At 64.7% G+C, this 57,671-nt stretch carries 48 protein-coding genes (2 of these 48 running past the window's edge); 31 read left to right on the forward strand and 17 right to left on the reverse strand.

The window, feature by feature from the left end:
* The 4 genes from VSR68_RS23630 to VSR68_RS23645 all read right to left on the reverse strand — a co-directional run.
* Positions 1 to 146, reverse strand: the beginning of a protein-coding gene (locus VSR68_RS23630) for a polysaccharide biosynthesis/export family protein (RefSeq protein ID WP_342942152.1). Its footprint begins 994 nt before the window's first position; only the first 146 of its 1,140 coding nucleotides appear in the window; it begins with the start codon at positions 144 to 146; the stop codon falls past the left edge of the window.
* 51 nt (positions 147 to 197) lie between these two features.
* Positions 198 to 1,583 (reverse strand): undecaprenyl-phosphate glucose phosphotransferase, encoded by a 1,386-nt coding sequence (locus tag VSR68_RS23635; RefSeq protein WP_342942153.1) that lies wholly within the window; start codon positions 1,581 to 1,583, stop codon positions 198 to 200.
* Between the two features lie 65 nt (positions 1,584 to 1,648).
* The gene (locus VSR68_RS23640) at positions 1,649 to 3,253 is read right to left on the reverse strand and encodes a mannose-1-phosphate guanylyltransferase/mannose-6-phosphate isomerase (protein WP_342942154.1); all 1,605 of its coding nucleotides are present in this window, start codon (positions 3,251 to 3,253) and stop codon (positions 1,649 to 1,651) included.
* Positions 3,254 to 3,329: 76 nt separating this feature from the next.
* Complete coding sequence (locus tag VSR68_RS23645) at positions 3,330 to 4,331, reverse strand: GlxA family transcriptional regulator (protein WP_342942155.1); 1,002 nt, start codon at positions 4,329 to 4,331, stop codon at positions 3,330 to 3,332.
* 946 nt (positions 4,332 to 5,277) lie between these two features.
* Here VSR68_RS23645 and VSR68_RS23650 point away from each other — a divergent pair.
* The 3 genes from VSR68_RS23650 to VSR68_RS23660 all read left to right on the forward strand — a co-directional run bounded on the left by VSR68_RS23650 (position 5,278) and on the right by VSR68_RS23660 (position 8,402).
* Complete coding sequence (locus VSR68_RS23650; RefSeq protein WP_342942209.1) at positions 5,278 to 7,476, forward strand: hypothetical protein; 2,199 nt, start codon at positions 5,278 to 5,280, stop codon at positions 7,474 to 7,476.
* 227 nt (positions 7,477 to 7,703) lie between these two features.
* Complete coding sequence (locus VSR68_RS23655; RefSeq protein WP_342942156.1) at positions 7,704 to 7,844, forward strand: hypothetical protein; 141 nt, start codon at positions 7,704 to 7,706, stop codon at positions 7,842 to 7,844.
* 84 nt (positions 7,845 to 7,928) lie between these two features.
* Complete coding sequence (locus VSR68_RS23660) at positions 7,929 to 8,402, forward strand: GDP-mannose mannosyl hydrolase (RefSeq protein WP_342942157.1); 474 nt, start codon at positions 7,929 to 7,931, stop codon at positions 8,400 to 8,402.
* Positions 8,403 to 8,538: 136 nt separating this feature from the next.
* Here the strand turns inward: VSR68_RS23660 and galU are convergent, their stop codons facing one another.
* Positions 8,539 to 9,456: a UTP--glucose-1-phosphate uridylyltransferase GalU gene (gene galU, locus VSR68_RS23665; protein WP_342942158.1), complete on the reverse strand. Its 918-nt coding sequence runs from the start codon at positions 9,454 to 9,456 to the stop codon at positions 8,539 to 8,541.
* Positions 9,457 to 9,640: 184 nt separating this feature from the next.
* Here galU and VSR68_RS23670 point away from each other — a divergent pair, with 184 nt between their 5' ends.
* The 3 genes from VSR68_RS23670 to VSR68_RS23680 all read left to right on the forward strand — a co-directional run bounded on the left by VSR68_RS23670 (position 9,641) and on the right by VSR68_RS23680 (position 12,475).
* Positions 9,641 to 10,702, forward strand: a complete 1,062-nt coding sequence (locus tag VSR68_RS23670; RefSeq protein WP_342942159.1) for a GlxA family transcriptional regulator — start codon at positions 9,641 to 9,643, stop codon at positions 10,700 to 10,702.
* 289 nt (positions 10,703 to 10,991) lie between these two features.
* Positions 10,992 to 11,384 (forward strand): hypothetical protein, encoded by a 393-nt coding sequence (locus tag VSR68_RS23675; protein WP_342942160.1) that lies wholly within the window; start codon positions 10,992 to 10,994, stop codon positions 11,382 to 11,384.
* Positions 11,385 to 11,662: 278 nt separating this feature from the next.
* Positions 11,663 to 12,475, forward strand: a complete 813-nt coding sequence (locus tag VSR68_RS23680) for a mechanosensitive ion channel family protein (RefSeq protein ID WP_342942161.1) — start codon at positions 11,663 to 11,665, stop codon at positions 12,473 to 12,475.
* A 78-nt stretch (positions 12,476 to 12,553) separates the two neighbouring features.
* Here VSR68_RS23680 and VSR68_RS23685 read toward each other — a convergent pair whose 3' ends face one another.
* Positions 12,554 to 13,243 (reverse strand): DedA family protein, encoded by a 690-nt coding sequence (locus VSR68_RS23685; protein WP_342942162.1) that lies wholly within the window; start codon positions 13,241 to 13,243, stop codon positions 12,554 to 12,556.
* A 255-nt stretch (positions 13,244 to 13,498) separates the two neighbouring features.
* On the opposite strand from VSR68_RS23685, the gene mutL reads away from it, so the two are divergent.
* Positions 13,499 to 15,619: a DNA mismatch repair endonuclease MutL gene (gene mutL / locus VSR68_RS23690; protein ID WP_342942163.1), complete on the forward strand. Its 2,121-nt coding sequence runs from the start codon at positions 13,499 to 13,501 to the stop codon at positions 15,617 to 15,619.
* A 49-nt stretch (positions 15,620 to 15,668) separates the two neighbouring features.
* Positions 15,669 to 16,640: a tRNA (adenosine(37)-N6)-dimethylallyltransferase MiaA gene (gene miaA / locus VSR68_RS23695; protein WP_342942210.1), complete on the forward strand. Its 972-nt coding sequence runs from the start codon at positions 15,669 to 15,671 to the stop codon at positions 16,638 to 16,640.
* A 73-nt stretch (positions 16,641 to 16,713) separates the two neighbouring features.
* Here the strand turns inward: miaA and purM are convergent, their stop codons facing one another.
* Positions 16,714 to 17,781, reverse strand: coding sequence for a phosphoribosylformylglycinamidine cyclo-ligase (gene purM / locus VSR68_RS23700; RefSeq protein ID WP_342942164.1), 1,068 nt, complete (start codon positions 17,779 to 17,781; stop codon positions 16,714 to 16,716).
* Positions 17,782 to 17,887: 106 nt separating this feature from the next.
* Here purM and VSR68_RS23705 point away from each other — a divergent pair, with 106 nt between their 5' ends.
* The 8 genes from VSR68_RS23705 (at position 17,888) to VSR68_RS23740 (ending at position 24,658) form a co-directional block, all read left to right on the forward strand.
* Positions 17,888 to 18,964, forward strand: coding sequence for an AI-2E family transporter (locus VSR68_RS23705; protein ID WP_342942165.1), 1,077 nt, complete (start codon positions 17,888 to 17,890; stop codon positions 18,962 to 18,964).
* 42 nt (positions 18,965 to 19,006) lie between these two features.
* Positions 19,007 to 19,759 (forward strand): DnaA regulatory inactivator Hda, encoded by a 753-nt coding sequence (gene hda / locus VSR68_RS23710; protein ID WP_342942166.1) that lies wholly within the window; start codon positions 19,007 to 19,009, stop codon positions 19,757 to 19,759.
* A gap of 34 nt (positions 19,760 to 19,793) precedes the next feature.
* Entirely contained in the window at positions 19,794 to 20,480 is a 687-nt protein-coding gene (locus tag VSR68_RS23715) for an HAD family hydrolase (RefSeq protein ID WP_152755190.1), read from the forward strand.
* Complete coding sequence (pcnB, locus tag VSR68_RS23720; RefSeq protein ID WP_342942167.1) at positions 20,477 to 22,111, forward strand: polynucleotide adenylyltransferase PcnB; 1,635 nt, start codon at positions 20,477 to 20,479, stop codon at positions 22,109 to 22,111. Before VSR68_RS23715 ends, pcnB begins: the two co-directional genes overlap by 4 nt.
* A 48-nt stretch (positions 22,112 to 22,159) precedes the next feature.
* On the forward strand, positions 22,160 to 22,750 hold the full coding sequence (folK, locus tag VSR68_RS23725; RefSeq protein ID WP_342942168.1) for a 2-amino-4-hydroxy-6-hydroxymethyldihydropteridine diphosphokinase: 591 nt from the start codon (positions 22,160 to 22,162) through the stop codon (positions 22,748 to 22,750).
* Between the two features lie 11 nt (positions 22,751 to 22,761).
* Positions 22,762 to 23,442, forward strand: coding sequence for a deoxynucleoside kinase (locus VSR68_RS23730; RefSeq protein ID WP_342935927.1), 681 nt, complete (start codon positions 22,762 to 22,764; stop codon positions 23,440 to 23,442).
* A gap of 42 nt (positions 23,443 to 23,484) precedes the next feature.
* Complete coding sequence (panB, locus tag VSR68_RS23735; RefSeq protein WP_342942169.1) at positions 23,485 to 24,300, forward strand: 3-methyl-2-oxobutanoate hydroxymethyltransferase; 816 nt, start codon at positions 23,485 to 23,487, stop codon at positions 24,298 to 24,300.
* A 223-nt stretch (positions 24,301 to 24,523) separates the two neighbouring features.
* The gene (locus VSR68_RS23740; RefSeq protein ID WP_342942170.1) at positions 24,524 to 24,658 is read left to right on the forward strand and encodes a hypothetical protein; all 135 of its coding nucleotides are present in this window, start codon (positions 24,524 to 24,526) and stop codon (positions 24,656 to 24,658) included.
* A gap of 33 nt (positions 24,659 to 24,691) precedes the next feature.
* Here the strand turns inward: VSR68_RS23740 and pabB are convergent, their stop codons facing one another.
* The 5 genes from pabB to grpE form a co-directional block, all read right to left on the reverse strand.
* Positions 24,692 to 26,572 (reverse strand): aminodeoxychorismate synthase component I, encoded by a 1,881-nt coding sequence (gene pabB / locus VSR68_RS23745; protein ID WP_342942171.1) that lies wholly within the window; start codon positions 26,570 to 26,572, stop codon positions 24,692 to 24,694.
* 24 nt (positions 26,573 to 26,596) lie between these two features.
* A complete protein-coding gene (dnaJ, locus tag VSR68_RS23750) occupies positions 26,597 to 27,730 on the reverse strand; it encodes a molecular chaperone DnaJ (RefSeq protein ID WP_342942172.1) in 1,134 nt (377 codons plus the stop codon).
* Between the two features lie 262 nt (positions 27,731 to 27,992).
* Positions 27,993 to 29,945 carry a molecular chaperone DnaK gene (gene dnaK / locus VSR68_RS23755; protein WP_342942173.1) on the reverse strand — a complete coding sequence of 651 codons (1,953 nt, stop codon included), beginning with the start codon at positions 29,943 to 29,945 and terminating at the stop codon, positions 27,993 to 27,995.
* A 152-nt stretch (positions 29,946 to 30,097) separates the two neighbouring features.
* Entirely contained in the window at positions 30,098 to 30,616 is a 519-nt protein-coding gene (locus tag VSR68_RS23760) for a thioredoxin family protein (protein ID WP_342942174.1), read from the reverse strand.
* A gap of 18 nt (positions 30,617 to 30,634) precedes the next feature.
* Positions 30,635 to 31,234: a nucleotide exchange factor GrpE gene (gene grpE / locus VSR68_RS23765; protein ID WP_342942175.1), complete on the reverse strand. Its 600-nt coding sequence runs from the start codon at positions 31,232 to 31,234 to the stop codon at positions 30,635 to 30,637.
* Between the two features lie 346 nt (positions 31,235 to 31,580).
* Here grpE and VSR68_RS23770 point away from each other — a divergent pair, with 346 nt between their 5' ends.
* Positions 31,581 to 31,742 (forward strand): hypothetical protein, encoded by a 162-nt coding sequence (locus VSR68_RS23770; RefSeq protein WP_342942176.1) that lies wholly within the window; start codon positions 31,581 to 31,583, stop codon positions 31,740 to 31,742.
* Here VSR68_RS23770 and VSR68_RS23775 read toward each other — a convergent pair.
* The 3 genes from VSR68_RS23775 to hrcA form a co-directional block, all read right to left on the reverse strand.
* Positions 31,714 to 32,121 carry an RNA-binding S4 domain-containing protein gene (locus VSR68_RS23775; RefSeq protein ID WP_342942211.1) on the reverse strand — a complete coding sequence of 136 codons (408 nt, stop codon included), beginning with the start codon at positions 32,119 to 32,121 and terminating at the stop codon, positions 31,714 to 31,716. The genes VSR68_RS23770 and VSR68_RS23775 overlap by 29 nt on opposite strands.
* A 97-nt stretch (positions 32,122 to 32,218) precedes the next feature.
* Complete coding sequence (gene hemH, locus VSR68_RS23780) at positions 32,219 to 33,289, reverse strand: ferrochelatase (protein WP_342942177.1); 1,071 nt, start codon at positions 33,287 to 33,289, stop codon at positions 32,219 to 32,221.
* Positions 33,290 to 33,495: 206 nt separating this feature from the next.
* Entirely contained in the window at positions 33,496 to 34,515 is a 1,020-nt protein-coding gene (gene hrcA / locus VSR68_RS23785) for a heat-inducible transcriptional repressor HrcA (RefSeq protein ID WP_090870768.1), read from the reverse strand.
* Positions 34,516 to 34,821: 306 nt separating this feature from the next.
* On the opposite strand from hrcA, the gene VSR68_RS23790 reads away from it, so the two are divergent.
* Positions 34,822 to 35,724: an NAD kinase gene (locus tag VSR68_RS23790; protein ID WP_090870766.1), complete on the forward strand. Its 903-nt coding sequence runs from the start codon at positions 34,822 to 34,824 to the stop codon at positions 35,722 to 35,724.
* A gap of 80 nt (positions 35,725 to 35,804) precedes the next feature.
* Positions 35,805 to 37,472 (forward strand): DNA repair protein RecN, encoded by a 1,668-nt coding sequence (gene recN / locus VSR68_RS23795; RefSeq protein WP_342942178.1) that lies wholly within the window; start codon positions 35,805 to 35,807, stop codon positions 37,470 to 37,472.
* Between the two features lie 92 nt (positions 37,473 to 37,564).
* Here recN and glnE read toward each other — a convergent pair whose 3' ends face one another.
* On the reverse strand, positions 37,565 to 40,357 hold the full coding sequence (glnE, locus tag VSR68_RS23800; protein ID WP_342942179.1) for a bifunctional [glutamate--ammonia ligase]-adenylyl-L-tyrosine phosphorylase/[glutamate--ammonia-ligase] adenylyltransferase: 2,793 nt from the start codon (positions 40,355 to 40,357) through the stop codon (positions 37,565 to 37,567).
* 186 nt (positions 40,358 to 40,543) lie between these two features.
* On the opposite strand from glnE, the gene VSR68_RS23805 reads away from it, so the two are divergent.
* The 6 genes from VSR68_RS23805 (at position 40,544) to VSR68_RS23830 (ending at position 49,660) form a co-directional block, all read left to right on the forward strand.
* Positions 40,544 to 44,779, forward strand: coding sequence for a YhdP family protein (locus VSR68_RS23805; protein WP_342942180.1), 4,236 nt, complete (start codon positions 40,544 to 40,546; stop codon positions 44,777 to 44,779).
* 153 nt (positions 44,780 to 44,932) lie between these two features.
* Positions 44,933 to 45,781 carry a carbon-nitrogen hydrolase family protein gene (locus VSR68_RS23810; RefSeq protein WP_342942181.1) on the forward strand — a complete coding sequence of 283 codons (849 nt, stop codon included), beginning with the start codon at positions 44,933 to 44,935 and terminating at the stop codon, positions 45,779 to 45,781.
* 99 nt (positions 45,782 to 45,880) lie between these two features.
* The gene (tldD, locus tag VSR68_RS23815; RefSeq protein WP_342942182.1) at positions 45,881 to 47,347 is read left to right on the forward strand and encodes a metalloprotease TldD; all 1,467 of its coding nucleotides are present in this window, start codon (positions 45,881 to 45,883) and stop codon (positions 47,345 to 47,347) included.
* A gap of 385 nt (positions 47,348 to 47,732) precedes the next feature.
* Entirely contained in the window at positions 47,733 to 48,806 is a 1,074-nt protein-coding gene (gene aroG, locus VSR68_RS23820; RefSeq protein ID WP_342942183.1) for a 3-deoxy-7-phosphoheptulonate synthase AroG, read from the forward strand.
* Positions 48,807 to 48,989: 183 nt separating this feature from the next.
* A complete protein-coding gene (locus tag VSR68_RS23825) occupies positions 48,990 to 49,328 on the forward strand; it encodes a type II toxin-antitoxin system RelE/ParE family toxin (protein WP_342942184.1) in 339 nt (112 codons plus the stop codon).
* Entirely contained in the window at positions 49,325 to 49,660 is a 336-nt protein-coding gene (locus VSR68_RS23830) for a helix-turn-helix domain-containing protein (RefSeq protein WP_342935769.1), read from the forward strand. Before VSR68_RS23825 ends, VSR68_RS23830 begins: the two co-directional genes overlap by 4 nt.
* A gap of 147 nt (positions 49,661 to 49,807) precedes the next feature.
* On the opposite strand, the gene VSR68_RS23835 is transcribed toward VSR68_RS23830, so the two are convergent.
* Positions 49,808 to 50,374, reverse strand: coding sequence for a cob(I)yrinic acid a,c-diamide adenosyltransferase (locus VSR68_RS23835; RefSeq protein WP_342942185.1), 567 nt, complete (start codon positions 50,372 to 50,374; stop codon positions 49,808 to 49,810).
* Between the two features lie 218 nt (positions 50,375 to 50,592).
* On the opposite strand from VSR68_RS23835, the gene VSR68_RS23840 reads away from it, so the two are divergent.
* From VSR68_RS23840 to proC, 6 genes are all read left to right on the forward strand, one after another.
* Positions 50,593 to 52,008, forward strand: a complete 1,416-nt coding sequence (locus VSR68_RS23840) for an FAD-binding oxidoreductase (protein WP_342942212.1) — start codon at positions 50,593 to 50,595, stop codon at positions 52,006 to 52,008.
* A 63-nt stretch (positions 52,009 to 52,071) separates the two neighbouring features.
* A complete protein-coding gene (locus VSR68_RS23845) occupies positions 52,072 to 53,577 on the forward strand; it encodes an FAD-linked oxidase C-terminal domain-containing protein (RefSeq protein ID WP_342942186.1) in 1,506 nt (501 codons plus the stop codon).
* Between the two features lie 234 nt (positions 53,578 to 53,811).
* Positions 53,812 to 54,900 carry a glycolate oxidase subunit GlcE gene (gene glcE / locus VSR68_RS23850; protein WP_342942187.1) on the forward strand — a complete coding sequence of 363 codons (1,089 nt, stop codon included), beginning with the start codon at positions 53,812 to 53,814 and terminating at the stop codon, positions 54,898 to 54,900.
* A gap of 7 nt (positions 54,901 to 54,907) precedes the next feature.
* Entirely contained in the window at positions 54,908 to 56,134 is a 1,227-nt protein-coding gene (gene glcF, locus VSR68_RS23855; RefSeq protein ID WP_342942188.1) for a glycolate oxidase subunit GlcF, read from the forward strand.
* 144 nt (positions 56,135 to 56,278) lie between these two features.
* A complete protein-coding gene (locus VSR68_RS23860; RefSeq protein WP_342942189.1) occupies positions 56,279 to 56,977 on the forward strand; it encodes a YggS family pyridoxal phosphate-dependent enzyme in 699 nt (232 codons plus the stop codon).
* Between the two features lie 12 nt (positions 56,978 to 56,989).
* Positions 56,990 to 57,671, forward strand: the 5' portion of a protein-coding gene (gene proC, locus VSR68_RS23865) for a pyrroline-5-carboxylate reductase (RefSeq protein ID WP_342942190.1). 134 nt of this gene lie beyond the right edge of the window; the window shows 682 of its 816 coding nt (coding positions 1–682); it begins with the start codon at positions 56,990 to 56,992; its stop codon lies off the right edge, out of view.

Here is a 57,671-nt window from a genome sequence, read left to right on the forward strand (position 1 = left end):
GGTTCGCTGCTGTACTCGCCGCCCGTCTCGGGCAGCGTGGGAGGTGATTCAAAACGTTGTCCCGGGACGATGCTGCACGCAGAGAGCAGCATCACGGACATCGACAGCACCAGCGGCGCGCACACGCTTATTCGTTTCTGGTTCATGACATTTCCTCCTTGCAGGGAGCTTGATCCTTGTTCATTGACTTGCCCCCCTCAGTACGCGTTGGTATGAATGAAGCCCTTGACGATCGTGGCGCCGATGATTCGCATGTCGAGCCAGAAGGTCCAGTGCCCCAGGTAATACAGATCGTGCGCGACGCGCCGCTCCATCTTTTCGATGCGGTCTGTTTCGCCGCGAAAGCCGTTGATTTGAGCCCAACCTGTGATACCCGGCTTGATCCTGTAGCGATGGATATAGCCGGCCACGACCTTCTGATACAGATCGTCGTGTTCGAGTGCGTGGGGGCGTGGCCCGACCACGGACATGTCGCCGCGCAGCACATTGAAGAACTGCGGCAGCTCGTCGAGACTCGTGCGGCGCAAGAACGCGCCGACGCGGGTGATGCGCGGATCGTCGCGGGTCGCCTGGCTGACCTTGCCGGCTTCCTCTGTGTGCACACGCATCGAACGGAATTTATAGATTGTGAAGACGCGACCATCGGCCCCCTTACGTTTCTGCCTGAAAAAAACGGGACCGGGCGACGTCACCTTGACGGCAATCGAAATCGCGACCAAAAGCGGCGCGAGGCCGATGATCGCGCAAGCGGCGAACACCCGGTCGAATAGATCTTTCTTGAAGAGCGCGCGCGACGACAGCGGCGACGCGACGAGGTTGATCGCAGGCACCCCGAGCAGCTCGATCACGCTGCTGGTGTCGAACAGCGCAAGGCTGCGCACGTCCGGCATAAAGCGGATGTTCACGAGGTCGTTGCGAAACTCGGTGACGAGGCGAAAGATCGTGCGCTCGTCGGTGAGCGACAGCGCGAGCCATAGCTCGTGCACGTCGTTGCTGCGCACATACTCGGCGAAAGCCTGCTGCGAATCGAAGCAGGTCACGCGCGGATTCGTCAGCGGCGACTCTTCGGGATGCGTGTTCAGCACGGCCGTCGCGCGAAAGCCGGTGGCCGGCTGCGATTCGATGCGGCGCAGGATCTGGTCGCAATGGCCGCCGCTGCCGACGATCGCCACCTGATGCAGGTTCCAGCCGGCGCGGCGCGCGCGCGCGAGCACCGCGTGCGCGATCAGCCGCCACGCGATCAGCAGGCCGCCCGCCATCGCCGTCCAGTATGCGAACCAGAGCCGCGAAACGATGTCGATCCGGTGCAGCGAATACATCAGCGCGAGCGCGCAGCCCTGCACGACGAGCCATGCGAGCGCGACCTGTCCGGCGAGCGCGAGCTTCGAGCGGCCGCGCCAGGACTCATAGACTCCGAACGCAGGGAACATCGCGAGCGCGAAGGCCCCCGAGAAAAGGACGAATGCGTCGTAGAACCCACGCTGCGAGAATTCGTCGAAGCGGATCTGCGATGCGACGGCGGCGCCGAGCAGAATCAGCGCCACGTCCGCAACCCGCGCAAAAAAGTCCTGTAAGTCCCGCATATCAGTCACCCTGCCATTCGTCGTTCGTTGCCTTTCGTCCGGGTGTTCCGCATTTCGGCGCCGCGCTAACTCGCGGCGGGAGTCGGACCATGCCCCGTGTCCTGACTCACGCCCTGTTCCTCCACATGGCCTTCGCTGTGCGACTGGCTCTGCCCTTGCGCCGGATCGCAGCGGCCGTACGTGTCATCGAACCGCACGATGTCGTCTTCGCCCAGATACGAACCGGACTGCACCTCGATGATTTCGAGCGGCACCTTGCCGGGGTTTTCGAGCCGATGCCGCACGCCGAGCGGGATGTAGGTCGATTCATTTTCGGTGAGCAAAAACTGATCCTCGCCGCGCGTGACGAGCGCCGTGCCGCGCACGACGATCCAGTGCTCCGCGCGATGGTGATGCAGTTGCAGCGACAGCTTGGCCCCCGGCGTGACCACGATGCGCTTGACCTGGAAGCGGTCGCCGTGATCGATCGAATCGTAGAAGCCCCACGGACGGCGCACCTTGCGATGCGCGTCGGCCTCGGGTGCCTTCTGCGCCTTGATGCGCGCGACGAGCCCCTTCACGTCCTGCACGCGCGAGCGATCGGCGACGAGCACGGCGTCCGCCGTTTCGACGACGACCACATTCGTCGTGCCGACACACGCGACGAGCCGCCCTTCCGAGTGCGCATAGCTCGTGACGGCGCCTTCGAACATCACGCGGCCGCGTCCCACGTTGCCCGCTTCGTCCTTCGGCTGCGCGGCCCACACGGCGTCCCACGAGCCGAGATCGGACCAGCCCGCGTCGAGCGGAACGACGACACCCGTCGACGTCCAGCCGGTCGACACGTTCAAACGCTCCATCACCGCGTAGTCGATCGAATCGGCGGGCGAACGCGTGAACGCGTCCGCTGCGGGACGGAAGGTTGTGCCGTCGAACTGCCCTTGCACGAACGACGCGCAACACGCGGCGTGCATGTCGGGCTGAAGCGATTGCAGCGTCGCGAGCCACACGCTCGCGCGCATCACGAAGATGCCGCTGTTCCACCAGTATGTGCCCGCCGCAACGTATTGCCTCGCGAGCTCGGCAGCGGGCTTCTCGACGAAACCGTCGATCTCGCACGCTTCGTCGTCCAGCTTCCTGCCGACGCGGATATAGCCGAAGCCCGTTTCGGGACCGCGCGGAGGCACGCCGAGCGTCGCGATCGCGCCGCGCTGCGCATGGCGCGCGGCAATCTCGATCGCGCGCTGCAACGCGGGCACATCGGCGATCGAATGATCGGACGGCATCACGACGAGAATCGCGTCGTCGCCGTTCGCGCACGCGAGCGCGGCCGCGAGCGTAAGAGCGGGCGCCGTATCGCGCCGCGCCGGCTCGACGACGAGCCGCGGCGTGCAGCCGTTGCACGTCAGTTGTTCGGCGATCACGAAGCGGTGCTCTTCGCCGCACACGACGATGGGCGCGCTCGATACGTCCCAGCCCGCAGGAAAGCCTTCCATCCGGTGAACGGTGTCCTGCAACAGCGATTCCGAACCGACCACGCCGATCAACTGCTTCGGAAAGTGTTCACGCGACATCGGCCACAGCCGGGTGCCCGATCCGCCCGCCAGTATCACCGGCACGATGTGCGAGCAGTCCGGCAACGAACTTGCCGGCTCTGCTGCATTCGTCGGATTTTTCTGGTCGACTGTCATGTACGCACTCCTTAATGTCTGCCATTGATGGCCAGGCAGGACTACCTGAGACGCGTTTTCAGATCTCGGCCGGCGTTCAGATGCCGGCTTCGCGCCGGGTCTTCATCCGGTATTCCGTCGGCGAGACTTTCATCCGCTTGCGGAAGATCTTCGCGAGGCGATCGCCGTTGCCCATTCCCGTGCGCCGCGCGATCTTGTCGACGGGCAGTTCGGAGTCGGTCAACAGGCTGCAGGTGATCGCGAGCCGTGCGTGCAGCAGGTAGTCGGACGGAGTGACGCCCACTTCCATCTTGAAGCGGCGCAGGAAATTGCGTTCGCTCATCGCGGCCACCTGGGCCGCATCCGCGATCGAAATCGACCGCTGGCAGTTCTCCTGTAGCCAGCGCGCTGCCGCGCGCACCTTGTCCGCGGGGCTGCGGCCCGTGCTGTCGCCCAGCAGCGACATCAGGCTGTCGCCCGCATCGGGCATCAGTCGTTCGGCCACGTTGCGCGCCACGTCGATGCCGAGATCGCGCTTGATCAGCATCAGCGCGCTCTTCATCGATTCGAGGCGATCGTTCGCTTCGTTGCCGTTTTGCTCGTCGCGCTCTTCGCGCACGGTGTAGCTGCCGAAATCGCGTTGCTGCACGCCGTTGATGCACGCCGCTTCGAGCAGCGCGCGCCCTTCGCCGATCGGACGCACGGTGCTCGTGTTCGCATGAACGCGCCGCAGCCACGCAATGAGCCGTTCGTCGCGGGACGCGCTGCGCGCACCCTTGCCACCCGCCACGAACAGCGCATCGAATCCCATGTAATGCCGCGCATCGAGTCCGTCCGTCCAGACGCGAATCGATGACGAGCACGTGATGTTGCCGCCCGAGGCCGACAGGAAACTGACGTCGTAAGTCCAGCCGTGGCTGGCGGATGACGCCAGTTCGTTAGCTGCATGAAAGACCTCGGCGACGATCCCCGCGCCAAGGAGGGAGCAACCGTCGAACAGCAAAATAGCAATGTGGCGAGTGGCGGTTGCGTAGTGCGCGCTGCGCTCAGGCGCTCGTACCCAGCCTACCATTGGAGTTTCCAAACTTGCATACGCCATGACTCTTCCCCCTTGACCTTCCGGCGTGGAAAGAACTAGTTAAATCCAAGCGATGTGCAGTGCATCATACGCATTAAAAAAACAATCCCGGCGGACAGTGACTGAAACTGACGATGTATTGGCGTATTCGGTCCGATTGCTGATCGAAGCCTTTCAGCCCGCATTTGACAGTCACATATAGCCAAATTAATTCGGCTTACGCGCGGCGAACGAATTCGCCATTTCATATCACAAATGAGGCGCTTCCGGCTCCGCCCCGCCAGGCTTGACACAAAGCATTACAATTTGTTGCAATTACTGGACCAGCCCACGGGAGGACTGCAATTTTTTCAGGCTCTCTTTAGCACCTGTAATAGTTACTCAAAACCCGTCGATTCCTCCTCTAAGTGGGATTTTGCTAATATGAAATTAAAGCCTTATTAATATGATGAAAAAAGCGGCTCGCAATGCTCGGATTACGAATTATAAGAAGACGAAAACCAGCCCGAATAATTAATTCTTTTCGTCTTTAGATTCGTCTATAAATAAAACCATTAATGTTTCAAAAGCGAAACATTAAAGCCGGATAACAGACGCCGCGACGCTATCGAAACGGGGTAAAGCGAGGGTTTTGGCGGCTCCCGGCGGTCCCGTCGAACGCGCAAACGCCTGTCGTGTGGTCGCCGGGCCTTATGCCACGCGGATAATGCGCATTAGGTGAATGCCGCCATTGGCAAGCGTCGCGACGACGCAACATTCGCATTCATCCGCCATTGAAGTTGCGCACGAACACTAAAGAACGTCCAATTCCTGCTAAGTGCGCGGTGTAATCTTGGTCGCTCTAATGCATAGCCGGTCATCCATACCGTCACGGGGGGGAAGAATGACTGATGGCGACCAATCGTCCTGCAAAAGATACGTACTCCGGCTGAAGTGCATCGCTGATGCGCTCGATGTGTCCCTCGTCATGCGCGCGTCGCTGCTTGCCGCAGCGATTGCGTTGGCGAGCGGCTGCGACAGGGCCTCCGCCGATAACGCGCAAGAACCGCCGTGGACGAAATGCGCCGACGAGCACGGCACCTGCTCGTTCAACGGCACGCGCGACGTCCGTTACGGCACGCAGGCGCGTCATACCGTCAAAACGCTGACGAACGGCACTTCATGCGATAACGGCGTATTCGACGATCCAGCGCCAGGCGAAGAGAAGCAGTGCTGGATTTCAGGGACCCACAGCGCGGCCGGTGCATCCGGTGCTGCCGCGAACGCCGGCGCGACACCCGCTGCATCGCCTCGCGCGGCGATCGACAACGACGCCAGGCAAGCGAAAGCGCAACCGTATTCGAACCACGCTCAGGCGCTCCGCTGCAACGCTTCACCGGATGTCGCGACAGCGAATCCGCAAGGCGGTCTCATCGACGCCGATACGCCGGACAGCAACGGCACGCGTCTATTTACGCTCGATCGTTCGTTCCGCGTCGCCATCACGACCCGCGCGTCGCGCAACGACAAGCTCGCCTGGCAGATCCGCGATGCGTGGGGCGCCGTGCAGGCAAGTGGCGCTTTCGAGGTCGCGCAAGGCGCGCGTCAGATCACGCTGAATTGCACGTCGACGCTCGCGGGCTACTTCGCCTTGTCCGCCTCGCTCGAACAAGAGCATGGACAGTTGCCCGCGCGCGGCACGCGTCCCGAAGGCATCGCCACGTTCGGCGTGCTGCCCGATGTATCGGCGAGCGTGCCGCCCGTGCATTTCGCGCGCGCGGACCTGCATCGCTTCGGCGGCCAGGGCACGGCGTTCGTCGCGCCGGGACAGCACTGCTGCGATGGCGACGGCTATCGTCCGCTGTATCCGCAGCTCGGCCTCACGTGGGTCAACGACAACCGCAATTGGTATACGGAAGAGCCGGACCGCGCGAACACGTTCGATCCCGCCACTGCGCGACTCGCGCCGTGGTTCCGCAAAGGCGACCTGTTGCGTCTGATCCAGCTCGACGGCTTTCCTGGTTGGGCGAGCCCAACAGGCAAGCAGACGCACAGCTATCTGCCGAAATCGACGGGCGCATTGCGCGAGTACATGCAGCGCGTCGGCACCGAATCGAGCCGCGTGCGAACCACGGTCTTTGCGGCGCAGTCGAGCAACTACTATCAGGTCACGTGGGAGCCCGACGCGGGAGGCGGCCTGCCGTGGAAAGACACCGACGCAAATTTCGTCGAGCTATACAAGACGGTGTATGAAGGCATCCACGCGACCGATCCGAATGCCGTCGTGATGGGGCCGACGTATGGCTCCGTGACGGGCAATATCGAATCGCTCAGGCGCCTCGCGCCGCTTGGCCTTCCGAAGTATCTCGACGGCATCGCGATTCACGGCTACTACGATCCGAACGGCCCCAGCCCGTCGCATCCGCCCGAGCGCCTGATGAACGCCAGCGATCCGCAGCAGGCGCAATACGCGCTGCCGACCTCGATGCGCGCGCTGCGCCGTCTGATGGCCGCTCAGTACAAGCCTGGCGCGAAACTCTTCGCGACGGAGACGGGCATCAGCTACGACGTCGGCGAACAATACGGCCCGCACTATCCGACGGGCGACGTGCTCTACGCGCAAGGCGCCGTCGTCGCGCGCACGCATCTGATCCTGCTCGGCGAAGGCGCGGACATGACCTACATCTTCTATTCGAACGACACGCCCGACGCGACGCCGGGCTACGGCGTGTTCTTCGATCTCGATCATCCGAAAGGCGATTTCGGTCCGGGCGCGATCAGCCCGAAGCCCGCGGCGCTCGCGGTCGCGGCGATGACGCGGCTGATCGACGGCACGGCCACGCTCGGTCCCGTCAAGCGCACGCCCGCCGGCGTCTATGCGTATGCGTTCCAGCGGCTGAACGGCGGCAAGATCGTCACGGCCGCGTGGACGCACGACAACGCGAAGTGGAACAAGTCGACGCACTTCGATCCGGCGGCGGGCGTGTCGTGGCGTCTGCAAGTGGATGCGCCGGGCACGTCCGGCACGGTGACGGTGTTCGACATGATGGGCAATCCGTCGAGCGTGCCCTATCAGAACGGCTACGTGACGCTCGCGCTGACGGAGACGCCTGTCTATGTCGTTTCGTCGGATGCGGCCGTGATGAAGGCGAACGTCACGACGCCGGCGGGCTATATCGCGCCTTGATGCAACGCTTGATGCAAGCCTCGACGCAAGCCGTGATGCACACGTGACGCGTGCCCTCCGCATGCGCGCCACGCACGCGGATTTGTCCATACGTGACGAGATTTAGGCGTGAGACGACAGAACCGCCTTTCATTGCTGCGGATAGACTCTTGGCAATGCCGCATGCGAGGCGCCGCCCGCGCGCTGCGCAGCGGGCGCGCGCGAAGGCACGACTAGGGAGCGGTCGGATGAGTGGCTTCGCCTGGATCATGGTGGTGGTCATTGCAGTGCTGGCTTCCGGGCTGATTCTGTGCGCGGCTATCGTCATTGTCATTGCCATTCTGTTCGCCACGTCGTCCCGGCTTTTCACCCGCGACTCCGATCAATAAACCCGCAGCCCGCGCACGCCGGCTTCGCGCTAACGCGCCGGCCTCGCCGCGACTGCACACACACGACATTGACGAGAGACAGACATGGCCACCACATGCGCCGATTTCCTCGAAGCAGACGATTTCCTTCAGGTGGTAAGGATGACACCCCTCGTGTCGATCGACCTGATCGTGTCCGACTACGCGGGACGTGTGCTCGTCGGACACAGGCGCAATCGGCCCGCGCTCGGCACATGGTTCGTGCCCGGCGGACGCATCTGCAAGAACGAGCGGCTGGACGCGGCCTTTACGCGCATCGTCGACGCGGAACTGGGCATTTCGGGCATGGAGCGCTCGGCCGCGCGCTTCGGCGGGCTGTTCGAGCATCTATATACCGACAACTTCGCGGGCGCAGACGAAATCACCACGCACTACGTCGTGATCGCGTACTTCCTGACGCTCGAGAGCACGGCATCCGTGGGTCGCTTCGATCAGCACAGCCGCTATATCTGGCTCACGCCCGAAGACCTGCTCGCGCACGACGGCGTGCACGAGAACACGAAGGCGTATTTCCGCTAGCGCCACAGTCTGCCTGCCGTCGAAAGATGTCGCGGGCGCGAATGAAAAACGGCACATCGGAGTGCGCCGCTCTTGATGGTCACGCGATACCGACATACGAACCCGAACGCGCAGAACCGCCGACGCGCCGACGCGATCAGGCGCTGCCCACCATATCCGCCAGCACTTCCGGCGCACCGCCCGCGACGTGCGCGCGGCCGCGCAGATACGCTTCGAACTGTTCCTTGACCTCGGGATGGCGCAGAGCGAATTCGACCGTCGCCTTCAGGTAGCCGAGCTTGCTGCCGCAGTCGTAGCGCGTGCCGTGGTACTGGTACGCGAGCGCCTGCTCGTCGCCGAGCAGCGCCTGGATCGCGTCCGTCAGCTGGATTTCGCCGCCCGCGCCCGGCTGCTGGCGGCGCAGGTGATCGAAGATCGACGGCATCAGCACGTAGCGGCCCACCACGCCGAGATTCGATGGCGCGTCTTCCGGCGCCGGCTTTTCGACGATGCCCGACATCTTGTAGAGCCGCTCGTCCCAGCGCTTGCCGCCGATCACGCCATACGAGCGCGTTTCGTGTTTGCCGATTTCCTCGACGCCGACGATCGAGCAGTGATAGCGGCTGAAGAGCTGCACCATTTGCGACAGCACGGGCGGTTCGCCGTCGAGCAGATCGTCGGCGAGCATCACCGCGAACGGCTCGCCGCCGACCAGCTTTTCGGCGCACAGCACGGCATGGCCGAGCCCGAGCGGCTCCGGCTGGCGCACGTAGCAGCATTCGACGTGGCTCGGCTTGATGTTCCGCACCAGCTCCAGCAACGCGAGCTTGCCGCGCGCGCGCAGCTCGCATTCGACTTCGTACGATTTGTCGAAGTGGTCTTCGATCGCGCGCTTGCTGCGTCCCGTGACGAAGATCATCTCGGTGATGCCCGCCGCGATCGCTTCCTCGACCGCGTATTGAATCAACGGCTTGTCGACGACGGGCAGCATCTCTTTCGGGCTTGCTTTCGTCGCTGGAAGGAAGCGCGTGCCGAATCCGGCCACGGGAAATACGGCCTTGCGTAGGGTGAGCATGCTCGCCTCGTTGAGTGGATTGATCAGCATCGATACGCCAGCGTATTCCGCGAATATCGAGCCGATCTGCCAACTTCTCGTTTTTTTCCGACTCCGTGCGACAGCGGGTAAAAACGTCGGCCTATGATTGACGCAAAGTACACGGACCTTACTCTTTCGCCGTCCTCGGCACTGGAGACAGACGATGCGATATGAGCACGCGGAGAATCAGTGGCTGGATTCATCCTCGTATAGCGCAGTCGTCAACGTCGGGCACATGGTCAAACGCATCGGTATTCTCGTTTTTGAACGATTTCCGTTAAGCGACGTGTGTCTGCTTGCCGACGCATTCCGACTCGCCAATGAAGCCCAGGCGGATCAGTCAGGCGAGGGTTCAGGTGTCGAACCCTCGTATTCGATCGTGATGCTGTCCGAAATGGGCGGCAGTGTAGTCAGCAGCTGTTCGCTGCGCGTGTGGACAGAGAGCCTCAATGGGCCGCTGCTGAACGGCTTCGACACGCTGTTCATCGTCGGCGGTCCGGGCGCGTCGCGCGCGAAGGCGAACGAGCGGCTGATCCGCCGGCTGCGCGCAATCGCGCCGAAAATCCGCGTCGTCAAGGCGCTCGACGAAGGCCTCGGCGTGCTCGCGGCCGCCGATCTCGCGTTCGAACGGCGCGGCTGGCGCAATGTGCCGGGCGCGACCGATCCGTTGGGCAAGCCGCTCGCGCCCGTCCCGAACGATCCGCAATGGCAGATCGAGCCTGGCGCATCGCTCGACGTCGATGCGCCCGTGCGTTCGATCGCCGCGGCGCTGACAGTCATCAAGCGCGATCACGGCACGCCGATGGCGCGGCTCGTGTCGGAGCGCGCGCTGTCGGGCGCGTCGCGCCGCCTCGATGCGCTTCTCGACGACGACGAGAAAAAAGGCATCAGCCGCAAGATCACGACGGCCGCGCACTGGATACGCGAGAACTACACGCGCCATATTTCGGTGGCCGAAGCCGCCGAAGTCGCGAAGATGAGCGAGCGCAATTTCCTGCGCCGCTTCAAGTCGCAAATCGGGCTCACGCCGTCGGAATACCTGCTGCGCGCGCGGCTCGACGCGAGCTGCCTGCTGCTCACGGAGACGGACATGTCGATCGACGGCATCGCGCGCCGCTGTGGCGTGCGCAGCGGCGACGGGCTCGCGAAGATCTTCCGCAAGCGCCTGTCGATCTCGCCGACCGACTATCGCGCGGCACATCGGCGCAGCGCGTCCAAAGGCTGACCGGCTGCGCGGCTCGCGGGCGGACCGGCGAGAGACTCTCGAAACATCCGTCGTCACGGTCGTCACATTGAAAGCGCAAGGGTCTTCCGGCAACGGAAGACCCTTGCGCTTCTTCGCATTCCGCCTCCCGGGCGGCCGCGCCGGCTCATTGCCTGTCGTTTGCCGCCAACGCGTTATTGCGGACTCCGTATATTTGCATTTATCGAGATGAAAAGACGTGCAATCATCCCGCGGCTACTCGCGGTGCCGGTTGCAACACGTCGACGACACATGGCGAGCAGCGTTCGCAATGCAACGCTTTGATCTCAACGTCATGGTCAACTTCCTGCTCGATCTGATTTCGAACCTGGTGATCCTCGCCGTCATGCTGACGGCATGCAGCCTATTCAACGGGATGAGGCCCGGCGCGAAGGCAAACGGCTATCTCGTGTTCTTCGTGTTCATCGCGATTGCGCTGGCATTCGATGCCGCGTTGACCTTTCTGGTGTTCGCCGATTCGCAGACGCGCTACGGCAAGTTCAGCACCACGGAATCCTTCATGCAGCGCGGCGCCGCGTATCTGACGGCATCCGGCATCGCGATCTTTCTCGCGCGCATGCGCAGCCGCAAAGCGTCGCGTGGCGCGCAAGGCGCCGCCGTCATCCGCACGTCGGCGTACACCAAATCGCAACTCCCCATGTAGGCAGGCCGGAAGGCCGGGAATACGTCTTGCTAACGGGCGCGCCGTCGCCTATAACATTCGATGATTGCAGGCGGCGCGATTTGCGCCGCCGTTCTTGTATATCGGGCAACCAGTCTCCTCCAGCCGTTCGCCGTACCAGATAAAACGTCGTGCAGCACAAGCGATGGACGCGGCGTCGCTTCCTCTCGCGGACTCGCCCGGCCCGTCCGCGCCGCGTTCTTCTTCGTCGTCGCATGCACGCAGTCAGTCAAGCGCAAACCGACTCAAGCGAGGGAATCGTGGACATTGAAGCCGCACGCGTCTTTCTGATGACCCGGGGCATCGACTTCGGAACCAAGGTACTCGGTGCGATCGTTCTATGGATTGTCGGGCGATGGGTGATCGGGCTCATCACCGGCCTGATCCGCAAGCTGCTCTCGCGCAACAGCAACGTCGATCCGACGCTTGCGCACTATCTCGGCTCGATACTCGCCGGCATCCTGAACCTGTTGCTGGTGCTCGCGATTCTGCAAGTATTCGGCGTGCAGACGACCTCGTTCGCCGCGCTGCTCGCGGGCGTCGGCCTTGCAGTGGGCACGGCCTGGGGCGGACTGCTCGCGCATTTCGCGGCGGGCGTCTTCATGCAGGTGCTGCGGCCGTTCAAGGTCGGCGATTTCGTGACGGCGGGCGGCGTTACGGGCACGGTGCAGGAACTGGGCCTGTTCGGCACGACGATCATCACGCCCGATAACGTGTTGACCATCGTCGGCAACAACACGATCTTCTCGGGCGTGATCTCGAATTTCAGCGCGCAGCCGGTGCGGCGCGTCGAACTGACGGCGAAGGTGGCGAACGGCGTCGATCCCGTCGATGCCGCGAATCGCCTGCGCGCGGCCGTGACGAAGATTCCGAATGTCTCGCAGAATCCGCCACCCGATGTCGAGCTGTTGTCGTTCACGCCGGAAGGTCCGTTGCTGTGCGTGCGGCCGTACACGCACAACGACAACTACTGGCAGGTCTACTTCGATACGAATCGCGCGATCGTCGAGACGTTCCGCGATGCGGGTTATCCGACGCCCGAAACGCCTTTCGTGCGGCGCGCGGCCGCGTAGTTCCTTGTTTGTCGCGTGGCGATTGCTCCGCTTCGCGCGGGCGGGCGTTCAAGGCGCTCCCTTCGAGCGCCCCGGCGCTCACTGCCCCGTATGGTTGCTCGCCGACCCTGTCGGCTGGCGCTTGCCGCGCATCATCTTCCACAGCGCGCCGAGCGCCACGGGCACGATCGCCGCGCCAATACCCACCAGCACGATCACATTCAGATACTGGCGAATAAACGGAATGTTGCCGAAGAAATAGCCAAGCAGCGTGAGCAGCAGCACCCAGAAGAACGCGCCCGCGAAATTGAAGAGCTGGAAGCGCCGGACACTCATCTGCGACGCGCCCGCGACGAACGGCGCAAATGTCCGCACGACGGGAATGAAACGCGCGAGCACGATGGTCTTGCCGCCGTGGCGTTCGTAGAAGTCGTGCGTCTTGCGCAGCGCCTCGCGATCGAGGAAACGTTCGAGCACGGGAATGTGCGAATTGAACACCTTCGGCCCGATCGCGCGGCCGATCATATAGTTCACTGTGTTGCCGAGCACGGCCGCGGCCAGCAGCAGCACGATCAGCAGTTCGATGTTCATTTCGCCCGTCGCGCAAAACGCGCCGCCGATGAAAAGCAGCGAATCGCCGGGCAGAAACGGCAGCACCACGAGACCCGTCTCGCAGAACACGATCAGGAACAGCACCGCGTAGACCCACGCGCCGTACTGATGGATGAAGACCCCTAGAAACTTGTCGATGTGCAGGACAAGATTGACGAATTGCAGCAGCGTGTCCAAAGATCGTCCTTTAAAAAGCAGATGGCTGACATGACGGGCGCAGCGGCCGTCGCGTGCGGAATGCGAAGCGAAATCACGATTCGCGACCGAGCCTAGACTTGACCGCGCCATGATACCGAAGTGCCATGACGTCTTGAAAAAAAGTCGCGGGCCTTGATCCGGCTAGACTGCAGACTCAACGGCATCGACCGCACCCTGAATAGCGGATTCGGTCACGCGCTCAGACGATCTGCGACGAATCGCTATAATTTCGCCATGTCCGCGATCCCCGAATCTTCCGAAACGCCCGACGGCAACAAGCCCGCGACGAGCGCCGCACCCAGTCCCGCTTTGGACCAGTCATCGGATCAGGCTTCGCGCCCAGGTTCGAGTCCCGCTGCGAACGCCGTCGACAGCGCCGTCGCGCCGCGTGCATTGCGCGCGATCCAGCCGCTTCCCGACCAGTTGATCAGCCAGATCGCCGCGGGCGAAGTGGTCGAGCGGCCAGCATCCGTCGTGAAGGAAGTGCTCGAAAACGCGCTCGATGCAGGCGCCAAAACGCTGCGCATTCTGCTCGACGAAGGCGGCGTCAAGCGCATTTCGATCACCGACGACGGCTGCGGCATTCCCGAAGGCGAACTCGCGCTAGCGTTGATGCGCCACGCGACCAGCAAGATCCGCTCGCTCGCCGAACTCGAAGCCGTCGCGACGCTCGGGTTTCGCGGCGAGGCGCTCGCGTCGATCGCGTCGGTATCGGAAATGCACATCACGAGCCGCACCGAGCATGCTTCGCACGCGATGCGTATCGATGCGCAGACGGGCGCGCTGTCGCCCGCTGCCGGCACGCGAGGCACGACGATCGAAGTGCGCGAGCTGTACTTCAACACGCCCGCGCGCCGCAAGTTCCTGAAGAGCGAGCAGACGGAACTCGGCCATTGCCTCGAAATGATCCGCCGCGCCGCGCTCGCGCGGCCGGACGTCGCGATTTCGGTGCTGCATAACGGACGCGCGGTCGAGCACTGGAATGCGAGCGATCCCGCGACGCGCGTCGCGAAGATTCTCGGCGAGACGTTCGCGACCGCGCATCTGCCCCTCGACGAATCGGCGGGACCGCTCGCCGTGTACGGCTGCGCCGGTCTGCCGACGGCGAGCCGCGGGCGCGCCGATCAGCAGTATTTCTTCGTCAACGGCCGCTTCGTGCGCGACAAGCTGCTCACGCACGCGGTGCGCGCCGCGTATGAGGACGTGCTGCATGGCGACCGCTTTCCGTCGTATGTGTTGTTCCTCGATCTGCCGCCCGAAGCCGTCGACGTGAACGTGCATCCGTCGAAAATCGAAGTGCGCTTCCGCGATTCGCGCTCGATTCACCAGTTCGTGTTTCATGCGGTGCAGCGCGCGCTCGCGCGACATGCGGGCGCGTCGCCGGAGACGACATCGGGCGGCCACGCCGCGCGCATCGACCCGATGCCGTCCGCGACGCCCGCAGCGACACCGTCTTCGTTCGGCTCGACGCCGCTCGGCGGCGGCTTCAAGGTCAGCGACGGCGGCAGCCCGCAGCCTGGCAACACATGGCTGCGCCAGGCGCGCATGACGCAGGGCACGCTGCCCGTCGCGCAGCCGCTGGCGCTCTACGATGCGCTGTTCGGGCGCAAGGACACCGGCGCGGGCACATCGCAAGGCACGACGACGCTCGAACTGCGCGACGCTGACGACGGTCACGGCCCGGCGGACTACGGCCGCGCGCCCTCGCCTTCGGGCTTCGCGCCACAGCAGCAACAGACCGGCGCGCCGCAGACTTTCGACGCGAACGACGAGCAGCCGCTCGGCTTCGCGCTCGGCCAGATCCACGGCATCTATGTGCTCGCGCAGAACGCGCGCGGCCTCGTGATCGTCGATATGCACGCGGCGCACGAGCGCATCCTCTACGAGCAGTTCAAGAACGCGCTCGCCGACCGGACGATCGCCGTGCAGCCGCTGCTGATCCCGTTGTCGATGACAGCCGATGGCGTCGAAATCGGCGTCGTCGAAGAAGAGCGGGAGACGCTCGATGCGCTCGGCTTCGATCTCGCCGTGCTGTCGCCGACGAGCATCGCGATTCGCGCCGTGCCCGCGCTCCTGAAGGATGCCGACCTGCAAGCGCTCGCGCGCGCGGTGCTGTCCGACCTGCATGCGTACGGCGGCTCGCGCGTGCTGACGGAACGCCAGCACGAACTGCTCGGCACGCTCGCGTGCCATCACGCAGTGCGCGCGAACCGGCGTCTGACGCTCGACGAGATGAACGCGCTGCTGCGCCAGATGGAAGCGACTGAACGCGCGGATCAATGCAATCACGGACGTCCGACGTGGTATCAGCTGACGCTTGCCGATCTCGACCGCCTCTTCATGCGCGGACAGTGAGCGGCTCCGCTGTCCCATTCCGCTCACGCCTGTCATGACGCATCACAAAATGCAGCAAGCAGCGCAGCACGAACCGCAGCCGGTCGCCTGCCTGCTCGGCCCGACCGCCTCCGGCAAGACGGCCGCCGCGCTCGCGTTCGCCGCGCGCGCTCCCGTCGAAATCGTCAGCGTCGATTCGGCGCTCGTCTATCGCGAGATGGACATCGGCACCGCGAAGCCGTCGCCGGAAGAACGCGCCGTCGCGCCGCATCATCTGATCGATATCGTCGACCCCATCGACGCGTACTCGGCCGCCGATTTTCGCGCCGATGCGTTGCGCCTCGTCGGCGAGATCGTTGCGCGGGGCAATGTGCCGCTGCTGGTCGGCGGCACGATGCTTTACTACAGGGCGTTGACGCAGGGTCTGAACGATCTGCCCGCCGCCGATCCCGACGTGCGCGCGACGCTCGACGCAGACGCGGCGCGCGAAGGCTGGCCCGCGCTGCACGCGCGGCTCGCCGACGTCGATCCCGTCACGGCCGCGCGCCTCGCACCGAACGATTCGCAGCGCATCCAGCGCGCGCTCGAAGTGTTCATGCTGACGGGCCAGCCGATGTCGGCGCTGCTCGCCGCGCCCGCTCGCGACGACGCCGCCGCGCGCCGCTATCGTTTCGTCCCCATCGCGCTGGAGCCGTCCGATCGGAGCGTGCTGCACGCGCGCATCGCGCAGCGCTTCGACGCGATGCTCGCGAACGGTTTCATCGACGAAGTGAAGGCGCTGCGCGCGCGCGGCGATCTGCATCCGGGCTTGCCGTCGATGCGCTGCGTCGGGTACCGGCAGGCGTGGGAATACCTGGACGGCGAAACCGACTACGACACCATGCGCGACAAAGGCATCTTCGCGACGCGCCAGCTGTGCAAGCGCCAGCTGACGTGGCTGCGCGCGATGCCGGAGCGGATCGTGATCGACTGCTGCGCGGGCGATGCGACGGCGCAGGCGTTGCGCGCGATCGAGCGCGTGACGTCGGGCGCGGACCAATAAGACGCGAACACATGAAAAAAGCCGCCGGGCTTCGCAGCCGGGCGGCTTTCTGACCTTTTCAGCGACGCTGCGCTCAAACGACGACGGTCTGCGCCTCGCCTTCCTTGCTCGCGCGCACCGCGCCGATCTTCCAGACCTGCTCGCCCGCTGCGGACAGCAGGCCGATCGCCTTTTCCGCATCGGCGGCCGACACGATCACGGCCATGCCGATGCCGCAGTTGAACACGCGATGCATTTCCTCGTTGGCGACGCCGCCGTGCTTCTGCAGCCACGCGAACAGCGGCGGCAGCGGCCATGCCCGATGATCGAGCTCAGCCGTCAGGCCCTCTTTCAGCACGCGCGGAATGTTTTCGACCAGACCGCCGCCCGTGATGTGCGCCATGCCCTTCACTTCGAGTTGCTGCATGAGCGCGAGCAGCGGCTTCACGTAGATGTGCGTCGGCGCCATCAGCGCTTCGGCGAGCGAGCGGCCGTCGAAATCGGCGTTCAGGTCCGGCTGCGCGCGCTCGATGATCTTGCGCACGAGCGAGTAGCCGTTCGAATGGATGCCGCTCGACGCGAGACCCAGCACGACGTCGCCCGGCACGATCTTGCTGCCGTCGATGATCTTGCTCTTTTCGACCGCGCCGACAGCGAAGCCCGCGAGGTCGTATTCGCCGTCGGGGTACATGCCCGGCATTTCAGCCGTTTCGCCGCCGATCAGCGCGCAGCCGGCCAGCTCGCAGCCCGTCGCGATGCCCTTGACGACGGTCGCGGCCGTGCCGACGTCCAGCTTGCCGCACGCGAAATAGTCGAGGAAGAAGAGCGGCTCGGCGCCTTGCACGAGGATGTCGTTGACGCTCATCGCGACGAGATCCTGGCCGACGGTATCGTGCCTGTTCAGCTGGAACGCGAGCTTCAGCTTGGTGCCGACGCCGTCCGTACCCGACACGAGCACGGGCTCCTTGTACTTTTTCGGAACCTCGAACAGCGCGCCGAAACCGCCGATGCCGCCCAGTACGCCGTCGCGCAGCGTCTTCTTGGCAAAGGGCTTGATCGCGTCGACGAGGGCGTCGCCCGCGTCGATGTCCACGCCAGCGTCGCGGTACGACAATCCTTGGGCCGAATCAGGGGAATTCGGGGCGGATTTCGGTTGATTCATGAGGGGAGAGCTCGAAGGTCGGTAAAATGCGATTTTACCCGATGCCGGCCGTGTGGCTGGAATTTGAAACGCCGCCTCCGACGACACGACACCTGGGAAATCCGCTTTGCAGCAAAACAGTCCGATCCTCACGCCGTATCAGCGCCGCGCCTTCATCTGGATTGCCATCGCGCTAGCCGTGGGCATTCTCCTCTGGCTGCTGAGCCCCGTGCTCACGCCGTTCCTGCTCGGCGCGATCCTCGCTTACATCCTGCAGCCGGGCGTCGCCTGGCTCACGCGCCGGCGCGTGCCGCGCGGCCTCGCCGCGCTTCTGATGATGCTGCTGTTCGTGCTGATCGTCACGCTGCTGGTGCTGCTCGTGCTCGCCGTCATCCAGAAGGAAGTGCCGCAGCTCAAGCAGCAGGTCCCCGGTTTCTTCTCGCACCTGCACTTCTGGCTGCAGCCGAAGCTCGCGATGCTGGGACTCGCCGATCCGCTCGACTTCGCGAGCATCCGCGACATGGTGATGAGCCAGCTCGAAGGCAGCGCGCAGACGGTTGCGCTGTACGCGTGGACGTCGATCCGCACCAGTTCGAACGTGATGATCACGGTCGTCGGCAACGTGGTGATGGTGCCGCTCGTGCTGTTCTATCTGCTGTACGACTGGAACGCGATGCTCGCGCGCCTGCGCGGCTTCATCCCGCGCCGCTTGTTCGCGAAGACGATCCACCTCGCGCGCGACATGGATCACATGCTGTCGCAATACCTGCGCGGCCAGTTGCTCGTGATGGGCGTGCTCGCCGTGTTCTATGCGGTCGCGCTGTATATCGCCGGCTTTGAGATCGCGCTGCCCGTGGGCATCTTCACGGGGCTCGCCGTGTTCATTCCGTATATCGGCTTCGCGACGGGCCTCGCGCTCGCGCTCGTCGCCGCGCTGCTGCAGTTCGGCAACTGGTACGGCTTCGGCGCCGTCGCCGTGGTTTACGGAATCGGCCAGATACTCGAGAGCTTCTTTCTGACGCCGCGACTCGTCGGCGAACGGATCGGCCTGCATCCGCTCGCGGTGATCTTCGCACTGCTCGCGTTCGGCCAGCTGTTCGGCTTTTTCGGCGTGCTGCTCGCGCTGCCCGTGAGCGCGGTCCTGTCGGTCGCGTTCCGCGAGCTGCGCCAGAGCTATCTGTCGAGTTCGCTTTACAAGAACTGATCGCCTGTCGGTTATTCGGGGCTCATTTACGGCTTATCTATCGTGTCGCGCCAACTGACGCTCGATCTCGGCACCCCGCCGCCATCGACATTCGACAACTTCTTCGCCGGCGCCAACGCCGAGCTGGTTACGCGCCTGCGCGAACTGGACGCGGCGCTCGCGGCGGGCCCCGTCGCGGACCGCACGTTCTACGTGTGGGGCGAGACGGGCAGCGGCCGCACGCATCTGCTGGAAGCGCTCGTGCACGAAGCGCCGCCGGGACACGCACGCTATGCCGGCCCGCAGAGCAGCCTCGCCGCGTTCGCGTTCGACCCTTCCGTCGCGCTGTATGCGATCGACGATTGCGACCGTCTGTCGGGCGCGCAGCAGATCGCGCTCTTCAACCTGTTCAACGAAGTGCGCGCGCATCCGACGAGCGCGCTCGTCGCGACGGGCAACGCCGCGCCGATGGGGCTCGAAGTGCGCGAAGACCTGCGCACGCGCCTCGGCTGGGGCCTCGTGTTCCACCTCGCGCCGCTCGCCGACGAAGGCAAGGCGGCCGTGCTGAAGCACGCGGCGCGCGAGCGCGGCATCAATCTCGCCGACGACGTGCCCGCCTATCTGCTCACCCATTTCCGCCGCGACATGCCGAGCCTGATGGCGCTGCTCGACGCGCTCGACCGGTTTTCGCTCGAACAGAAGCGCGCGGTGACGCTGCCGCTGTTGCGCACGATGCTCGCGTCGCCCGGCAACGGCGGCAACAATGGCAACAACAGCGGCGACGGGCCCGACGGCCCGCGCCGTGTCTCGTCCTGAGCCTCGTCATCCGCTTCAAGTAAAATAGTCCCCCATGGCCAACCTCGCTCTCTTCGACCTCGATCACACGCTCATCCCCACCGACAGCGACCACGAATGGGGCCGCTTCATGGTGAAGCTCGGCATCGTCGACGCCGAGAATTTCGCGCGTGAGAACGACCGCTTCTATGCCGACTACAAGGCCGGCAAGCTGGACATTCATGCGTACCTGGTCGCCATGCTGACGCCGCTCGCGAAGTATTCGCGCGAGCAGCTGAAGGCGTGGCACGACCAGTACATGCATGAAGTGATCAAGCCCGCGATCATCCCGGCCGCGATGGAACTGGTGCGCAAGCATCGAGATGCAGGCGATCTGTGCTGCGTGGTCACGGCGACCAACGAGTTCATCACGGCGCCCATCGCCGAAGCGTTCGGTGTCGAGAAGCTGATCGCGTGCGAAGTGGAGACGATCGACGGCCATCCGGCTTCGGCCTACACGGGCTTTCCGAAGGGCACGCCTAGCTACCGCGAAGGCAAGATCGTGCGCACGGAGGAATGGCTTGCGTCGCTGGGCAAAACCTGGTCGGACTTCGAGCGCAGCTATTTCTACAGCGATTCGCACAACGACATCCCGCTGCTCGAAAAGGTCACAGACCCGATCGCGACCAACCCTGACGACACGTTGCGCGCTCACGCGCAGAAGCACGGCTGGCGCATCCTCGAACTCTTTCAACCCACGTGATCAAGAAACTCATTCGCAAGCTGCTCGGACAGGACGCGGACTCCGCCGGCGAGGCCGCGCCGTCCGCTCAAACCGACGACAATCCGCACGACGGCAACGGCCATGAACGCGCGCGCACGGGCCGCACGGCCGCCGCGTCGTCGAAAGGCAGCGCTGCATCATCGAAAGGCGGCTCGCGCCGCAAAGCGGCCTCAGCAGCCGTACCCGAGCCGGACGCGCCCGTCATCATCTCCTCCGATATTCACGGCATCGACCCGTCGCTGATTTCGCGCAACGCAATCCGCGTCACGGAAGGCCTGCAGGAAGCGGGCTTTCGCGCGTTCATCGTAGGCGGCGCGGTGCGCGACCTGCTGCTCGGCATCGCGCCGAAAGACTTCGACGTCGCTACCGACGCCACGCCCGAACAGGTGCAGAAGCTCTTTCGCCGCGCGCGCATCATCGGGCGGCGCTTTCAGATCGTGCATGTGCAGTTCGGCCAGGAAATCATCGAGACGTCGACGTTCCGCGCGCTCGTCGACGCGCCGGCCGCCGATGCCGACGTCAGCGCCGCGCCGCCGCGCCGCCTGAAGCGCGACGAGCTGGACCGGCGCACGCATGCCGTGGACGCGAGCGGCCGCGTGCTGCGCGACAACGTCTGGGGCGAGCAGCACGAAGACGCGACACGCCGCGACTTCACCGTCAACGCGATGTACTACGACCCGGCGACGCAGACGGTGCTCGACTATCACAACGGCATGTCCGATGTGCGCGCGCGCCTGTTGCGCATGATCGGCGACCCGGCCACGCGCTATCGCGAAGACCCGGTGCGCATGCTGCGCGTCGTGCGCTTCGCCGCGAAGCTCGATTTCGAAATCGAAGAAGCGACGCGCGCGCCGATCACGGATCTCGCCGATCTGATCAACAACGTGCCCGCCGCGCGGCTCTTCGACGAGATGCTCAAGCTGCTGCTGTCGGGCCATGCGCTCGCGTGCCTGCAGCGTCTGCGCAAGGAAGGTCTGCATCACGGCCTGCTGCCGCTGCTCGACGTCGTGCTCGAACAGCCGCATGGCGAGCGGTTCATCACGCTCGCGCTGAACAACACCGACGCGCGCGTTCGCGCGGGCAAGCCGGTCTCGCCGGGCTTTCTGTTCGCGACGCTCCTGTGGCACGACGTGCAACAACGCTGGCAGCAATATCAGACGAACGCCGAATACCCGGTGCCTGCGCTGCATCAGGCAATGGACGACGTGCTCGACATGCAGACGGAAAAGCTCGCGATTCACAAGCGCTTCTCGTCGGACATGCGCGAAATCTGGGGCCTCCAGCATCGCCTGGAAAAACGCTCGGGCCGGACCGCGCTGAAGCTGCTGGAACACCAAAGATTTAGAGCGGGGTATGATTTCCTCCTGTTGCGCTGCGAATCGGGCGAACTGGATGAGTCGGTCGGTTCGTGGTGGACGGAGTTCATCGAAGGAGACGCTGCCGCGCGCGAAGCACTGCTTGCGCAAGGCGGGAAGGACCGGACGCCCAGAAAACGACGGCGACGCAGCAGCCGCAACCGCAGCAAACAGGGCGACGGAATGGAGGGCGGCACGGGTTCAGGAAACCGCGCAGCGAACGATGCGAGCCAAGACGGCCCGCGTGACGACTGACGCAGTTCCGGCGCGCGCTGTCGAACGCAAGTTGCAGGAAGTTATGCCATGACGGTTGCCTATCTCGGCCTGGGCGCGAATCTCGGGGACGCGCGCCAGACCCTGAAAGACGCGGTGGTGTGTCTCGCACAACAGCACACCATCACCGTGCTCGCGAAATCGAGCTTCTATCGAACCGCCCCGATCGACGCGGGCGGCGACGATTATCTGAATCTCGTCGTGAAGCTCGAAACGACGATGCCCGTGCGGCATCTGCTCGCGCTGTGCCACAAGATCGAGCATCAGTTCGGCCGCGAGCGCCCTTTTCGCAACGCGCCGCGCACGCTCGATCTCGACATCCTGCTTTACGGCGAACACGCAATCGACGAACCGGATCTGATCGTGCCGCATCCGCGCATGACGGAGCGCGCGTTCGTGCTCGTGCCGCTCGTCGAAATCGAACCCACGCTGATCATTCCGCAACGCGGCCGCGCCGATTCGTTTCTTGCGGCTGTCGCGGATCAGCGCATCGAGAAGATGAAGTCGGCGTGTCAATGTCCGATGATCAATGCGGCAAACCCGGCGACGGACGCAACGACAAGCATGACAACAAACGCTGACAGTGAAGCGGGCAACGCCCCCAAGGGCGGTTGCCGATGAACTCGCTGCCGATGACCGCCCCGCCGCTCACCGTCACCGCACCCGATCTGCGTCCGCCGCACGGCTATCTGACGATCGAAGGGCCGATCGGCGTCGGCAAGACCTCGCTCGCGCGCCGTCTCGCGCAACGCTGGTCGATGCACGAGCTGTTCGAACGCCCGCAGGACAATCCGTTTCTCGAACGCTTCTATCGCGATACGTCGCGCTATGCGTTGCCCGCGCAACTGAGCTTCGCGTTGCAGCGCGCGCAGCAGGTGCAGGACATCGACGCGCTGCGCACGGCAGGCACGCCGCTCATCACCGATTTCATGACGCAGAAGAACGACATCTTCGCGCGTCTGACGCTGCAGGACGACGAATACCAGCTGTACCGCGCGCTGTCCGCGCGGCTCGACGTGCCGGGCCCGGCGCCGGATCTGATCATCTATCTGCAGGCGAGCCCCGAGGTGCTGTTCTCGCGCATCCAGAAGCGCGCGGTGCCGATGGAGCTGCAGATCTCCGATGCGTACCTGCGCTCGCTGTGCGACGCGTACAACGAGTTCTTCTATCACTACGACGGCGCGCCGGTTCTCACCGTCAACGCCGAACACCTGAATCCGCTCGATTCCGACGCGGACCTTGCTCTGCTCGTCGAGCGCGTCGAAACGATGCGCGGGCGCAAGGAATTCTTTGTCAAAGGCTCCGCGCTATAGCGTCTGGCTGTAGCGCGCTGCCGCACTCCCAACGGACATCCCATGACCTATTTGCAGGAGACGAGCCGCAGCGCCGTCACGGTCCCGAAACTGCAGGCGATGCGCGACGCCGGCGAAAAAATCGCCATGCTCACGTGCTACGACGCGAGCTTCGCGGCGCTGCTCGATCGCGCGGGCGTCGACGTTCTGCTGATCGGCGACTCGCTCGGCAACGTGCTGCAAGGGCAAACGACGACGCTGCCCGTCACGCTCGATGACATCGCTTATCACACGGCGTGCGTCGCGCGCGCGCAGCCGTCCGCGCTGATCGTCGCCGATATGCCGTTCGGCACCTACGGCACGCCCGCCGACGCGTTCGCGAGCGCCGTCAAGCTGATGCAGTCGGGCGCGCAGATGGTGAAGCTCGAAGGCGGCGAATGGCTCGCGGATACGGTGCGCTTTCTCGTCGAGCGCTCGGTGCCCGTGTGCGCGCATGTCGGGCTCACGCCGCAATCGGTGCACGCGTTTGGCGGGTTCAAGGTGCAAGGCAAGACGGAAGCGGGCGCGAGCCAGCTGCTGCGCGATTCGCGCGCGATGCAGGACGCGGGCGCGCAACTGATCGTAATGGAAGCGATGCCGACGCTGCTCGCCGCCGAAGTCACGCAGCAACTACGCATTCCGACGATCGGCATCGGCGCGGGCATCGATTGCTCGGGTCAGGTGCTGGTGCTGCACGACATGCTGGGTATTTTCCCCGGCAAGCGTCCGCGCTTCGTGAAGGATTTCATGCAGGGACAGCCGAGCATTCTGGCTGCCGTCGAAACGTATGTGCGTGCCGTGAAGGACGGCACGTTTCCGGGCGCAGAGCACACGTTCTGAGCACATGCGGCGGCGTCTCGGCTAGATACACGCGCCGCCGTCGCTGCTGTTGAGGTTCAGTCGACGATGGAAGCCGAACCGGACGTCCGGATTCTTTCAACACCGGTCCGAATCTGTGTGCGATTCGGCGTGCGATTCGGTGTGCGATTCGGTGTGCAATTCCCGTCGTCTACCTTCGTTCTCTGTTCAACGCGCGGACCCGCGCGTCAACGAAGAGACGACCATGAGCCCCTTCTGCCTGATCGATGTCACGAGCATTCGTGACCACGCAAGCCACCCTCATCAGCACGACGACGTCACGTGGCACGAGCGTCTCGCCGCGTGGATCGGACGACTGATTCATCGCCATCACGGCTGATGCGTGCGCTCTACGATCCGCCGGCCAGAACGATCAACCGATAATCCGCGCCGGCAACGCCCCGCGCAGCGCATTGCAGAGCATCAGCGCTTCTGCGTTCGACACATCGTCCCGAGTCAATACGCGCTCGCCCGCGTGCATCGCGGGATCATCGAGCAGCACGCCGCGCATCACGCCCGGCAACACGCCGGACGACAACGGCGGCGTCCACCACCAGCCTTCCAGCTTCACGAACACGTTTGATCGTCCGCCCTCGGTCAACTCGCCTTTCTCGTTGAAGAACAGCGTATCGAACGCATCATGAGTTTCGGCTTCGCGCCAGCCGCGATCGTATTCCGTGCGGCGCGTCGTCTTGTGCAGCAGCAGCGGATCGGCCGCCTGCGTCGTCGCGAACCCGTGATCGGGGCCCAGCAGCACGCCGACCACTTCCTCCGTCAGCGGGACGAGCAGCGTCGAGGTGATTTCCACCGCGCCCGTCTTGTCGAGCGTCAGCCGCATCCGGTGCGGCGTGTCGGCGCGCAGATCGGCGCATTGCGCAGCGAGCTTCGCGCGCACGGCCTTTTCATCGAAAGCGAAGCCCAGCCAGCGGGCGCTGTTTCCAAGCCGCGCGATATGGCGATCGAGATGGCGTACGCCGTCGTCGCGCGTCGCGTACATCGTTTCGAACAGCTGGAAACCGGGATCGGCTTCCGTCAGGAAACGCGCTTTCAATTTGCACTCCGCGTATTCGTCCTGCGCGACGCTATCGAGCACGATACCCGCGCCGATGCCCATTTCGCCGCGCCGCCGGCCGGCCTGCGTCGGCGCGCCGAGCGTCAGCGTGCGGATCGCGACCGACAGGCAGAAATCGCCGCACTGCCGGCCGACCGCTTCGCCGAGATCGGGCTGCGCATCGAGCCAGCCGATCGCGCCCGTGTACAAGCCGCGCGGCGTCGATTCGAGCTGCTCGATCAGCTGCATCGTCATGTGCTTCGGCGCGCCCGTGATCGAGCCGCACGGAAAGAGCGCGCGCAGGACATCGGCGAAGGTAGTGCGCGCGCGCAGCGTCGCCGTGACGGTCGATGTCATTTGCCACAGCGACTGATACGGCTCGATCGAAAAGAGCGCCGGCGTCTTCACCGTGCCCGTCTCGGCGATCCGCGACAGGTCGTTGCGCAGCAAATCGACGATCATCACGTTTTCCGCGCGATTCTTCGGATCGTGGGCGAGAAAATCGGCGGCCGCGCGGTCTTGTGCCGCATCCGCCGAGCGCGGCATGGTGCCTTTCATCGGCCGTGTGCGCAGCGACGCGCCCTTCTTCTCGACGAACAGTTCCGGTGAGCAGGACACGACCCAACGGCCGTCCGGCAGCGCGATCAGCGCGCCGTAATGCACCGACTGTCGCGCGCGCACCCGCCGGAACAGCGCGGCGGGCGTGCCGAACACATCGAAGTCGAGCCGGTACGTGTAGTTGATCTGATAGGAATCGCCGGCGCGCAAGGCGTCGTGAATAGCGCCGATGGCCTGCGTGAACTCCCGCTCGTCGACGCTCGCCTCGACGCCGCCGATGCCCGCCACCGATGGCTCGACCGCCGCGCTGTCGTATAGCGCAAGCCACGCGTCGACCTCGTCGCGCGACATCTTCTGGCAAGAATCGAACAACAAAAAACGCAGCGTGCCAGCAGCGCGCTGCGTCTTCTGATGCATAGCCTGTCCGAATTCATAGTCGGCCAGCACGACCGCGAAAAGGCCGGCGTTCACATCGGCCGATGCCGCCTCGCAGACGGCATCCAGTTGCGCGACGTCAGTGCAGGCGCGCTCGTGCCGGAAGCCGGTGTAGAGCCGGCTCGACCGGCGACCCGGTGTCGAGTCGCAGTCGTCCAGCAACGCGAAGACGGTGCCGCTTTCGTGAGCCGCTGTTTCGTGAGACGTCATGCATACCGCCAACTTCGGAACGCGTTAGTCGAAGAAGCTCTTGACCCGGTCGAACCAGCTCTTGCTCTGCGGGCTGTGACGCGCGCCGCCTTCGACCAGCGACTTCTCGAACTGCTGCAACAACTCGCGCTGCGACTCGGTGAGCTTGACGGGCGTTTCCACCTGCACATGCACGTAGAGATCGCCAGCGATGCTCGAGCGCAGACCCTTGATGCCCTTGCTGCGCAAACGGAACGTCTTGCCCGACTGCGTGCCTTCCGGCACCGTGAAGCTCGCGCGCCCTGCGAGCGTCGGCACTTCGATCTCGCCGCCCAATGCCGCCTTCGTGAACGGAATCGGCATCTGGCAATGCAGGTCGTCGCCGTCGCGCTCGAACACTGGGTGCGCCTTGATGTGAATCTCGACGTACAGGTCGCCCGAGGGACCGCCGTTGATGCCCGGTTCGCCATTGCCCGCCGAACGGATGCGCATGCCGTCGTCGATGCCTGCCGGAATCTTCACTTCCAGTGTCTTGGTTTCCTTCGTCTTGCCTGCGCCGTGGCAGTGCGTGCAAGGCTCAGGGATATAAGTGCCCGTGCCGTGGCACTTCGGACACGTCTGCTGGATGCTGAAAAAGCCTTGCGACATCCGCACCGCGCCCGCGCCGTTACAGGTCGGGCACGTCTCCGGCTTCGTACCCGGCTTTGCACCCGAGCCATGACAGACTTCACACGACACCCAGCTCGGCACGCGGATCTGTGTATCGTAACCGTGCGCGGCCTGTTCGAGCGTGATTTCCATGCTGTAGCGCAGGTCGGCGCCGCGATACACCTGCGGACCGCTTCGGCCGCCGCGTCCACCGCCCGCCGCCTGGCCGAAGATGTCGCCGAAAATATCGCCGAATGCGTCGGCAAAACCGCCGAAACCCTGAGCGCCCGCGCCCGCCATGTTCGGATCGACGCCCGCGTGGCCGTACTGGTCATAGGCCGCGCGCTTTTGCGAGTCCGACAGCATTTCATAGGCTTCCTTCACCTCTTTGAAATGCTCTTCCGCATCCTTGTTGCCCGGATTGCGGTCGGGGTGATACTTCATCGCGAGCTTGCGGTAAGCCTTCTTGATTTCGTCGTCGCTCGCGTTCTTCGCGAGGCTCAGAACGTCGTAGTAATCCCGTTTCGCCATATCGGTTCAACGCCATCCGCGCAATGCGACGCGGCGGCTCCTCTTGAATGCTGGAGTCTCGCGACTCGTAAGGCTTGGGCCTCGACCGCAATTACGGGTCAAAAGCCGCGCCCTCCATAAAACAAATGTGCCCGGAGAGCCAAAAAGGCTCGCCAGGCGCGTGATCCGGTCAAACGCCGCAGACTTCCGTCAGGCGCCAACCTCTTGCAGCCGGGCTGCGCATATCGCTATGCGCAGCTTTGCGGTTAAAGAGCAACCCGGCTTAGTCCTTCTTCACTTCCTTGAACTCGGCGTCCACGACGTCGTCGGCCTGCTGCTGGCTCGCGCCCGATGCTTCCGCGCCGGCCGCGCCACCCGCACCCGCGGCGCCTGCTGCACCTTGCGCCTGCATGTCGGCGTACATCTTTTCGCCGAGCTTCTGCGACGCCGTTGCAACCGTCTCGATCTTCGCTTCGATCGTAGCCTTGTCGCTCGAGCCGTTCTTCAGCGTCTCTTCGAGATCCTTCAGCGCGGCTTCGATCTTTTCCTTCTCGCCCGCGTCCAGCTTGTCGCCGTACTCGGTGAGCGCCTTCTTCGTGCTGTGGACCAGCGCGTCGCCCTGGTTGCGGGCATCCGCCAGTTCACGCAGCTTGTGATCTTCTTCCGCGTTCGCTTCCGCGTCCTTCACCATCTTCTCGATTTCGGCCTCGGACAGACCCGAGTTCGCCTTGATCGTGATGCGGTTTTCCTTGCCCGTCGCCTTGTCCTTCGCGCCGACGTGCAGAATGCCGTTCGCGTCGATGTCGAAGGTCACTTCGATCTGCGGCACGCCGCGCGGTGCGGGCGGAATGCCTTCCAGGTTGAATTCGCCCAGCAGCTTGTTGCCCGCCGCCATTTCGCGCTCGCCCTGGAACACCTTGATCGTCACGGCCGACTGGTTGTCGTCCGCCGTCGAATACACCTGAGCGTGCTTCGTCGGGATCGTGGTGTTCTTGTTGATCATCTTCGTCATCACGCCGCCGAGCGTTTCGATGCCCAGCGACAGCGGCGTCACGTCGAGCAGCAGCACGTCCTTGCGGTCGCCCGACAGCACCTGGCCCTGGATCGCCGCGCCGACAGCAACGGCTTCGTCCGGGTTCACGTCGCGGCGCGGTTCCTTGCCGAAGAACTCCTTCACCTTTTCCTGCACCTTCGGCATGCGCGTCTGGCCGCCGACGAGAATCACGTCGTCGATTTCGCCGACCTTCACGCCTGCGTCCTTGATCGCGATGCGGCACGGTTCGATCGTGCGCTCGATCAGGTCTTCGACCAGCGCTTCCAGCTTGGCGCGCGTGATCTTCAGGTTCAGGTGCTTCGGACCCGATGCGTCCGCCGTGATGTACGGCAGGTTGATTTCCGTCTGCTGACCCGACGACAGTTCGATCTTCGCCTTTTCAGCGGCTTCCTTCAGGCGTTGCAGCGCGAGCACGTCCTTCGACAGATCGACGCCCTGCTCTTTCTTGAACTCGCCGATGATGTAGTCGATGATGCGCTGGTCGAAGTCTTCACCGCCGAGGAACGTATCGCCGTTCGTCGACAGCACTTCGAACTGCTTCTCGCCGTCCACGTCCGCGATTTCGATGATCGAGATATCGAACGTGCCGCCGCCCAGGTCGAACACCGCGATCTTGCGGTCGCCCTTTTCGGCCTTGTCCAGACCGAACGCGAGCGCAGCCGCCGTCGGTTCGTTGATGATCCGCTTGACTTCCAGACCGGCGATGCGGCCCGCGTCCTTCGTGGCCTGGCGCTGGCTGTCGTTGAAGTACGCCGGCACCGTGATCACGGCTTCCGTGACGGGCTCGCCGAGGTAGTCCTCAGCCGTCTTCTTCATCTTGCGCAGGACTTCGGCGGACACCTGCGACGGCGCGAGTTTTTGCCCGTGCGCTTCGACCCATGCGTCACCGTTATCGTGCTTGACGATCTTGTACGGCATCAGGCCGATGTCCTTCTGCACTTCCTTTTCTTCGAAGCGGCGGCCGATCAGGCGCTTGACCGCGTACAGCGTGTTCTTCGGGTTCGTGACCGACTGACGCTTCGCCGGCGCGCCGACGAGCACTTCGTTGTCGTCCATGTAGGCGATGATCGACGGCGTGGTACGAGCACCTTCCGAGTTCTCGATCACCTTGACCTGGTTGCCTTCCATCAGCGCCACGCACGAGTTGGTGGTGCCGAGGTCGATGCCGATGATTTTGCCCATTTTTACTAATCTCCTGACTTTGATCGTTGCGGGCATCGCTGGCTGGCCCATCCGGCCACCGGGCGCCCCGCCCTGAAATTCACCCTGCACTCAACATAAGTGCGCCCACATCGTTTTCAAGACCCCAAATACGATGCGGTCATTAAATTTTTTCAATCGGTGCGGCCGTTGTCCGAGGCCGGTTTGCCCGTCCCGCCAGCGGTGCCTTGGCCGGACGCGCCCGAGCCAGCCGCCGCGCCTGCGCCGGCCGTATCTGGACCGGCCGTGCCTACGCTGGCCGTGCCTGAACCGGCCGCGCGCATTTTCTCACGGGCCGCGGCGACGGCCGCCTCGAACTGCGCGAGCCCGTGCCAGCCGGTCGCCCGACCGAGACGCTTGCCGCGATGGAAGAAGAACCATGTCGGCACGCCGTGCAGCATGAAGCGCCGGCCGAGATCGCGATGCTCGTAGACATTGCTGTGAAACCACCGCAGGCCGAGCGCGCGAATCGCGTCCGGCTGCGCGAGCATCGCCTTTTTCGCGATCTCGCAGTTGTAGCAGTCGAGCCCCCAGAAAAACACCACGGCCAGTTCCTCTCCCGCGGACTGAAGCCCAGAGTCGAAGGTTTCGGCGGTGAGTTCCTGCATGTCGAAGGCCGCGAACGCGGCGCTGTCGACGGGTATGCCGGCCATGACGGTACGGACAGGCGCTTACTTGGGCGCCGCGACCGTCACCAACGCCGGACGCAGCACGCGATCGGCGATCACGTAGCCCTTTTGCAGCACTGCGACGACGGTGTTCGGCTCCTGCTCGGCCGGCACCATCGAAATGGCCTGATGACGATGCGGATCGAACTTCTCGCCGACCGGGTTCAGCGCGACGACCTTGCCCTTTTCGAGCGCGCCCGTCAGCTGACGCAGCGTGAGTTCGACGCCTTCGCGCACCTTCGCCAGATCGTCGGTCGAATGCGCAACGGCGGCTTCGAGGCTGTCGACGACGGGCAGCAGATGCTCGGCAAAACTTTCGATCGCGAATTTGTGCGCCTTCGCGACGTCTTCCTGGCCGCGGCGGCGGACGTTTTCCGTCTCCGCTTTCGCGCGCAGGAAGCTTTCCTGCAATTCAGCTACTTTCGCCTGAGCTTCGGCCAGCGCGGCCTCGGCGTCTGCCTGCGCGGCTTGTGCCGGCTGTTCGGCAGCGCCCGCTTCCGGCTGCTGTGCCTGCTGCTCGCCCGATGCGCCCTCTGCGGCCTGGCGCGCTTCGTCGGCGGGCGTGGGGTTCTGGCTCGTCGGTTTCTCTTGCGTGTTTTCCATGTCGCTGAAATTCAAAAAAATTAAGGCCAAGAAACGGCGGAAGGGTCATGCGGACCGCCCGATGGACGTTGTGCCGCTACAACCCGCCAGCCGCGCATCAACCGTTCAAGTTAGGGCGCGTACGCCGTATTTCAAGGCACCCGCGGGCTTTTTGCACGTTGCAGGCGCCCGGAAATGCGCGGTAACAAGCATTTCAGGCGCGTCATCATAATCAGATTGAGCGCGCTGCGCGAGTGTCCTAAACTCATCTTGAGCGTCCGAAAAGGCACGTTAACCCTAACCTGACGCCGACCTTACCACTAGCTGAACCGCCCGTTTCCGCTTGCAAATCTCCAAGGGGAGTACCGTGAAACTGACCTTCGCTATATCGGTGGTCGCAATGGTACTCATTGCAGGCACCACGACCATCTGCATGTCCGGAGTCGTCAACGACCGCACCACCGAATATGGCGGCGTGCATGCGACGATCGAAGAGCTGTTCAATCCCCACTGGAAATTTTGTCGATGACGCGTCTGTCGCGCTTGGTCGGCCGGCCATGTAATCCGGCGGCCGGCTCGCGATAGGTCTTGCGCCGCTCGTGCTCGACCTGCCGCTTCTGCCTGCTCTCTTCGGTTTCCGCGTAGAGCGTCTGCGCGACGCTCGCCGGGCCGCGCACGTCGCATACGCCGAGCACCTCGACCTGCCACACGACCCGTTCGATCTCGATCTCGACCATGTCGCCGACGCGCACATCCTTCGCCGGCTTCACGGCCGCACCGCCGATCCGCACCCGGCCCTTCTCGACGGCGTCTGCCGCGATCGAGCGCGTCTTGAAGAAGCGCGCCGCCCACAGCCATTTGTCGATGCGCAAGCGCGCGCCAGGTTCGGTAGAAATCTTGTAGTTCATCAGTCCTTCTTCGAGCGCCCGAGGCGCGGTCATACGAAGTACGTCTTGAGAGACGTCAGCCGGTCATGAATGCACATTGCATGCCGGACACGGAATTTCAAGCCGCGGATGCGCTTTGCGGCACGTTCGCCTGAACCGGCCAGCCTTGCAGATGCTGCGCGACGATTTCGCCGAGCGCCGCGATCCATGCCGGCGATGCGTTCAGGCAAGGGATAGCGTGAAAAACTTTCCCGCCTGCATGAATGAATTCATCACGCACTTCCATGCCGATTTCCTCGATGGTTTCGAGGCAGTCGGCCGTGAAGCCCGGACAGAACACATCCGCGCGACGCACGCCCGCCGCGCCCAGTTCCTTCAGCGTCGGCGCCGTATAAGGCTGCAGCCACTCCGCCTTGCCGAAGCGCGACTGGAACGTCACGCGGCACTCGACGGACGTGAGCCCGAGCGCGTGCATCAACAGCGATGCCGTCTGCTGACATTGCTCGTGATACGGATCGCCCAGATCGAGCGTGCGCTTCGGCACGCCGTGGAAGCTCAGCACGAGCTTGTCGCCCGCGGCGAAATCGGGACGGCCATGCGTGTGCCAATAGTGATTCACCTGCGCGGCGAGCGCCGCGATGTACGCGGGATGGTCCGCGTACTGGCGCACGGTGCGGACTTCCGGCTGATTGCGCATTCGCTTGAGCGCGGCGAACGCATCGTCGAAGGCGGTGGCCGTGGTCGACGACGAATACTGCGGGTACATCGGCATCAGCAGGATGCGCTCGGCGCCTGCGAGCTTGAGCTGGTTGAGCATCGCGGGAATGCCGGGCGTGCCGTAGCGCATCGCGTAATCGACGATCACCGCGTAGTCGTTCACCTGCAGCAGATGCCGCAGCCCTTCCGCCTGCTTCTCCGTGTGTACGCGCAACGGCGAGCCCTCCGGCATCCACACGGCCGCGTACTTCTTCGCCGATGCCGCGCCGCGAAACGGCGGGATCAGCAGACGCAGGACGATCTGCCACAGGAACGACGGGATCTCGACCACGCGCGGATCGGACAGGAACTGCGCGAGATAGCGCCGCACGGCGCGAGGCGTCGGCGCATCGGGCGTACCGAGGTTGATGAGCAGTACGGCGACACGATGTGCCGCGGCAGGCTGCGAAGGCCGCTCGAGGTCGAAGCGCATAGGCTGGAGAAACGCCGCGCACGCGCGGCACGTAATGGTCGTATTGAACGTATTGGGCTGGAGAACATTATAGCGGCGCGGTCTGCCGCCGATACCTGGCCATTCGGCCAATCATTCGGCCAATTGTCACGGCGAAAAACGCCGCGCATGATGATCATCATGACGGCAGCGATGTGCCGATGAATGCAGCGTAGCTTTACCGCGGCTTATTGCTGGCTGAGCGTCATCGAAAGCAGGCGCGCGGTGATGTCGACGATGGGAATCACGCGGTTGTACGCCATGCGCGTCGGCCCGATCACGCCGAGCGTGCCGACGATCTTGCCGTTCACTTCATACGGCGCGGTCACGACGCTCATTTCCTCGATGGGGACGAGATTCGACTCGCCGCCAATGAAAATCTGCACGCCTTGCGCGTGACTCGACACGTCGAGCAACTGAAGGAGACTCGTCTTTTGATCGAATACATCGAAGAGCTTGCGCAGCCTCGCCATGTCGGAAGAAAGATCGGCCACTTCGAGCAGGTTGCGCTCGCCGGAAATCAGCACGGTTTCGCCCGTGTCGGTGACGTCGGTGCTCGCGGTGACGGCCGCGTGCATCAGCGTCGTCATGTCGCCGCGCAATTCGTCGATCTCTTCGCGCAGACGCCTTCGCACCTCGTCGAACGACAGGCCCGCGAAGTGTGCGTTGATGTAATTGGATGCCTCGGTGAGCTGCGACGGCGTGAAATCGCGCTGCGTCGCCATGATGCGGTTCTGCACGTCGCCTTCGGGCGTCACGATGATCAAGAGGATGCGTTTGTCGGACAGGCGCAGAAACTCGATCTGCTTGAACACGTGGCTGCGGCGCGGCGTCAGGATCACGCCCGCGAACTGCGACAGATTGGACAGCACGCTCGCCGCCGCCGCGACCACCTTCTGCGGCTCGCCGGGCTGGAGCGTCGTTTTCACCGCGCGCATCACGGCATCGTCATCGGCGGCGGGCTCGACGGTCAGCATCGTGTCGACGAAAAGCCGGTAGCCGCGTGGCGTCGGAATGCGTCCCGCCGACGTATGCGGACTGATGACGAGGCCCAGTTCCTCCAGATCGGACATCACGTTGCGGATGGTCGCCGGGCTGAGTTCGAGCCCGGAGTACCGCGACAATGTGCGCGAGCCAACCGGCTGACCCTCGGCGATATATCGCTCGATCAGCGTTTTCAGGAGGGTTTGTGCGCGAGGATCTAGCATGGCGAGGAAATTTTAGCGTAATGACCGAACAGCGAACCGAACAGCCGTCCATACAGTGGCGAGCGCATGCCAGCACGCAACGCAACGGGTGCGCTGCCACAGGCCACGCGCTGCGCGGCACCCCATCCGCGCTCGCGCCGCCGCTCGTTCGCCTATGCAGTCGTCACATCTGTCATGAGGGCTTCACCATTCTAACGATAATCGGCCAATGGCTGGACGGTAGCGCGCGGCAACGGGGCATCCGCCCGCCCCGCGCGGCCGCCGCCGACGGTTCTTTTCGGGTCGCACCTATGGTGTAATGCCGGCATGCAAGCTAACAGCCAGTTCAAGACCGTTGCGCTCGTCGGGCGCAGCAATACGCCGGGCATCGGGGAGCCGCTGACCGCGCTCGCCACGTGCGTCGAAAAGCTCGGCTTCGAGGTCGCGTTCGAGGCGGAGACCGCGCAGGAAATCGGCGTGACGCGCTGGCCCATGCTGCGTCCAGCCGAGATCGGCGCGCGCGCGGACGTCGCGATCGTCCTCGGCGGCGACGGCACGATGCTCGGCATCGGCCGGCAACTGGCGCCGTACAAGACGCCGCTCATCGGCATCAACCACGGGCGGCTCGGCTTCATCACGGACATCCCGTTCTCCGACATGCGCGAGATCATCCCGCAGATGCTGTCGGGCAGCTTCGAGCGCGAAGAGCGCACGCTACTCGAATCGCGGATCATGCGCGACGGCCAGCCGATCTACCACGCGCTCGCATTCAACGACGTCGTCGTGAACCGCTCGGGCTTTTCGGGCATGGCGGAACTGCGCGTGTCGGTGGACGGGCGCTACATGTACGACCAGCGCTCGGACGGCCTGATCGTCGCCACGCCGACGGGCTCGACGGCTTATGCGCTGTCGTCGCAGGGGCCGATCCTGCATCCGCAGCTCCAGGGCCTCGTGCTCGTGCCGATCGCGCCGCACGCGCTGTCGAACCGCCCCATTGTGCTGCCCGACGATTCGAAGGTCAGCATCCAGATCATCTCGGGCCGCGACGTCAACGTGAACTTCGACATGCAGTCGTTCACGGCGCTCGAACTGAACGACACGATCGACGTGCGCCGCTCGCGCCATACGGTGCCGTTCCTGCACCCCGTCGGCTACAGCTATTACGCGACGCTGCGCAAGAAGCTGCACTGGAACGAGTACCCGTCGCGCGAAGACGATCCTGACGACTGAACCGGCCCGCACCGCCCGCAAACATAGCAAGACACCGTACGCCAACCATCACACGCAAAGCCACGCCAGACAGACGAGCCATGCTCCGCCACCTCTCGATACGCGACTTCGTCATCGTCGCCGCGCTCGACCTCGAATTCGACAGCGGCTTTACGGTCTTCTCCGGCGAAACGGGCGCCGGCAAATCCATTCTGATCGACGCGCTCGCGCTGGCGCTCGGCTCGCGCGCCGATGCAAGCGTCGTGCGCACGGGCGAAGCGCGCGCGGACATCACGGCGGAGTTCGAAACGCACCCGCTCGTCGATGCATGGCTCGACGAGCAGGCGCTCGCCGCCGATGAAACAGAACATGGCAACACGGTGATGCTGCGGCGCGTGATCGATGCGAACGGCCGCTCGCGCGCGTTCATCAACGGTACGGCGGCGACGCTCACGCAACTGCGCGAAGTCGGCGAAATGCTCGTCGATATTCACGGCCAGCACGCGCATCAACTGCTGATGCGGCCCGACGCGCAACGCGAGCTGTTCGATACGCACGCGGGGCTGCTCGACACGACCACAGCCGTCACGCGCGCGTGGCGTGCGTGGCGCGATGCGGCGCAGGCCGTCGAAACCGCGCAAACCAAGGACCGCGAGCTGCAACTGGAACGCGAGCGGCTCGCATGGCAGCTCACCGAACTGGACAAGCTCGCGCCGCAGCCCGGCGAGTGGGAAGAGGTCAACGCGGAGCATCGGCGGCTGTCGCATTCGGCGAATCTGATCGACGGCGTGCAGGGCGCGCTGTCCGCGCTGTCCGAATCCGACGACGCGATGATCGGTCATCTGTCGTCGATCATCTCGAAGCTGCGCGATCTCGCCGAGATCGATCCCGAACTGAACGACGCGCTCGCCGCGCTGGAGCCAGCCGAAATCCAGTTGCAGGAAGCCGCGTACTCGCTGAGTCACTACGCGCAGCGGCTCGAACTCGATCCCGATCGGCTTGCTCAGGTCGAAAAGCGCCTCGACGCGCTGCACTCGGCTGCGCGCAAGTTCCGTCTGCAACCCGAAGCGCTGCCGCAAGAACATCACGAGCGCCGCGAGCAGCTCGCAAAGCTCGATGCAGCCGCCGATCTCGACGCGCTCCGTGCCGCCGAGGCCAAGGCGAAAGACGCGTACGTCGCCGAAGCGAAGGTGCTGTCGAAGGCGCGCGCGAAGGCCGCGAAGGCGCTGGGCGCGGCCGTGACGACGGGCATGCAGGAACTGTCGATGGCGGGCGGCAGCTTCGAGGTCGCGCTCGTGCCGCTGCCCGAAGGCGGTGCGCATGGGATGGAGCAGATCGAATTCCGCGTCGCCGGTCATGCGGGCGTGCCGCTGCGGCCGCTCGCGAAAGTCGCGTCGGGCGGCGAGCTCGCGCGTATCAGTCTCGCGCTCGCGGTGATCGCGAGCGCGGCGAGCCCCACGCCCACGCTGATCTTCGACGAAGTGGACACGGGTATCGGCGGCGGCGTCGCGGAAGTGGTCGGACGCCTGCTGCATCAGCTCGGCGAGCAGCGCCAGGTGTTGTGCGTGACACATCTGCCGCAGGTCGCGGCACGCGGCGATCATCACTTGCAGGTCGCGAAGAGCGGCAACGGCAAGGGCGGTACGATCAGCACCGTCACGTCGCTGGACAAGACGAGCCGTATCGAAGAAGTCGCGCGCATGCTGGGCGGCCTGGAGATCACGCCCACCACGCGCAAGCACGCGAAGGAAATGCTCACGACGGCCTGAGTCCCGAACGGCGCTCGCCCTCAGCTTGTCCCCATCTCCTCGTCAGGGAGCGCCGTGAAACGAACGCCCTCGCCGTAACAACACGCGAGCCGCTATCCGAACACCCGCTTCCACAAGCGCAACACGGCCTCGCGTTCTTTCTCCACAGTCTGCGGCTCGACACGCGCCTTCTCCATGCCGTCGAGCCGCAGCTTGTGCTGCAGCTTGCGATACGTCCGGTAAGCCGCGCCGACGGTATCTGCCTCCTCGCCGCTCATCAAGCCGAAGCGCGACACTTCGCGCAGCAACGCGATGTTGCCCGTGTTGCGGATCAGCTCGGGATCGCGCGCCGCATGCAGCAGCACCCAGTACTGCACGGCGAACTCGATGTCGACCATCCCGCCGCGATCGTGCTTCAGATCGAACAGTTCGGTGCGATTCGGATGGCCTTCTTCGACTCGCCGCCGCATACCGACGATCTCGCCGGCAAGCGATGCCGCGTCGCGCGGCGTCGTCAGCACCTGTTCGCGGATCGCCTCGAACTTCGCGCCGATCTCGGGATCGCCCGCGCAATAGCGCGCCCGCGTGAGCGCCTGGTGCTCCCATACCCATGCCGTGTTGGCCGCATCGCCTTCGCGCAGCTGATAGCGGCGGAATGCGTCGAGGTCCGTCACGAGCAAACCCGACTCGCCATTCGGACGCAGCCGCAAGTCGACGTCGAACAGAATGCCCGCGCCCGTCGCCGTCGTGAGCCACGTGATCAGGCGGCGCGTGAACGTCGCGTAGATGTCGGACGCGTTGTCGTCGGGGTCGTCGTAGAGAAAGATCAGATCGAGGTCCGATGCGTAGCCGAGCTCCTTTCCGCCGAGCTTGCCGTACGCGATGATCGCGAAGCGCGGCACCTCGCGATGGCGCTTCGCAAGCTGGTTCCAGACGGCTTCGATCGTCACGTCGAGCACGGCGTCCGCGAGTTCGGACAGACGGTCGCTGACGTGCTCGACGCTCAGCTTGCCCGCCAGATCGATCAGCAGAATGCGGAACACTTCGGCTTGATGCGCGTGGCGCAGCAGGTCCATCTGCTGCTCGACGCCGTCGGCCGCCGCGAGCCGCGCACGCAGCGCGCGCTTGAACTCGGGCCAGTCGAACGGGCTCGCCATCGCTTCGTCGTCGAGCAGCTCGTCGAGCAATTGCGGATGGCGGATCAGATAGCCGGCCGCCCAGCGCGACGCGCCCAGCACCGACAGCACGCGATGCAGCGCCTGCGGATACTCCGTCAGCAGCGCGAGATACGCGCCGCGCCGTCCGACGCCTTCGAGCAGATCGAACAGGCGCACGAGAATATCGGCCCGCCGCTCGGGCGGCTCCAGCGTGCGCGCGGCTTCGAGCGCGCGCTGCGCGACGATGTCGAAGCGCTGCCGGCTGCGCTCCGCGAGACCAGCGTAGCGCGACGACTGCCACACCGCCTTGAGGCGCGCGAGCAGATCGCCGGGCGCGTCGATGCCCAGCTCGACGAGGCGCGCTGCGAGCGCTTCGTCGGCGCCATCGTCCGCGAGCGCGCTGCTCCAGACCCACGCCGCCGCGCCGTCTTCGGGCGCGCCGCAGCCGCCCTGCCCGCTCACCTTGTCGGCGAAAATCTGGTCGAACTGCTGTTCGACCAGCTCGCGGTGCGCTTCGAGCTTCGACATCAGCGACGCGTAGTCGTCGAAGCCCATCGACTTCGCGAGATGCGCGCGCTCGCCGGGATCGACGGGCATCGCGTGGGTCTGCGCGTCGTTGCGGTACTGCAAGCGGTGTTCGAGCTCGCGCAGGAACAGATACGCACTCGACAGATCCGCGCACACTTCCGGCGAAACGAGACCGCGCGCGGCCGCATGCGTCAGCACGGCGAGCGTCGGACGCACGCGAAAGCCCGCGTCCTGGCCGCCGCGTATCAGCTGGAACACCTGCGCGCTGAACTCGATCTCGCGGATGCCGCCGCGGCCGAGCTTGATATCGTCGGCTTTATCCGGGCGCATCGACGCGCGCCGCTGCGCTTCCTGGCGAATCTGCAGATGCAGCGAACGGATCGCGCTGATCACGCCGAAGTCCAGGTAACGCCGGTAGACGAACGGCTTCACGATCGAGTCGAGCTGCTTCGAGAGCCTGCGCGCCGAGTCGCTTGCCTGCGCGGACACGAGCCGCCCCTTGATCCACGCGTAGCGCTCCCATTCGCGGCCCTGCACATAGAAATACTCTTCGAGCATGCCGAGACTGCACACGAGCGGCCCGGAATCGCCATTCGGCCGCAGCCGCATGTCGACGCGAAACACATAGCCGTCGGCCGTCACTTCGGCCAGCGCCGCAATCAGCCGCTTGCCGAGTCGCGTGAAGAAGTCCTGCGTCGCGATGGGCGAGCGCTGGCCGCCCGTCGTCTCGCCGTCGTCTTCGTAGACGAAGATCAGGTCGATGTCCGACGATACGTTCAGCTCCCGCCCGCCCAGCTTGCCCATGCCGACCACGCCGAGCGACAGGCGCTCGCCCTGCGAGCCGCGCGGCTCGCCGAAGAGCGCTTCGAGATCGGCTGATACGACGGCCATCGCGCGCTGGATCGTCGCTTCGGCGAGGTCGGTCATCGTGCCCGTCACTTCGGCCACGTCGGCCGCGCCCGTCAGGTCGCGCTCCATCACTGCGCAAAACACTTCAGTACGAAGCTGACGCAGCGCCTTTTTCAGCGCGTCTTCGGAAAGCGGCGCATCGGGCGCCGCACGCAACGCGTCGGCAAGCGCATCGAGCCGCGCGTCGATGCGCTGCCGGTTGATGGGCGCCGCCGCCAGCGCCGCGACGCGCGCCGCGAGATGGGGTTGCGCCGCGTAAGCACGCGATGCGTAGTGCGAATAGCTGGAACTCAACAGGGATGGTTCGGTCATCAAGGATCTGGCTCGCTTGTTGCTGAATTGCGGCTGAGGTATCTCGCGGCCGTTGCTCGCGCAAACCGCCGGCACCCCGTGTGGCCTTGCGCACACCCGCTGCGCCTCACGGCCTTGGCGGCTGGCCCGTGTGATACATTTCGTCGTTAGAACCGCAAAACTACCATATGCCTACCCCGTCGCAGCATGTCCGAGCGAAACTCATCCGCCGACCCGCATGAAGCCGGACGCGTCAAGCCCGTAGGCGGAAGCGATCATGTGGTGCTGCGCCACACGCTGCGAGTCCTTCTCAGCATTGCGCTCTTCCTGTACTTCGTCGTCCTGCTGGCCGTGCTCGGCCTGCGCTATCTCGTGCTGCCGTACGCCGACTCCTTCCGTCCGAAAATCGAGGCAGCCGTATCCGAAAAGATCCACGCCCAGCTCAGGATCGGCAAGCTCGCGCCGCATTGGACGGGCTTCCAGCCAGGACTCGAAGCCACCAACGTCACCATCACCAATCGCGACGGCAAAGTCGCGCTGATGATTCCGCATGCGAGCGCGACCGTGTCGTGGTCGTCCGTCTGGAAGCTCGCGCCCATTCTTTCCAGCGTGATCATCGACAAGCCGGATCTGCTCATCGAGCGAGAGACGGACGGCTCGCTCACCATCGCCGGCGTGACGGTGCCGACGGTTCACACGGGCAACGACACGTTCAGCACATGGCTGTTGCGGCAGCAGGCGATGATCCTGCGCGGCGGCACGCTGCGCTGGCACGACACGCGGCGCGACGCGCCTGAGATTGCCTTGCAGAATATCCGCCTCGCCATTCTCAGCGACGGCTACGATCACAAGCTCGCGCTCCAGGCGCCGCCCGACGGCAAGGTGCTGTTCGGTCCGCTCGACTTTCGCGCGCACTTCCGTCACGCGCGACTCGGGGCAATGGGCAAGCCGATCAACTGGACGGGCGAGGCGTATATCTCGACGGGCCCCGTCGATCTGCCGATGCTCGCCCGCTACATGGATTTCCCGATCGAAACCTACGCCGGCCGCATCGACAACGCGATCTGGCTGCAGTTCACGCAAGGCCGCGTGAGGTCTGCCGCCGGGGAGCTGTCGGGCAACAGCATCGCGTTGCGCGTGAAGCCGACGCAGCCGAAGCTCGACGTGCCCGTCGCGCGTTTTTCGTGGGCTGTCGCGCACGACGCCGACGAATGGACGCTCGATCTGCGCGATCTGCGCGCCGAGCTCGGCCAGCCGCCGCTCGACGACGGCACGCCCGTCGCCCGCATCCTCGCGCTTCATACGTTGTCGAGCCGTTACCGGGTGCCGAGCGTCCAGCACGGACAGCTGATCAGCATCACGGGCGATCGCGTCGACCTCGGCATCCTTGCAGAATTCAGCCGCGCGCTGCCGCTGCCGAGGCGTCTGTTGAACAACCTCGTGCGCTACAACCCGCGCGGCCTCGTCGCCGATTACACGATCGAAGTCGAGCGCGGCAAGCCCGATTCGGGCGAAGCCGCGAGCGAGCATCGCGAGCCGGGCGCGGAGCCGATCATCCGCTATCGCTTCAAGGGAGACCTGCAAGGCATCAGCATCGCCGCGCAGGAGCCGCCGCCTGGGCTCACCGCGAGAAATCACCCGCGAGCGGGCATTCCGGGCATCGAGAATCTGTGGGGCACCGTCGACGCCGACGAACGGCACGGCGCGCTCACCATCGACACGGCGAACGCGGCGATCACGATGCCCGGCGTGTTCGACGATCCGCGCCTGACGTTCGACCATCTGAGCGGCAAGGGCACATGGACGATCGCGCCCGCCGTCGCGCCGGGGCAGCGGCACAAGGCATTCGACGTGCAGGTGTCGGAGCTGAAGGTGTCGAACGCGGACGCGGACGCGAAAGCGACGGCCAGCTATTCGAACATCGGCAGCGGGCGCGGCTCGCTCGATCTGAAGGCCGAGTTCGAGCGCGCGCAGGTGCCGCGCATCACGCGCTATCTGCCGACCAGCATCAGCGAAAAGCTGCGCATCTATCTGGGCCACGGCTTGCAGGCGGGCATGTCGCGCGGCGCGACCATCGAGATTCACGGCAATCTCGACAAATTCCCCTACTCGCGCGATCCGAAGGCGGGCGTCTTCCGGATCGTCGCGCCGTTCAAGGGCGGCCGCTTCGACCCGTCGCCGTACCCGCCGCGCACGCTGAAGAACGGCACGCCGAACGTATGGCCCGCGCTCGACGGCATCGACGGCGAGTTCCAGCTGAAAGAGAACCTGCTGCGCTTCGACGCCGAGCGCGCCCATTACAAGCGCCTCGCGCTGAACAAGGTGACGGGCAAGATCGACGACCTGGGCACGCGCGCATCGAGCCTCGTCATCACGGGCGACGCGCGCGGGCCGCTCGCCGACATGCTCGACTACGTGAACAACAGCGCGCTCGGCGGGATGGCGAAACATCAGACGGAAAAGCTCCATGCCGAGGGCCCCGCCGCGCTCGCGCTCAAGCTGACGGTGCCGCGCACGCTGCCCACGCCCGGCACGCCGCCGAAGCCGCGCGTCGCCGTGGAGGGCTCGCTTGCGTTCGAGAACGACAGGCTGTCGATGGACAACGTCCCGCCGCTGTCGCAACTGCGCGGCAAGGTGCGCTTCACCGAGCACACGGCGCAGGTCGACGGGCTCTCGGGGCAGTTCATGGGCGGCGACGTGCGCGCGAAAGGCGGACTGGACGCGAGCGGCGCGTACGCACTCGACGTGTCCGGGCATGTCGCCGTCGATGCCGCGCGCGGACTGAACCTGCGCGGCCTGCCCGCGCAGGTGCTGACGCGGATGAACGGCGGCGCGCCGTACGACATGAGCGTGCGCGGCGCCAAAGGCCGCTTGCCGGATGTCGCCGTTCATTCGGACCTGACGGGGCTCGCGCTCGATTTCCCCGCGCCGTTCAAGAAGCCGATCGGCACGCCGATGCCGCTCGACTTCACGTTCCGGCCGAGTGTTTCGAACGAAGGCGGCAGCGCCGTCGCGGAAGGCAACGGCAATAGCAATGGCATCCAGCGCGCGGACCTCACGTTCGGCCCGATCGCGGCGACCTATCTGCTCAGGCACGCGCCCGGCCAGCCGCCCGAAGTCGTGCGCGGCGCCGTCGGCGTGAACCGGCCGGCCGATCTGCCGTCGGAAGGCGTGACGGCCGCCGTCGACATCGACGCGCTCGACGCCGACGCCTGGCGCGCCCTCTTCGTGCAGATGCGCAAGGCGAACGAAGGCGTCGCGCCGATGCCGCCCAGCGCGACGGCCGTGCAGTTCATGCCGAACCGCTTCGCCGTGCACATCGGCACGCTGACGCTGCTCAAGCGCCGCTGGGAAAGCGTGGTGGTCGGCGCGTCGCGCTACGACAAGCAGTGGCAGGCGAACATCGCGTCGAACCAGGTGTCGGGGCACGTGTCGTGGCTGCCGGGCGCGACGCCGGGCTCGCCGGGCACGCTGCAGGCGCGGCTCGCCCGGCTCGTGATTCCATCCGTGGCCGAAAACGATCTGCTCGGTCCGGCCATCAACCAGCCGGCGCAGAACATTCCGACGATCGATCTCGTCGTCAACGAGTTGAGCGTGCGCGGGCGCAATTTCGGCAAGCTCGAAGTCAATGCGCACAACTTCGAGGACAACGGCACGCCCGTCTGGCAACTCGATTCGCTCGACATCAGCAACCCGGCCGCGACGCTCAAGGCGACGGCGAACTGGCGCACGGGCCGCAACTACGGCGCGAACCAGGACGACGAGGCCGAGCGCAGCACCGAACTCGATTTCAAGCTCGACATCAAGGATGCGGGCGCGCTGCTCGAACGCGCGGGACTGCCGCGCACGCTGAAGGCGGGCGAAGGATCGGTGTCGGGCAAGCTCGGCTGGCGGGGCGGTCCCACGAAACCCGACTATCCGACGCTCAACGGCAACCTCGCCGCCGATCTGCGGCACGGACAGATTCTCAAGGTCGATCCCGGCGTCGCGAAGCTGCTCGGCGTGCTGAGCCTGCAAAGCCTCGCGCGCTACGCGTCGATGGATTTCCGCGACGTGATCGGCGAAGGGTTGCCGTTCGAGCACGTGACGGGCACGGCACGCGTCGAGAACGGCATCGGCACGACGAACGACTTCGAGATGGTCACGGCGCCCGCGCGGGCCCAAATGAAGGGCTCCGTCGACCTGCCGCACGAAACGCAGGACCTGAAGGTGCATATCGTGCCGACCGTCAGCGCGGGCGCGGGCGTCGTCGCCGCGGCCGTGATCAACCCGCTGCTCGGGCTGGGCGCGCTGGTCGCCGATATCGCGCTGTCGCATTCGATCGAGCATGCGTTCGCAGTCGATTACGCAATCACGGGTTCATGGGCCAAGCCGCACGTCGAGCGGGTCCACACCGATCGCGGTAATATGAACGCGCCGGCCGCCGTCGCGGCGCCCAACTGAGCGAAGCGCACGCCTGACGCGCCTGGGCACTGCATTGCACGTGCCCGTGCCGGCCGCCCGGAAGTGCAGAGCCGTTGCTGGCATCCCCTTTCCGCAGTGCCCCGGTGACGTGCTTTTGCGCCGTTCCCTTTGGCAGGAGTCTATCGAACGCCTATGAGCGACCTGAACACGCAGTCCGCGAAGTCATCCCCTCACGCTGGCCCCTTCCGCGTCGCCGCGCTGCAGATGGTGAGCACGCCGGAGCGCGACCGCAACCTCGCCGAGGCCGAACGCCTGATCGCGCAAGCTGCCGCCGATGGCGCGCAGCTCGTCCTGTTGCCCGAATACTTCTGTTTCATGGGCTACAAGGAAACCGACAAGCTCACCGTGCGCGAACGCTACGGTGACGGCCCGATCCAGCGCTTTCTCGCCGACGCTGCGCGCCGGCACAAGGTGTGGGTCATCGGCGGCACGCTGCCTTTGACGGCGCCCGAAGCGACGCGCGTGCTGAACACGACGCTCGTCTTCGATCCGCAAGGCAATGAGGCCGCGCGCTACGACAAGATCCATCTGTTCAACTTCGAGAAGGGCGAGGAATCGTTCGACGAAGCACGCACGATCCGCGCCGGCGACACCGTCCGCACGTTCGACGCGCCGTTCGGGCGCGTGGGCCTGTCGGTCTGCTACGATCTACGCTTTCCCGAGCTGTACCGGCGCATGGGCGACTGCGCGCTGATCGTCGTGCCGTCCGCATTCACGTACACGACGGGCCGCGCGCACTGGGAAACGCTGCTGCGCGCGCGGGCCGTCGAGAACCAGTGCTACGTGCTCGCCGCCGCGCAGGGCGGCAAGCATGAAAACGGCCGGCGCACGTGGGGCCACAGCATGCTGATCGACCCGTGGGGCGAAATCATCGACGTGCGCGACGAAGGCGCGGGCGTCGTCGCGGGCAATATCGAGCGCTCACGCATCGACGAAGTCCGGCAAAGCCTGCCGGCCTGGCGCCACCGCATGCTCAGCTGACTAAGTCTGATTTGAACCGCATGCATTGAAAGTGCCGCAGCCGTTACCCATCTGACGGCTGCGCACGCAACCGAATACCCTGAATCGAGCGAACTTCGCATGAACATCATCGAACCCAGCATCCGTAATCTCGCGACGGCCAAAGACGTGCTCCTCACGCCCTACGGCCTCGACGAAGCCGTGCTGACCCGCACGCTCGCCGAGATCTTCACGCATCGCGTCGATTACGCCGACCTCTACTTCCAGGCGACGCGCAGCGAGGCCTGGAGCCTGGAGGAAGGCATCGTCAAATCGGGCAGCTTCAGCATCGACCAGGGCGTCGGCGTGCGCGCCGTCTCCGGCGACCGCACGGCCTTCGCGTATTCGGACGACCTGTCGCCCGAAGCGATCCGCCAGGCCGCGATCGCCACGCGCGCGATCGCCAAGGCGGGCGGCGGCAAGCAGAAGATCAAGGCGGCGTCGACGTTGACGGGCGTGTCCGGGCGCGATCTCTATCTGCCGTCCGATCCGCTGCACTCGCTCGACGCAACGGCGAAGGTCAAGCTGCTGGAACGCATCGAGCAGATGGCGCGCGGCCGCGATCCGCGCATCACGCAGGTGATGGCGGGTCTTGCGGGCGAATACGATGTGGTGCTGGTCGCGCGCAGCGACGGCGCGCTGGCGGCGGACATCCGCCCGCTCGTGCGGGTGTCGGTGACGGTCATCGCCGAACAGAATGGCCGACGCGAAATCGGCAGCGGCGGCGGCGGCGGCCGCTACGACTACGGCTATTTCACCGACGACATCCTGTCGAAGTACGTGGACGACGCGGTGCATGCAGCGCTCGTCAACCTCGATGCGCGTCCGGCGCCCGCGGGCGCGATGACGGTCGTGCTCGGACCGGGCTGGCCCGGCGTGCTGCTGCACGAAGCGATCGGCCACGGCCTCGAAGGCGACTTCAACCGCAAGGGGTCGTCCGCGTTTGCGGGCCGCATCGGCGAGCAGGTCGCGGCCAAGGGCGTCACCGTGGTCGACGACGGCACGCTGCCCAACCGTCGAGGCTCGCTGAACATCGACGACGAAGGCAACCCGACGCAGTGCACGACGCTGATCGAAGACGGCATCCTGAAGGGCTACATCCAGGACACGCTGAACGCGCGCCTGATGAAAATGCCCGTGACGGGCAACGCGCGCCGCGAATCGTACGCGGCGCTGCCGATGCCGCGCATGACCAACACGTACATGCTCAACGGCGACAAGGACCCGCAGGAAATCATCGCGTCCGTGAAGAACGGGCTGTACGCGGTGAACTTCGGCGGCGGCCAGGTGGACATCACGAACGGCAAGTTCGTGTTCTCGGCGTCCGAGGCGTACATGATCGAAGACGGCAAGATTACGTACCCCGTCAAGGGCGCGACGCTGATCGGCAGCGGCCCGGAATCGCTCAAGTACGTGAGCATGATTGGCAACGACATGTCGCTGGATACGGGCGTCGGCGTGTGCGGAAAGGAAGGCCAGAGCGTGCCCGTCGGCGTGGGCCAGCCGACGCTGCGCATCGAGAAGATGACGGTCGGCGGCACGGTCTGATTTCGCACGTTCCGCACGTTTCGTGCATCGGTCGCGCGAAACGTGCGGATTTTCCGCATTTTCAGCGCCCACAGCTTGCCAGCTGAGCAATCCTCGGGTTATAAAGCAATTCAACCCTTTTGACGAGCCATCCCTTTTTCGCCATGTCCGCCAAGTTTTATTTTTATTTCTTTTGGGCATCTCAGACCGCTGGCGGATCGAGAGGGGTGTGAACGTACATAGGCACCTGAAATTCCCGAAAAAACCGCCAGCGAGTCTGGCGGTTTTTTTTCGTCCCAACGACTTTGACTTTGACCGTTTTAGCTTGTTGACCCGTTCGCTGCGGCGCCGTCGTTGAATCGCAGACCGCGCGAACCGCGCTACGAACCGAATCGAGGAGAAAACCATGCCCCCGCACAATACCGACGATGTCCGCATCCGCGAACTGAAAGAACTGACGCCGCCTGCTCACCTGATCCGCGAGTTCCCCTGCGACGAGAAGGTATCCGACCTGATCTTCAACGCTCGCTCGTCGATGCATCGGATCCTGCACGGCATGGACGACCGTCTGATCGTCATCATCGGACCCTGCTCGATTCACGACCCGAAGGCCGCGATCGAATATGCAGGCCGCCTGATCGAACAGCGCACGCGCTTCGCGACCGAACTCGAGATCGTGATGCGCGTGTACTTCGAAAAGCCGCGCACGACGGTGGGCTGGAAGGGCCTCATCAACGATCCGTACATGGACAACAGCTTCAAGATCAACGACGGCCTGCGCACCGCGCGCGAGCTGCTGATGAAGATCAACGAGTTGGGCCTGCCCGCCGGCACCGAATATCTCGACATGATCAGCCCGCAATACATCGCCGATCTGATCTCGTGGGGCGCGATCGGCGCGCGCACGACGGAATCGCAGGTGCATCGCGAACTCGCGTCGGGCCTGTCGTGTCCCGTCGGCTTCAAGAACGGCACGGACGGCAACGTGAAGATCGCCGTCGATGCAATCAAGGCCGCGTCGCAGCCGCACCATTTCCTGTCGGTGACGAAGGGCGGCCACTCGGCCATCGTATCGACGGCGGGCAATGAGGACTGCCACATCATCCTGCGCGGTGGCAAGGTGCCGAACTACGACGCCGACAGCGTGAACGCAGCGTGCACCGACATCGGCAAGGCAGGCCTCGCCGCGCGCCTGATGATCGACGCAAGCCACGCGAACAGCTCGAAGAAGCACGAAAACCAGATTCCCGTGTGCGCGGATATCGGCCGCCAGATCGCGGCGGGCGACGAGCGCATCGTCGGCGTGATGGTGGAATCGCATCTCGTCGCGGGCCGCCAGGACCTGCAAGAGGGCTGCGCGCTGACGTACGGCCAGAGCATCACCGATGCATGCATCGGCTGGGACGACAGCATCGCCGTGCTCGAAGGTCTCGCGGATGCCGTCAGGCAACGGCGCGTCGCGCGCGGCAGCGGCAACTGACCATCGCCCATATTGCTTCACGCAGACTTTGCCCGACTCATGCAGCCGGGCATTTTTTTGGCCATTCGGCCGAATCGCGCTTCATGTGCGGTTTTTGTGCCTTCGAATCTCGTGCCGGTGTTTGCGAAAAGGCGTTGAACACCGGGAAATTTGGGTATAAAATTTTGTACATGAAGGGAGCACATGGAGCTCGAAAAAGAGATTCGCTGGATCGGCTCCAGCTATGACGATCTGCTTTCGTTTCCAGATGAACCTCGCCGCCAGGCAGGCTTTCAGCTCGCCAAGGTTCAGGCGGGCCTCGATCCGGACAACTGGAAGCCGTTCGATATCGTCGGCGCGGGCACGCGTGAAATTCGCATCAGCGAACAGGAAGGCACTTTTCGCGTGATGTACGTCGCCAAGTTTGTCGAAGCCGTATATGTACTGCACTGCTTCCAGAAGAAGACGCAGGCAACCAGCCGGCATGACAGGGAAATCGCCGAAGCGCGTTATCGCGCAGCGGCCAATGTGAGGAAAGTATGAAGACCATCGACACCAGGGTCCGTCATGTCACGAAACCGGGCGCGAATCTGTTTCTCGAACTCGGCTTCCCCGCAGACGAAGCAAAACGGCTGCACGCCGCATCGCAAAAGCAGATCAACGACACGCGCCTGCTCAAGGAACAGTTGATGTCCGAACTGTCCACGTGGATCGAACAGCATCATCTGAAGCAGTCCGAGGCTGCGGAAATCCTGATGGTGTCGCGGCCGCGCGTGTCGGATGTCGTCAACAAGAAGACTTCGAAATTCACGATCGATACGCTCGTCGAAATGATGAGCCGTATCGGCAAGCCGGTCACGCTCGCGGTCGGCTGAGCGGTCGGGCTGCCCGTCGCTTCGCATTTTGTCGCGCTCGATGTCAGGCGCTTGTTATCGGGCTCCTGGTCCCGCTTTTTGTCCCGCCTCTTCGCCAGGCTTTTGCCGCGCTTCTTGCGCGGCTGGCCGTGTCCTTGGCCCGCCTCGCTAGCCGCCGGTGCTTTTCGAGCCGCGGTCGTGTTGCCACAGCACATCACTGCCGCCATCCGCGCGGTTGAGCACGCGAGCCAGCACGAACAGCAGATCGGACAGCCGGTTCACATATCGACGCGGCGCCGCGTTGATCGTGTCGACGGCACCGAGCGCGACGATCGAGCGCTCGGCTCGCCTGCAAACCGTCCGGCACACATGCGCGAGCGAAGCGGCGCGCGTGCCCGCCGGGAGAATGAACTCCTTGAGCGGCGGCAAGGTCGCGTTGTGTTCAGCGAGCCATGCATCCAGTTGTGCGAGATGCGTATCGGCGATCATCGAATGGCCCGGAATGCATAGCTCGCCGCCCAGATCGAACAGATCGTGCTGGATCGCCGTCAGCGCGGCACGCACGCCGTCGGGCAATGTCTCGCACAGCAGCACGCCGATATTCGAGTTCAATTCATCGACGTCGCCGATCGCGGCAATGCGCGCGTCATCCTTGCGCACGCGGCGGCCGTCGCCGAGACCCGTGGTGCCGTCGTCGCCCGTGCGCGTCGCGATCCTGCTCAAGCGGTTGCCCATGATGTGCGTTTCCTTGTGTCGATTGACGATGCGTCCATGCGGATACATCGCGATATGCCGTCGCGCTTCATTATAGAGTTGCCGCGCTCCCCGCTCGCGACACCGCGTCAAACGCCGCATCAAAGGCTGCACAGAGCTTGCGAGTCCGACGCCGGGCCACGGTCGAAGGGCGTAAAATGGCTATCAACCATCAGAATATTCGCCATCAGGAGACGCAGGTGAACCATCCCGTGCCGCCCACCCCCGTGCGCCGCCCTTTTCCTGCAGAGCTACTCACCGCGCTCAAATCGGCATTCGGTGAACGCGTATCGACATCCGACGCCGTTCGTGCCCATCATGGCCGCGACGAATCACCGTTCGATCCGCAACTGCCCGACGCTGTCGTTTTCGCACGCAACACCGAAGACGTCCAGACCGTCGTCACGCTGTGCAGTCAATACGACGTTCCCATCATTCCATACGGCAATGGCTCCTCGCTGGAAGGCCATCTGCTGGCCGTACAAGGCGGCGTGTCGATCGATCTGTCCGAAATGAACCGCGTGCTGTCGATCAACGCGGAAGATCTGACCGTCACCGTCGAGCCCGGCATCTCGCGCAAGCAGTTAAACGAGGCGCTTCGCGACACGGGTCTCTTCTTCCCGATCGATCCGGGCGCGGACGCGAGCATCGGCGGCATGTCGGCGACGCGCGCGTCGGGCACGAATGCCGTGCGCTACGGCACGATGCGCGAGAACGTGCTGGGCCTGACCGTCGTGCTCGCCGATGGCCGCGTGATCCACACGGGCACGCGAGCACGCAAGTCGTCGGCGGGTTATGACCTTACGCGCCTGTTCGTGGGCTCCGAAGGCACGCTCGGCGTGATCACCGAAATCACCTTGCGCCTCTATCCGCAGCCGGAAGCCGTGTCGGCGGCTGTCTGCGCGTTCCCGTCGATGGGCGACGCCGTGCGCGCCGTGATCGAGACGATCCAGATCGGCGTGCCGATTGCGCGCGTCGAGTTCGTCGATTCGCTCGCGATCCGCTCGATCAATCGTCATTCGAACCTGACGCTGCGCGAAGCGCCCACGCTGTTCTTCGAGTTCCATGGCACGGAAGCCGGCGTGAAAGAGCAGGCCGAACTCGTGCAGGAAATCGCCGCGCAAAACAGCGGCGAGGACTTCGAATGGGCGACGCGCCCTGAAGACCGCAGTCGCCTGTGGAATGCGCGTCACAGCGCCTACTTCGCGATGCTGCAACTGAAGCCCGGCAGCCGAGCGGTCTCCACCGATGTCTGCGTGCCGATTTCGCGCCTCGCCGAATGCGTGGTCGAAACGGAAGCGGACCTCAACGGTTCGCCGCTGCCCTGCCCGATCGTCGGACACGTCGGCGACGGCAATTTCCACGTCTGCATTCTGATCGACCCGAACAAGCCGGAAGAGATGGAAGAAGCGGAGCGCCTGAATCACCGCATCGTGCAGCGCGCGCTGCGCATGGACGGCACCTGCACGGGCGAACACGGCGTGGGCCTGCACAAGATGAACTTTCTGCTCGAAGAACACGGTCCCGTCGCGATCGACGTGATGCGCTCGATCAAGCATTCGCTCGATCCGCGCAACCTGATGAACCCAGGCAAGATCTTTACGTGGGCGGCATAGCGTAACCGCATGTCCGGCCGCGCAGCACAAAGAGGCGCGCGGCCGTCAACGAGGAGACATTCCATGAACGCACCCGGCGAGCTGTCCCCCGAGCTGTCGCCCGAGATGCTTGCGCAACGTCAGCGCGAGGTCGTGCAGGCGTTGATGGCCGTACTGCCCACCCATTGCCTGCTCTTTCGCGAAGAAGACACGGTCGCATACGAATGCGACGGTCTTGCCGCGTACCGGCGCTTGCCGCTTGCCGTCGCGCTGCCGGAAACCGAGTCGCAGGTGCAGCGCATCGCGCAGATCTGTCATCGGCTCAATGTGCCCATTGTGCCGCGCGGCGCGGGCACGAGTCTGTCGGGCGGCGCGATGCCTATCCGGAACGGAGTCGTCGTCTCGCTCGCGCGTTTTCGCAAGATCATCGAAGTCGATCCGTATGCGCGCACGGCAACCGTGCAACCCGGCGTGCGCAATCTGTCGATATCGGAAGCCGCCGCGCCTTACGGCCTTTACTACGCGCCCGATCCGTCATCGCAGATTGCCTGCACGATCGGCGGCAACGTCGCGGAAAATTCCGGCGGCGTGCACTGCCTCAAGTACGGCCTCACGGTGCATAACGTCATGCGCGTGCGTGCCGTCACGATGGACGGCGAAATCGTCGAGTTCGGCTCGCTGAGCCCGGATGCGCCTGGCCTGGACCTGCTGGCCGTCATGATCGGCAGCGAAGGCATGTTCGCGATCGTCACGGAAGTCACCGTCAAGCTGATACCGAAGCCGCAGGCCGCGCAGGTCATCATGGCGAGCTTCGACGATGTCGTGAAAGGCGGCGATGCCGTCGCGGGCATCATTGCCGCGGGCATCATCCCCGCAGGCCTCGAAATGATGGACAAGCCGGCCACCCGCGCCGTCGAGGAGTTCGTCAACGCCGGCTACGATCTCGATGCGGCCGCGATTTTGCTCTGCGAGTCGGACGGCACGCCCGAGGAAGTCAGCGAAGAAATCGTGCGCATGACGGCCGTGCTGCGCGAACACGGCGCGACGCGCATCCAGATTTCGCGCACGGAAGCCGAACGGCTGCGCTTCTGGTCGGGCCGCAAGAACGCGTTCCCGGCCGCCGGCCGGATCTCGCCCGATTACTACTGCATGGACGGCACGGTGCCGCGTCGCAGCATCGGACCGCTGCTCGCGCGTATCGAGGAAATGGAAAAGAAGTACAACTTGCGTTGCATCAACGTGTTCCACGCGGGCGACGGCAACATGCATCCGCTGATCCTGTTCAATGGCAACGACCTCGACGAGTGGCACCGCGCGGAAGCCTTCGGTTGCGACATCCTCGAGACCTGTGTCGAACTGGGTGGCACGGTGACGGGCGAACACGGTGTCGGCATCGAGAAGATCAACTCGATGTGCGTGCAGTTTTCGCCCGAAGAGCGCGACGCGTTCCATGCCGTCAAGCGCGCCTTCGATCCCGCGGCGCTTCTCAACCCCGACAAGGGCATCCCGACGCGCGCGCGTTGCGCCGAGTACGGCAAGCTGCATGTGCGCGGCGGACTGCTGCCTCATCCCGAACTGCCGCGTTTTTGATCGCCTGGCCGGCGGTTGCCTGGTTCACTCCGTGCGCCGTCGGCATTGCGGCCTGGTCCGGCTGATGCTGAGCCTGTCGGATGTTTCGGCTCGCGGCAGGCTGTGCGTACGCGTTGCGCTTGAACGCCCATAAGGCATAACCGGCGCCCTCGGGTTCGTGATACGGGTCGGAACCGGGTTGCCAGCACGGCTTGCCTCGGTACAATCGAAAGCACTACAACGAAACAACGCATCATGAAAGAGGACGACATCGTCGCCGCGTGGTCGGAACGGGTTCGTGCGGCCACGGCCGCCGAACAGCCGCTCCGCATCCGAGGCGGTGGCACGAAGGACTGGTACGGCCAGTCATTGCAGGGTGAGATCCTCGACACGCGCGCGCTTCGCGGCATCATTGCGTACGACCCGGCCGAGCTGGTCATCACCGCGCGCGCAGGCACGCCGCTCCTCGAAATCGAAGCGGCGCTCGCCGAGCATGACCAGATGCTCGCCTTCGAGCCGCCCCACTTCGGCCCGCAGGCGACGCTCGGCGGCTGCATCGCGGCGGGCATCGCCGGTCCGCGCCGCCATTCGGCAGGCGCGCCACGCGACTTCGTGCTCGGCACCGTCGTCATGAACGGCCAGGGGCAAGTGCTTTCGTTCGGCGGACAAGTGGTGAAGAACGTCGCCGGTTACGACGTTTCCCGTCTGATGGCCGGATCGCTCGGAACGCTTGGGCTGATTCTCCAGTTGTCGGTCAAAGTGCTGCCACGTCCGAAGGCCGAAGCAACGCTCAAGTTCGACATGAACGGCACCGATGCCGTGCGCAAGCTCAACGAATGGGGCGGCCGCCCGCTGCCGATCACAGGCAGCGCGTGGCGCAACGGCACGCTGGCCGTGCGGCTGGGCGGCGCGGAAGCGGCCGTCAAGTCGGCGCGCACGTCGCTGGGCGGCGAAGTCGTCGACGCTGTTGAAGCCGAACGCTTCTGGGCCGGCCTGCGCGAACAGACCGATCCGTTTTTCGCGGCCATCGCGCCGAAGTCCGCGCTCTGGCGCCTCGCGCTGCCGACCATCACCGAGCCGCTGCAACTGCCCGGCGCGCAGTTGATGGAATGGGGCGGCGCGCAACGCTGGTGGATCACCGACGCCGACGCGCAAACCGTGCGCATCAGCGCGAAACAGGCAGGCGGCCACGCGACGATCTTTCGCACGGGCCACGGCTACGATCGCGGCGCGGGCGTCTTTACGCCGCTGCCCGCGCCGCTGATGAAGATTCATCGCGGCCTGAAGGCTGCATTCGACCCGGCCCGCATCTTCAATCGCGGCCGGCTGTACCCCGACTTCTGAGCGCGCGATGCAAACCAATCTCGCCGACTTCATTCGCAACACGCCCGACGGCGACGAAGCCGACGCCATCCTGCGCAAATGCGTGCATTGCGGCTTTTGCACCGCCACCTGCCCGACGTATCAACTGCTGGGCGACGAACTCGACGGGCCGCGCGGCCGCATCTATCTGATCAAGCAGATGGTGGAAGGCGCGCCCGTCACTCGCAGCACGCAACTGCATCTGGACCGCTGCCTCACGTGCCGCAATTGCGAATCCACCTGCCCGTCCGGCGTGCAGTACGGCAGGCTCGTCGAGATTGGCCGCAAGCTCACCGAAGAAAAAGTGCCACGGCCTTTCGGCCAGCGGCTGATGCGCCGCGTGCTCGCGAGCTTCGTGCCGAACAGCACGCTCTTCACGCCTGCGATGCGTATCGGCCAGCACTTCCGTCCGCTGCTGCCGAAGAAGCTGCGCGACAAGGTTCCGCAACGGCAACGTCAGCTCGAGTGGCCGACGGCCACGCATCCGCGCAAGATGCTGATGCTCGCGGGCTGCGTGCAACCGTCGATGATGCCGAACGTCAACATCGCGACGGCACGCGTGCTGGACGCGCTCGGCATCCAGACGGTCATCGCGCCGGAAGCGGGCTGCTGCGGCGCGATCCGGCTGCACCTCGGCTACAACGACGAAGCGCTGGACGACGTGCGGCAGAACATCGACGCGTGGTGGCCGCATGTCGGACAGGGCGTCGAGGCGATCGTGATGAACGCATCCGGCTGCGGCGCGACCGTCAAGGAATACGCGCACCTGATGCGCAACGATTCCGCTTACGCGGAGAAAGCGAAGCGCATCGTCGAACTGACGCGCGACATCAGCGAAATCCTGCCCGACTTCGAAGAAGCGCTGACGCCGCTCACGCGCCGCCGCGCGATCCACACCGTCGCGTTTCACCCGCCTTGCACGCTCCAGCATGGCCAGCAGATTCGCGGCAAGGTCGAACAGTTGCTGACGGCGCTCGGCATCGACGTCAGGCTGCCCGCCGACAGCCACCTGTGCTGCGGTTCGGCCGGCACCTATTCGCTCACGCAACCGGCGCTGTCGTACGCGCTGCGCAACCAGAAGCTCGAAAAGCTGAAGTCGCAGGAGCCGCAGATCATCGTCTCGGCTAATGTGGGCTGCATCGCGCATCTGCAAAGCGGAACCTCCACGCCTGTCGTACATTGGATCGAACTGGTCGAGCACATGCTCGCGGCCTGAGCCTGCGTGCTGTGCTTGCGTCGTGATCCACAGCATCGCTCGCAGGCGATGCACGCGCAACCTGGCCATTCGGCCAGGTCGTGACGCGCGGGAGGCATCCGTATAATTCGAATCGTCGCCCCTCGCATCGGTAATCAACGATTCATGCCAGATCTCGCTCACAATCTCGACGCAGTGCATCAGCGCATCGCTCTCGCCGCGCAGGTCGCGGGCCGTGATCCGCGCTCGATTGCGCTGCTCGCCGTCTCGAAGACGTTTCCCGCCGAAGACGTTCGCGCCGCCCATGCAGCGGGCCAGCGCGCGTTCGGCGAAAACTACGTGCAGGAAAGCCTGACGAAAATCGAAGCGCTGCCCGATCTGCGCGCTTCGATCGAATGGCATTTCATCGGACCGCTGCAGTCGAACAAGACGCGCCCCGTTGCCGAACATTTCGACTGGGTGCATTCCGTCGATCGCCTGAAGATCGCGCAGCGGCTGTCCGAACAGCGGCCCGACGTCTTGCCGCCGCTCAACGTGTGCCTTCAGGTGAACATCAGCGGCGAAGCATCGAAGAGCGGCGTGACACCTGAAGAAGCGTTGCATGTCGCGCGCGAAGTCGCGTCGCTGCCGAAGTTACGGCTGCGCGGCCTGATGGCGATTCCCGAACCGGCAGGCGACGTCGAACAGCAGCGCGCGCCGCATCGCGCGTTGCGCGAGCTGTTCGAGACGCTGCGCGCGGAGGGTCTCGAACTCGACACGCTGTCGATGGGCATGTCGGGCGATCTCGAAGCGGCCGTGCTCGAAGGCGCGACGATCGTGCGTATCGGCACGGCGATCTTCGGCGCCCGTGATTACTCTCACTAACTCCCGTACATCATGAAAATTGCCTTCATCGGCGGCGGCAATATGGCCGCCGCACTCATCGGCGGTCTGATCAAGCGCGGCGTTGCGCCGACGGACATTCGAGCCATCGATCCCAACGAAGACGCGCGCAAGCGCAACGAACAGCAGTTCGGCGTCGGCACGAGCGCGACGGCGGATGCGTCGCTGAAATCGTTCGATGCCGTCGTGCTCGCCGTGAAGCCGCAGATCGTCAAGGACGTCGCGGCCGCGCTCGCGCCGCATCTGTCGCCGTCGCAGGTCGTCATCAGCATCGTCGCGGGCATTCGCGGCGCAGACCTCTCGCGTTGGCTCGGCGGTCACGCGCGCCTCGTGCGCACGATGCCAAACACGCCCGCGCTGATCGGCATGGGCGTGACGGGGCTGGTCGCGCTAGGCGGCGTCGACGAGGCGGGACGCGCGCTGGCGTCGCAGATTCTCGGCGCGGTCGGACAGACGGTATGGTTCGACGACGAAGCGAAGATCGATGCCGTGACGGCCATCTCGGGCAGCGGCCCCGCCTACGTCTTCTACTTCATCGAGGCCATGCAGGAAGCGGCGCGCCAGTTGGGCATGGACGAGGAACAGGGCCGCGCGCTCGCCGTCGCGACATTCACGGGTGCCGCACAACTCGCCGCGCAATCGGGCGAACCGGCAAGCGTGCTGCGCGAGCGCGTGA

This window comes from Paraburkholderia phymatum, from assembly GCF_038900715.1.
Taxonomy (GTDB): Bacteria; Pseudomonadota; Gammaproteobacteria; order Burkholderiales; family Burkholderiaceae; genus Paraburkholderia; species Paraburkholderia phymatum_A.

Coding starts and splice junctions, on each gene's coding strand:
- miaA (WP_342942210.1), top strand. CDS start 15,669: ATGCAGCAAGCAGCGCAGCACGAACCGCAGCCGGTCGCCTGCCTGCTC.
- VSR68_RS23790 (WP_090870766.1), top strand. CDS start 34,822: ATGCAAGCTAACAGCCAGTTCAAGACCGTTGCGCTCGTCGGGCGCAGC.
- VSR68_RS23635 (WP_342942153.1), bottom strand. CDS start 1,583: ATGCGGGACTTACAGGACTTTTTTGCGCGGGTTGCGGACGTGGCGCTG.
- glcF (WP_342942188.1), top strand. CDS start 54,908: ATGCAAACCAATCTCGCCGACTTCATTCGCAACACGCCCGACGGCGAC.
- VSR68_RS23810 (WP_342942181.1), top strand. CDS start 44,933: ATGAGCGACCTGAACACGCAGTCCGCGAAGTCATCCCCTCACGCTGGC.
- VSR68_RS23660 (WP_342942157.1), top strand. CDS start 7,929: ATGGCCACCACATGCGCCGATTTCCTCGAAGCAGACGATTTCCTTCAG.
- VSR68_RS23650 (WP_342942209.1), top strand. CDS start 5,278: ATGCGCGCGTCGCTGCTTGCCGCAGCGATTGCGTTGGCGAGCGGCTGC.
- hemH (WP_342942177.1), bottom strand. CDS start 33,289: ATGCGCTTCGACCTCGAGCGGCCTTCGCAGCCTGCCGCGGCACATCGT.
- purM (WP_342942164.1), bottom strand. CDS start 17,781: ATGAATCAACCGAAATCCGCCCCGAATTCCCCTGATTCGGCCCAAGGA.
- VSR68_RS23675 (WP_342942160.1), top strand. CDS start 10,992: ATGCAACGCTTTGATCTCAACGTCATGGTCAACTTCCTGCTCGATCTG.
- dnaK (WP_342942173.1), bottom strand. CDS start 29,945: ATGGGCAAAATCATCGGCATCGACCTCGGCACCACCAACTCGTGCGTG.
- VSR68_RS23845 (WP_342942186.1), top strand. CDS start 52,072: ATGAACGCACCCGGCGAGCTGTCCCCCGAGCTGTCGCCCGAGATGCTT.
- grpE (WP_342942175.1), bottom strand. CDS start 31,234: ATGGAAAACACGCAAGAGAAACCGACGAGCCAGAACCCCACGCCCGCC.
- VSR68_RS23655 (WP_342942156.1), top strand. CDS start 7,704: ATGAGTGGCTTCGCCTGGATCATGGTGGTGGTCATTGCAGTGCTGGCT.
- VSR68_RS23730 (WP_342935927.1), top strand. CDS start 22,762: ATGACCGCCCCGCCGCTCACCGTCACCGCACCCGATCTGCGTCCGCCG.
- glcE (WP_342942187.1), top strand. CDS start 53,812: ATGAAAGAGGACGACATCGTCGCCGCGTGGTCGGAACGGGTTCGTGCG.
- VSR68_RS23775 (WP_342942211.1), bottom strand. CDS start 32,121: ATGAACTACAAGATTTCTACCGAACCTGGCGCGCGCTTGCGCATCGAC.
- panB (WP_342942169.1), top strand. CDS start 23,485: ATGACCTATTTGCAGGAGACGAGCCGCAGCGCCGTCACGGTCCCGAAA.
- VSR68_RS23835 (WP_342942185.1), bottom strand. CDS start 50,374: ATGGGCAACCGCTTGAGCAGGATCGCGACGCGCACGGGCGACGACGGC.
- VSR68_RS23670 (WP_342942159.1), top strand. CDS start 9,641: ATGCGATATGAGCACGCGGAGAATCAGTGGCTGGATTCATCCTCGTAT.
- glnE (WP_342942179.1), bottom strand. CDS start 40,357: ATGACCGAACCATCCCTGTTGAGTTCCAGCTATTCGCACTACGCATCG.
- VSR68_RS23715 (WP_152755190.1), top strand. CDS start 19,794: ATGGCCAACCTCGCTCTCTTCGACCTCGATCACACGCTCATCCCCACC.
- VSR68_RS23805 (WP_342942180.1), top strand. CDS start 40,544: ATGTCCGAGCGAAACTCATCCGCCGACCCGCATGAAGCCGGACGCGTC.
- mutL (WP_342942163.1), top strand. CDS start 13,499: ATGTCCGCGATCCCCGAATCTTCCGAAACGCCCGACGGCAACAAGCCC.
- pabB (WP_342942171.1), bottom strand. CDS start 26,572: ATGACGTCTCACGAAACAGCGGCTCACGAAAGCGGCACCGTCTTCGCG.
- VSR68_RS23640 (WP_342942154.1), bottom strand. CDS start 3,253: ATGACAGTCGACCAGAAAAATCCGACGAATGCAGCAGAGCCGGCAAGT.
- VSR68_RS23740 (WP_342942170.1), top strand. CDS start 24,524: ATGAGCCCCTTCTGCCTGATCGATGTCACGAGCATTCGTGACCACGCA.
- VSR68_RS23860 (WP_342942189.1), top strand. CDS start 56,279: ATGCCAGATCTCGCTCACAATCTCGACGCAGTGCATCAGCGCATCGCT.
- folK (WP_342942168.1), top strand. CDS start 22,160: ATGACGGTTGCCTATCTCGGCCTGGGCGCGAATCTCGGGGACGCGCGC.
- galU (WP_342942158.1), bottom strand. CDS start 9,456: ATGCTCACCCTACGCAAGGCCGTATTTCCCGTGGCCGGATTCGGCACG.
- dnaJ (WP_342942172.1), bottom strand. CDS start 27,730: ATGGCGAAACGGGATTACTACGACGTTCTGAGCCTCGCGAAGAACGCG.
- recN (WP_342942178.1), top strand. CDS start 35,805: ATGCTCCGCCACCTCTCGATACGCGACTTCGTCATCGTCGCCGCGCTC.
- aroG (WP_342942183.1), top strand. CDS start 47,733: ATGCCCCCGCACAATACCGACGATGTCCGCATCCGCGAACTGAAAGAA.
- VSR68_RS23760 (WP_342942174.1), bottom strand. CDS start 30,616: ATGGCCGGCATACCCGTCGACAGCGCCGCGTTCGCGGCCTTCGACATG.
- tldD (WP_342942182.1), top strand. CDS start 45,881: ATGAACATCATCGAACCCAGCATCCGTAATCTCGCGACGGCCAAAGAC.
- hrcA (WP_090870768.1), bottom strand. CDS start 34,515: ATGCTAGATCCTCGCGCACAAACCCTCCTGAAAACGCTGATCGAGCGA.
- VSR68_RS23645 (WP_342942155.1), bottom strand. CDS start 4,331: ATGGCGTATGCAAGTTTGGAAACTCCAATGGTAGGCTGGGTACGAGCG.
- VSR68_RS23825 (WP_342942184.1), top strand. CDS start 48,990: ATGGAGCTCGAAAAAGAGATTCGCTGGATCGGCTCCAGCTATGACGAT.
- VSR68_RS23830 (WP_342935769.1), top strand. CDS start 49,325: ATGAAGACCATCGACACCAGGGTCCGTCATGTCACGAAACCGGGCGCG.